This window comes from Saccharibacillus sp. CPCC 101409, from assembly GCF_030518235.1.
Lineage (GTDB): Bacteria > Bacillota > Bacilli > Paenibacillales > Paenibacillaceae > Saccharibacillus.
Genome location: NZ_JAULSA010000024.1, coordinates 1 through 50078, shown reverse-complemented (window position 1 = coordinate 50078; position 50078 = coordinate 1). Strand labels below are relative to the sequence as shown.

At 58.2% G+C, this 50078-nt stretch carries 42 protein-coding genes, 9 tRNA genes and 1 pseudogene; 47 read left to right on the top strand and 5 right to left on the bottom strand.

Annotation, left to right across the window (positions count from 1 at the left end):
* Nucleotides 1-192: 192 nt before the first annotated feature.
* The 39 genes and pseudogenes from QWJ34_RS25485 to QWJ34_RS25295 all read left to right on the top strand — a co-directional run bounded on the left by QWJ34_RS25485 (nucleotide 193) and on the right by QWJ34_RS25295 (nucleotide 35960).
* A tRNA-Ser gene (locus QWJ34_RS25485) sits at nucleotides 193-284 on the top strand.
* Between the two features lie 42 nt (nucleotides 285-326).
* Nucleotides 327-400 (top strand) — tRNA-Met (locus tag QWJ34_RS25480).
* Nucleotides 401-418: 18 nt separating this feature from the next.
* Nucleotides 419-494 (top strand) — tRNA-Val (locus tag QWJ34_RS25475).
* Nucleotides 495-500: 6 nt separating this feature from the next.
* Nucleotides 501-576: transfer RNA gene (locus QWJ34_RS25470), tRNA-Thr, on the top strand.
* Between the two features lie 11 nt (nucleotides 577-587).
* Nucleotides 588-663: transfer RNA gene (locus QWJ34_RS25465), tRNA-Asp, on the top strand.
* 38 nt (nucleotides 664-701) lie between these two features.
* A tRNA-Phe gene (locus QWJ34_RS25460) sits at nucleotides 702-774 on the top strand.
* Between the two features lie 13 nt (nucleotides 775-787).
* A tRNA-Tyr gene (locus tag QWJ34_RS25455) sits at nucleotides 788-872 on the top strand.
* Nucleotides 873-879: 7 nt separating this feature from the next.
* A tRNA-Lys gene (locus QWJ34_RS25450) sits at nucleotides 880-952 on the top strand.
* Between the two features lie 143 nt (nucleotides 953-1095).
* Nucleotides 1096-2241, top strand: coding sequence for a PucR family transcriptional regulator (locus tag QWJ34_RS25445; protein ID WP_302731905.1), 1146 nt, complete (start codon nucleotides 1096-1098; stop codon nucleotides 2239-2241).
* A gap of 120 nt (nucleotides 2242-2361) precedes the next feature.
* On the top strand, nucleotides 2362-3489 hold the full coding sequence (locus QWJ34_RS25440; protein WP_302731904.1) for an ABC transporter ATP-binding protein: 1128 nt from the start codon (nucleotides 2362-2364) through the stop codon (nucleotides 3487-3489).
* 188 nt (nucleotides 3490-3677) lie between these two features.
* Complete coding sequence (gene hprK, locus QWJ34_RS25435; protein ID WP_302731903.1) at nucleotides 3678-4616, top strand: HPr(Ser) kinase/phosphatase; 939 nt, start codon at nucleotides 3678-3680, stop codon at nucleotides 4614-4616.
* A 12-nt stretch (nucleotides 4617-4628) separates the two neighbouring features.
* On the top strand, nucleotides 4629-5765 hold the full coding sequence (gene lgt, locus QWJ34_RS25430) for a prolipoprotein diacylglyceryl transferase (protein WP_302731902.1): 1137 nt from the start codon (nucleotides 4629-4631) through the stop codon (nucleotides 5763-5765).
* A gap of 7 nt (nucleotides 5766-5772) precedes the next feature.
* Nucleotides 5773-6426 carry a pyrophosphatase PpaX gene (gene ppaX, locus QWJ34_RS25425; protein ID WP_302731901.1) on the top strand — a complete coding sequence of 218 codons (654 nt, stop codon included), beginning with the start codon at nucleotides 5773-5775 and terminating at the stop codon, nucleotides 6424-6426.
* Nucleotides 6423-6926 carry an acyltransferase gene (locus tag QWJ34_RS25420; protein ID WP_302731900.1) on the top strand — a complete coding sequence of 168 codons (504 nt, stop codon included), beginning with the start codon at nucleotides 6423-6425 and terminating at the stop codon, nucleotides 6924-6926. Before ppaX ends, QWJ34_RS25420 begins: the two co-directional genes overlap by 4 nt.
* A gap of 98 nt (nucleotides 6927-7024) precedes the next feature.
* Complete coding sequence (locus QWJ34_RS25415) at nucleotides 7025-8233, top strand: acyltransferase (RefSeq protein WP_302731899.1); 1209 nt, start codon at nucleotides 7025-7027, stop codon at nucleotides 8231-8233.
* Between the two features lie 423 nt (nucleotides 8234-8656).
* Nucleotides 8657-9766 (top strand): annotated as a pseudogene (locus tag QWJ34_RS25410) (ATP phosphoribosyltransferase regulatory subunit); the annotation flags it as partial.
* 886 nt (nucleotides 9767-10652) lie between these two features.
* Nucleotides 10653-11291 (top strand): ATP phosphoribosyltransferase, encoded by a 639-nt coding sequence (gene hisG, locus QWJ34_RS25405; RefSeq protein WP_302731898.1) that lies wholly within the window; start codon nucleotides 10653-10655, stop codon nucleotides 11289-11291.
* An 89-nt stretch (nucleotides 11292-11380) separates the two neighbouring features.
* On the top strand, nucleotides 11381-12685 hold the full coding sequence (hisD, locus tag QWJ34_RS25400; protein ID WP_302731897.1) for a histidinol dehydrogenase: 1305 nt from the start codon (nucleotides 11381-11383) through the stop codon (nucleotides 12683-12685).
* 171 nt (nucleotides 12686-12856) lie between these two features.
* The gene (gene hisB / locus QWJ34_RS25395) at nucleotides 12857-13480 is read left to right on the top strand and encodes an imidazoleglycerol-phosphate dehydratase HisB (RefSeq protein ID WP_302731896.1); all 624 of its coding nucleotides are present in this window, start codon (nucleotides 12857-12859) and stop codon (nucleotides 13478-13480) included.
* Between the two features lies 1 nt (nucleotide 13481).
* Nucleotides 13482-14108 carry an imidazole glycerol phosphate synthase subunit HisH gene (gene hisH, locus QWJ34_RS25390; protein WP_302731895.1) on the top strand — a complete coding sequence of 209 codons (627 nt, stop codon included), beginning with the start codon at nucleotides 13482-13484 and terminating at the stop codon, nucleotides 14106-14108.
* A 158-nt stretch (nucleotides 14109-14266) separates the two neighbouring features.
* Nucleotides 14267-15001 (top strand): 1-(5-phosphoribosyl)-5-[(5-phosphoribosylamino)methylideneamino]imidazole-4-carboxamide isomerase, encoded by a 735-nt coding sequence (gene hisA, locus QWJ34_RS25385; RefSeq protein ID WP_302731894.1) that lies wholly within the window; start codon nucleotides 14267-14269, stop codon nucleotides 14999-15001.
* A gap of 43 nt (nucleotides 15002-15044) precedes the next feature.
* Nucleotides 15045-15803: an imidazole glycerol phosphate synthase subunit HisF gene (gene hisF, locus QWJ34_RS25380; RefSeq protein ID WP_302731893.1), complete on the top strand. Its 759-nt coding sequence runs from the start codon at nucleotides 15045-15047 to the stop codon at nucleotides 15801-15803.
* Nucleotides 15800-16576 (top strand): bifunctional phosphoribosyl-AMP cyclohydrolase/phosphoribosyl-ATP diphosphatase HisIE, encoded by a 777-nt coding sequence (hisIE, locus tag QWJ34_RS25375; RefSeq protein ID WP_302731892.1) that lies wholly within the window; start codon nucleotides 15800-15802, stop codon nucleotides 16574-16576. The genes hisF and hisIE overlap by 4 nt, the downstream gene beginning before the upstream one ends.
* 134 nt (nucleotides 16577-16710) lie before the next feature.
* The gene (gene hisJ / locus QWJ34_RS25370; RefSeq protein WP_302731891.1) at nucleotides 16711-17535 is read left to right on the top strand and encodes a histidinol-phosphatase HisJ; all 825 of its coding nucleotides are present in this window, start codon (nucleotides 16711-16713) and stop codon (nucleotides 17533-17535) included.
* A gap of 981 nt (nucleotides 17536-18516) precedes the next feature.
* Entirely contained in the window at nucleotides 18517-19464 is a 948-nt protein-coding gene (locus QWJ34_RS25365) for a ribose-phosphate diphosphokinase (protein ID WP_302731890.1), read from the top strand.
* Nucleotides 19465-19656: 192 nt separating this feature from the next.
* The gene (locus tag QWJ34_RS25360) at nucleotides 19657-21393 is read left to right on the top strand and encodes a tetratricopeptide repeat protein (RefSeq protein ID WP_368047170.1); all 1737 of its coding nucleotides are present in this window, start codon (nucleotides 19657-19659) and stop codon (nucleotides 21391-21393) included.
* A gap of 34 nt (nucleotides 21394-21427) precedes the next feature.
* Complete coding sequence (gene trxB, locus QWJ34_RS25355; protein ID WP_302731889.1) at nucleotides 21428-22381, top strand: thioredoxin-disulfide reductase; 954 nt, start codon at nucleotides 21428-21430, stop codon at nucleotides 22379-22381.
* A 118-nt stretch (nucleotides 22382-22499) separates the two neighbouring features.
* The gene (locus tag QWJ34_RS25350; RefSeq protein ID WP_483314305.1) at nucleotides 22500-23291 is read left to right on the top strand and encodes an AAA family ATPase; all 792 of its coding nucleotides are present in this window, start codon (nucleotides 22500-22502) and stop codon (nucleotides 23289-23291) included.
* A gap of 228 nt (nucleotides 23292-23519) precedes the next feature.
* Nucleotides 23520-23747, top strand: a complete 228-nt coding sequence (locus QWJ34_RS25345) for a DUF1858 domain-containing protein (RefSeq protein WP_302731888.1) — start codon at nucleotides 23520-23522, stop codon at nucleotides 23745-23747.
* Nucleotides 23748-23885: 138 nt separating this feature from the next.
* Nucleotides 23886-25565, top strand: coding sequence for a DUF438 domain-containing protein (locus QWJ34_RS25340; protein ID WP_302731887.1), 1680 nt, complete (start codon nucleotides 23886-23888; stop codon nucleotides 25563-25565).
* Nucleotides 25566-25946: 381 nt separating this feature from the next.
* Nucleotides 25947-26894, top strand: coding sequence for an ROK family glucokinase (locus QWJ34_RS25335; protein WP_302731886.1), 948 nt, complete (start codon nucleotides 25947-25949; stop codon nucleotides 26892-26894).
* 58 nt (nucleotides 26895-26952) lie between these two features.
* On the top strand, nucleotides 26953-27858 hold the full coding sequence (gene rapZ / locus QWJ34_RS25330; RefSeq protein WP_302731885.1) for an RNase adapter RapZ: 906 nt from the start codon (nucleotides 26953-26955) through the stop codon (nucleotides 27856-27858).
* Nucleotides 27859-27938: 80 nt separating this feature from the next.
* The gene (locus QWJ34_RS25325) at nucleotides 27939-28934 is read left to right on the top strand and encodes a gluconeogenesis factor YvcK family protein (protein WP_302731884.1); all 996 of its coding nucleotides are present in this window, start codon (nucleotides 27939-27941) and stop codon (nucleotides 28932-28934) included.
* A 7-nt stretch (nucleotides 28935-28941) separates the two neighbouring features.
* Nucleotides 28942-29871 (top strand): DNA-binding protein WhiA, encoded by a 930-nt coding sequence (gene whiA, locus QWJ34_RS25320; RefSeq protein WP_302731883.1) that lies wholly within the window; start codon nucleotides 28942-28944, stop codon nucleotides 29869-29871.
* A gap of 295 nt (nucleotides 29872-30166) precedes the next feature.
* Nucleotides 30167-30436: an HPr family phosphocarrier protein gene (locus tag QWJ34_RS25315; protein WP_302731882.1), complete on the top strand. Its 270-nt coding sequence runs from the start codon at nucleotides 30167-30169 to the stop codon at nucleotides 30434-30436.
* A gap of 325 nt (nucleotides 30437-30761) precedes the next feature.
* A complete protein-coding gene (locus tag QWJ34_RS25310) occupies nucleotides 30762-32864 on the top strand; it encodes a serine hydrolase domain-containing protein (RefSeq protein ID WP_302731881.1) in 2103 nt (700 codons plus the stop codon).
* A 163-nt stretch (nucleotides 32865-33027) separates the two neighbouring features.
* Nucleotides 33028-33786, top strand: a complete 759-nt coding sequence (locus QWJ34_RS25305) for an SIMPL domain-containing protein (RefSeq protein ID WP_302731880.1) — start codon at nucleotides 33028-33030, stop codon at nucleotides 33784-33786.
* 269 nt (nucleotides 33787-34055) lie between these two features.
* Nucleotides 34056-34676 carry a DUF4262 domain-containing protein gene (locus tag QWJ34_RS25300; RefSeq protein WP_302731879.1) on the top strand — a complete coding sequence of 207 codons (621 nt, stop codon included), beginning with the start codon at nucleotides 34056-34058 and terminating at the stop codon, nucleotides 34674-34676.
* Nucleotides 34677-34841: 165 nt separating this feature from the next.
* The gene (locus tag QWJ34_RS25295) at nucleotides 34842-35960 is read left to right on the top strand and encodes a PdaC/SigV domain-containing protein (RefSeq protein ID WP_302731878.1); all 1119 of its coding nucleotides are present in this window, start codon (nucleotides 34842-34844) and stop codon (nucleotides 35958-35960) included.
* 98 nt (nucleotides 35961-36058) lie between these two features.
* Here QWJ34_RS25295 and QWJ34_RS25290 read toward each other — a convergent pair whose 3' ends face one another.
* A complete protein-coding gene (locus QWJ34_RS25290; protein ID WP_302731877.1) occupies nucleotides 36059-36967 on the bottom strand; it encodes a LysR family transcriptional regulator in 909 nt (302 codons plus the stop codon).
* Between the two features lie 110 nt (nucleotides 36968-37077).
* On the opposite strand from QWJ34_RS25290, the gene QWJ34_RS25285 reads away from it, so the two are divergent.
* Both QWJ34_RS25285 and QWJ34_RS25280 read left to right on the top strand, forming a co-directional pair.
* Nucleotides 37078-38181 carry a branched-chain amino acid aminotransferase gene (locus QWJ34_RS25285; RefSeq protein WP_302731876.1) on the top strand — a complete coding sequence of 368 codons (1104 nt, stop codon included), beginning with the start codon at nucleotides 37078-37080 and terminating at the stop codon, nucleotides 38179-38181.
* A 229-nt stretch (nucleotides 38182-38410) separates the two neighbouring features.
* Nucleotides 38411-38914 (top strand): Rrf2 family transcriptional regulator, encoded by a 504-nt coding sequence (locus tag QWJ34_RS25280; protein WP_302731875.1) that lies wholly within the window; start codon nucleotides 38411-38413, stop codon nucleotides 38912-38914.
* Nucleotides 38915-39731: 817 nt separating this feature from the next.
* Here QWJ34_RS25280 and QWJ34_RS25275 read toward each other — a convergent pair.
* The 3 genes from QWJ34_RS25275 to QWJ34_RS25265 form a co-directional block, all read right to left on the bottom strand.
* Nucleotides 39732-40517: an AIM24 family protein gene (locus QWJ34_RS25275; protein WP_302731874.1), complete on the bottom strand. Its 786-nt coding sequence runs from the start codon at nucleotides 40515-40517 to the stop codon at nucleotides 39732-39734.
* A 206-nt stretch (nucleotides 40518-40723) separates the two neighbouring features.
* Complete coding sequence (gene clpP, locus QWJ34_RS25270; RefSeq protein WP_302731873.1) at nucleotides 40724-41326, bottom strand: ATP-dependent Clp endopeptidase proteolytic subunit ClpP; 603 nt, start codon at nucleotides 41324-41326, stop codon at nucleotides 40724-40726.
* A gap of 264 nt (nucleotides 41327-41590) precedes the next feature.
* A tRNA-Arg gene (locus QWJ34_RS25265) sits at nucleotides 41591-41665 on the bottom strand.
* Between the two features lie 301 nt (nucleotides 41666-41966).
* On the opposite strand from QWJ34_RS25265, the gene QWJ34_RS25260 reads away from it, so the two are divergent.
* The 6 genes from QWJ34_RS25260 to eno all read left to right on the top strand — a co-directional run bounded on the left by QWJ34_RS25260 (nucleotide 41967) and on the right by eno (nucleotide 49518).
* Nucleotides 41967-43004, top strand: a complete 1038-nt coding sequence (locus QWJ34_RS25260; protein WP_302731872.1) for a sugar-binding transcriptional regulator — start codon at nucleotides 41967-41969, stop codon at nucleotides 43002-43004.
* Nucleotides 43005-43105: 101 nt separating this feature from the next.
* Nucleotides 43106-44116 (top strand): type I glyceraldehyde-3-phosphate dehydrogenase, encoded by a 1011-nt coding sequence (gene gap / locus QWJ34_RS25255; protein WP_302731871.1) that lies wholly within the window; start codon nucleotides 43106-43108, stop codon nucleotides 44114-44116.
* 177 nt (nucleotides 44117-44293) lie between these two features.
* Complete coding sequence (locus QWJ34_RS25250; RefSeq protein WP_302731870.1) at nucleotides 44294-45478, top strand: phosphoglycerate kinase; 1185 nt, start codon at nucleotides 44294-44296, stop codon at nucleotides 45476-45478.
* A gap of 303 nt (nucleotides 45479-45781) precedes the next feature.
* Nucleotides 45782-46534: a triose-phosphate isomerase gene (tpiA, locus tag QWJ34_RS25245; protein WP_302731869.1), complete on the top strand. Its 753-nt coding sequence runs from the start codon at nucleotides 45782-45784 to the stop codon at nucleotides 46532-46534.
* Nucleotides 46534-48084, top strand: coding sequence for a 2,3-bisphosphoglycerate-independent phosphoglycerate mutase (gene gpmI / locus QWJ34_RS25240; RefSeq protein ID WP_302731868.1), 1551 nt, complete (start codon nucleotides 46534-46536; stop codon nucleotides 48082-48084). Before tpiA ends, gpmI begins: the two co-directional genes overlap by 1 nt.
* Before the next feature lie 135 nt (nucleotides 48085-48219).
* Nucleotides 48220-49518: a phosphopyruvate hydratase gene (gene eno, locus QWJ34_RS25235; protein ID WP_302731867.1), complete on the top strand. Its 1299-nt coding sequence runs from the start codon at nucleotides 48220-48222 to the stop codon at nucleotides 49516-49518.
* A 335-nt stretch (nucleotides 49519-49853) separates the two neighbouring features.
* On the opposite strand, the gene QWJ34_RS25230 is transcribed toward eno, so the two are convergent.
* A partial coding sequence (locus tag QWJ34_RS25230; protein ID WP_483314306.1) for a hypothetical protein occupies nucleotides 49854-50078 on the bottom strand: 225 nt, incomplete at its 5' end.

The window sequence follows — 50078 nt, the reverse complement described above, 5'->3', positions numbered from 1 at the left end:
GGAGGTGGACGCGCAGCAATGCGTGGAGCTGACCAGTACTAATCGGTCGAGGGCTTATCCTCCCGACTTTTCAACAGAAAAGTCACTTCGATGACGCGAAGAAATCGTTTCGGATCCGGTTTTCAAGGTGCAAACCTTGAGTGATGAAAGAGTAGTGGCAAACACTCGCGTTTGCTGCGCAAGAACTGTTTTGGAGAGATACCCAAGTGGCTATAAGGGGACCCTCTGCTAAGGGGTTAGACTGCGTTAGCGGTGCGAGGGTTCGAATCCCTCTCTCTCCGCCATTTCCTTCTATTATATAGGAGAGAATGTGGCATCTGTAATATGGCGGTGTAGCTCAGCTGGCTAGAGCGTACGGTTCATACCCGTGAGGTCGGGGGTTCGATCCCCTCCGCCGCTATTTTATCTTTATTCCCATGGAGGCTTAGCTCAGCTGGGAGAGCATCTGCCTTACAAGCAGAGGGTCGGGGGTTCGAACCCCTCAGCCTCCACCATATTATGCCGGTGTAGCTCAATTGGTAGAGCAACTGACTTGTAATCAGTAGGTTGGGGGTTCAAGTCCTCTCGCCGGCACCATTAATTGGCCTGGAACCGTGGTGTAGGGGTTAACATGCCTGCCTGTCACGCAGGAGATCGCGGGTTCAAATCCCGTCGGTTCCGCCATTTAATTCAATTTCATACGTTTTATCGTTACATTGTATGGCTCGGTAGCTCAGTCGGTAGAGCAGAGGACTGAAAATCCTCGTGTCGGCGGTTCGATTCCGTCCCGAGCCATCTTTTGTATTGTGGAGGCTTAGCGAAGTGGCCAAACGCAGCAGACTGTAAATCTGTTCTCTCCGAGTTCGGTGGTTCGAATCCATCAGCCTCCACCAGTTTTAAGAGCCATTAGCTCAGTTGGTAGAGCACCTGACTTTTAATCAGGGTGTCGAAGGTTCGAGTCCTTCATGGCTCATCTCAAAACCGTGTTTCGTTTCGGCGAAGCACGGTTTTTTGTGTTGTTATTATATGCTTCGACAGGCTGTTCCGAGGTGCCGATTAAGCTTTAACCCGGCTTATGATAAAATATAAAGAAAACGGATAGTGGAGGAGCCGGCTATGAATGTGCAGGAGATCCGAAGGAAACTGGAAACGATCGTTGAAAAGCCGGTGGAATTGATCCGGCTGACGAGCGAAGAATGGAGAGAAGCGCTTCTGTCCGAAGCGCACCAGGAACCCGGCGCGGATGAACGCACTCTCGAGCAGACGGAGGCCGCGGCTTTGCATACAGGCGCGGTTATCGGCGGCGCGACGCTGTTTGGCGGCATCTTCGGCGGCGCGGCGCAAAAAGAAGCCGTTTTCTTCCGGATCGAAGACGAGGGAATCGATCCTGCACAGCGCCGGCTGATCGGGCTGCTGGTGGAGGCTGCATTGAGCGGCGGAACCGATAGCGCGGCGAATGAAGAAACGGAGGTCCAGCAGCTTGGACGCTGGCTGACCGAGCAGTTGGAGCAGGAAACGTCGGTCGACGAACTGCCGGACCGGCTGCTGCTCAAAAGCCGTCTTTTTACGGAAATGATCCCGTTTCTGCTGATCTGTGAAGGCGCGCAGAACTCGCTCGGCGGCTATGAAGAGCTTCATCAGCTGCTGACGACTTTTCTGGAGCGCGATGTTATCGTCGTGCCGCTGCACGGACGCGAATGGCTGCTGCTGGTCGATCGGCTGGAGGTGCTCGAAGTATCGGAAGAGCGCGGCGAGGACGAGGAGTCCGACCGGGAGCTGCTGCAGGCGTTCGGGTTAGGTCTATATGAATTGATTGCGAGCGAATGGACGGGCATTTTCAATCTGTCCGTCGCCGAGCCGCTTCAGCCGGCCCACGGCCTTGTGGCGGCTCTGCGGATCCTGCGCGAAAGCGTGTTTCTCGGCAGGACGTTTCATGTCACGCGAAACGTGCATCTGCCCTGGGATCTGGGTTTGGAGCGACTGGTCAACAGTATCCCGATCGATCAGCGGCTGTCTTTTATGGAGAATGTACTGGGGCGGGAAGACGTACTGTCCGATTCGGAGCTGCTGACGACGCTGGAAACTTTTTTTCAAATGAACTGCAATGTAAGCGAAACGGCCAAGCGGCTGTACATCCACCGCAACACGCTGATCTACCGGCTGGACAAGGTCAAACACGAGACGGGGCTCGACGTTCGTAACTTCGGAGACGCCGTTTTGATGAAGCTGGCTTTGCTATTGGATAAAGTGACAAAAGACTGAGCGGATTTTTGTGCAGTTTGCGGATAGCCAGGAAAGCGTATTCAGGGTAATATGGTAGCAGGTCGAATAAAGCAACTCAGCTCCATACACATATCCTTAAATACAGGGAGGCAACAATCAATGGCTGGTGTACGCTTAGAACATATCTACAAGAAATACGCAGGTTCCGACAAAGCAACGGTAATCGACGTTAATCTCGATATTAAAGACAAAGAATTCCTCGTGCTGGTCGGTCCTTCCGGCTGCGGGAAATCGACGACTCTGCGCATGATCGCGGGTCTGGAAGAAATCTCCGAAGGCAAACTGTATATCGGCGACCGCGTGGTCAACGACGTGGCTCCGAAAGACCGCGATATCGCGATGGTATTCCAGTCTTACGCCCTGTATCCGCACATGGACGTATACTCGAACATGGCCTTCGGTCTGAAACTGCGTAAAGTCAAAAAAGACGAAATCGAGAAACGCGTGCGCGAAGCGGCGAGAATTCTCGATATCGAGCACCTGCTTGAACGCAAACCGAAAGCTCTCTCCGGCGGTCAACGTCAACGGGTAGCTCTGGGCCGCGCAATCGTCCGCGATCCGCAGGTCTTCCTGATGGACGAACCTCTCTCCAACCTGGATGCGAAGCTGCGCGGTCAGATGCGCGCGGAAATCACCAAGCTGGTTAAGAGACTCGAAACCACCTGTATCTACGTAACGCACGACCAGATCGAAGCCATGACCATGGGCGATCGGATCGTCGTTATGAAAGACGGCATCATTCAACAGGCGGCTCCGCCGGAAGAACTGTACAACAACCCGACGAATATCTTCGTTGCCGGCTTTATCGGTTCCCCGACAATGAACTTCATCAACGGCAAACTGGCCGATCAAGGCGGAGCGCTGCACTTCCAGGCTCAAGGCCTCGACGTTGAAGTGCCTCGCGGCAAAGCGCAGGTTCTGCGCGATAAAGGCCTGGTAGGCAAAGACGTTATCCTGGGTCTGCGTCCGGAAGATATTCACGAAGAGCCGGTATTCCTGGAAGCTTCGCCGAACACGATCTTCGCGGCCAATGTCGAAGTTACCGAGAACCTCGGCCACGAAATGCTGCTTTACCTGAGCGGCCTTGGCGGCGACACGACGATCGCACGTGTAGACGGACGTTCGAGCGTGCGCGAAGGATCGCAGATCAGACTTGCAATCGACATGAACAAAGTACACGTCTTCGACAGAGAGTCCGAAGTTAACGTCTTCTACGACGTACAATAATTTCGACGCTGTCTCGACTTGAACATCGGGCCGCCCTTCGGGGCGGCTTTTTGTTTCCGCCGGTATGGCGACCTGGCATTGCTTTCAACCCGTATTTCCTTTACGATGAATGAGATAGGGGTAAAAGCTGTACGTTTCCATACCGGAATACAGAACGACCATGAGACAGGAGAAGGGAAGAATACGGAATGGCTAAAAAGGTAAAGGTGTCCGAGCTGGTTCAGCAATTTCAGTTCGAGGTCGTATCGGGCGAGAAGGGGCTGCGCCGTCCGATCGCCGTCGACGATTTGAATCGGCCGGGGCTCGAAATGGCCGGATACTTCGAGTATCATTCGCCGGAGCGCATTCAACTGCTGGGCAAGACCGAGCTGACTTTTTATCATATGCTGTCGAAAGAAGACAAACTGGACCGGATGAGCCGGCTCTGTAACGAGGAGACGCCGTGCATTATCGTCACCCGGTCTTTTGACGTGCCGGAAGAACTGATTCAGCTTGGAGCGGAACGCGATATTCCCGTGCTGCGCAGCGGCATGTCGACGACCAGTCTGTCCAGCCGCGTAACCGATTTCCTGGAGCGCAAGCTGGCTCCGACGACGACGATCCACGGCGTGCTGGTCGACGTATACGGGGTCGGTATCATTATTACCGGCAGCAGCGGCATCGGCAAGAGCGAAACGGCGCTGGAATTGGTCAAGCGAGGCCACCGGCTGATCGCCGACGATGCCGTGGAAATCCGCCAGAGCGCGGATAACCAGCTCGACGGCACGGCGCCGGAGCTGATCCGCCACCTGCTCGAAATCCGCGGGGTCGGCATCATCAATGTGATGACGCTGTTCGGAGCGGGCGCAATCCGCAACCATAAGCGGATCACGCTGGTCGTTCGCCTGGAGAACTGGCAGCCGGACAAGCAGTACGACCGTCTGGGACTCGACGAAGAAACGACGCGCATCATCGATACGGATGTGCCGCTCGTGACCGTGCCGGTCCGTCCGGGCCGAAACCTGGCGGTGATTATCGAAGTGGCGGCGATGAACTTCCGGTTGAAACGGATGGGCTTCAATGCGGCGCAGCAGTTTACGCACAAATTGACGGCGACGATCGCCGACGATATGGACGATCTGGACTAAGGGGGAAGAAGCATGGGGGCACTTCTGGCGATCAATCCGATCGCCTTCAATATCGGCCCGCTGGCCGTACACTGGTACGGACTGATTCTGGGACTCGGCGCCGTGGTCGGCATGCTGATTGCCATGCAGGAGGGCAAGCGCTTCGGTCTTCCGCCGGAGCTGTTTATGGACATTCTGCTGTTCGGCGTGCCGTCCGCGGTCATCTGCGCGCGGATCTACTACGTCGCGTTCCAGTGGGACCAGTACAAGGACAATCCGCTTAAAGTCTTCGCGATCTGGGAAGGCGGAATCGCGATCTACGGCGCGCTGATCGGCGCAGTACTGTGCGCGATTATCTATACGCGGATCAAAGGTTACAGCTTCTGGCGAATCGCCGACCTCTGCGCGCCGGGCCTGTTGGCCGGCCAGCTGATCGGCCGCTGGGGCAACTTCGTCAATCAGGAAGCGTACGGCGGCGAGACGACCGAAGGCTTTCTGCGGAACTCGCTGCATCTGCCGGACTTCATCGTCAACCAGATGAATATCCAGGGCGTTTATCATCATCCGACATTCCTGTACGAATCGTGTTGGAACCTGCTCGGGATTATCCTGATCTTTATTATCCGCCGCCGCAAATTCGTGCGCGCGGGCGAAATCTTTATCGGCTACTTTATCTGGTACGCAATCGGCCGCTTCTTTATCGAAGCGCTGCGCACCGACAGCCTGGCGTTCCAGGGACCGGACTGGCTGGCTTCGTTTATCCATACGCTGTGGACGCCGATGACCTGGTTCGGTTTTCAGGAGGGTTATCTCGATCCGGCTTACGGCAACGTCCGCATCTCGCAGCTGCTGGCGATCGTATTCTTCGTCGTCGCGATTGCGCTGATTATCGTGCGCCGCAAGAACGGGCAGGCCAACATCCGCTATTCCGATCCGATTGTCTCTTCCAAAGCGGAAACCGCGCTGCCGGCCGTCGACGACCGCCATCGCGTGGAAACTTCGGAAGCGTCCGACGCCGATCTTGCCGATACGCGGCGGATCGACACGCTGCGCGGAGCGTCCGGCGCCGATACAAAGCCGGTTTCGGACGAGTCTACGGAAACCCGGGTATACGGAAGCGATAAAGAATCGCCGTCCGTCCGGTCCGAACAAGATCGACGCAAGGAGTGAATACAGCATGAGCGGCACAATAAAAACGGTCCTGTTCGATCTGGACGGCACGATTATCGATACCAACCAGCTTATTATCGATTCGTTTATGCATACGATGAGCGATATTCCGCTGACGCGGGAAACGATTATTCCGCATATGGGCACAACGCTTCAGAACCAGCTGCGCGTGTTCTCCGGTCTTCAGGATGTCGCCGAATTGGAGAAAGCGTACCGGACTTACAATCTGGCGCATCACGACGCGATGGTCAAACCGTTTCCGCATGTGCAGGAAGTCGTGCAAAACCTGCACGCGGCCGGTATCCGTCTCGGCGTGGTGACCACCAAGATCCGGCCCACCAGCATGAAGGTGCTGGAGATGTTCGATCTGTACCGCTACATGGACGCGGTCGTCACCGTCACCGACGTGACGCATCCCAAGCCGCACGCCGAACCGGTGCTCAAAGCGCTGGAGCAGCTCGGCGCGAGCAAGGAAACGGCGCTGATGGTCGGCGACAGTCCGGCGGATATCAAGTCGGCGCAGAATGCCGGCGTGCGCGCCGCCGCCGTCGCCTGGTCGCTCAAAGGCGAGCAGACGCTGTCCGGCTACAATCCGGATTATATGCTGCGCGATATGCGGGACCTGTATGCGCTGACCGGAACGGAGCGGGTGCAGTCATGAGAAGAACGGAACGCCGTTTCGTCGACGAAGGCCCGAACGCGCTGCGCCAGATTTACAAGACGGTCAGCCCGTGGAAAGGTGTCAAAAACTTCGTGTTTATCCAGCTTGCTCGCTACTGCCCGATCCTGGAACTGAAAAATTGGATCTACCGCCGTATCCTCCACATGAAAGTGGGCCGGGATACGGCTTTCGGGCTTATGGTCATGGTCGATGTGTTTTTTCCGGAAAAGATTACGATCGGACGCAATACGGTGATCGGCTACAATACGACCATCCTGGCGCACGAGTACCTGATCCGCGAATACCGGCTCGGCGAGGTCGTGATCGGGGACGAGGTGATGATCGGGGCCAACTCGACGATTCTGCCCGGCGTCACGATCGGGGACGGCGCGGTGGTCGCGGCCGGATCGGTCGTGCACCGGGACGTGGACGCGGGGACGTTCGTCGGCGGCAATCCGCTGCGGGTGCTGGAGCGCAAGACGCCGGAGCAGCCGAATTAATTAATATTTTCTGAAAAAACCGGAAAACGGCACACCGACTGCCTTCTTCGGTTTATAATTGCGAAGGAAGCAACAAGCAGAAGAAGGGAGCAGTAAAGGTGAGTTCGGTTTCAATCAAGAAAGAAAGGCTGCCGCAGCTCGATACTTTCCGCGCACTGGCTATTCTGGGTGTTCTTCATGTGCACTCGACGTCCTTTGCCACTGTGGAATCGGTGAATTTGAAAGCTTTTTATCTGATCAATTTTCTTAACGCGTTTTTCAGATATGGTACGCCTTCGTTTATCATGCTGAGCAGTTTCGTGTTGTTCTACAATTACTTCAGTCGTCCGGTAAACGGCAAGCTGGTCGGAGGGTTCTACAAAAAGCGGATGCTGTACATCCTGCTGCCGTACGTGCTGATCTCCGCCGTGTATTTTATTTACAAGATGCATGTGGCGGGTACGCTCGGGACGCAGGAGTTCTCCGAAATGCTGCCGCGCTACTGGAAAAACCTGCGTGAAGGCACGGCGTATACGCATCTGTATTTCGTGTACATCAGTGTGCAGTTCTATATCCTGTTCCCGCTGATGCTGATCCTGTTCAAGTCCTCCAAATGGATTGCGCGCTGGGCGATTCCGATCGGCCTGCTGCTCCAGTGGGGCTTCGTGTTCTGGAACAAATACGATTTGCAGTACGCGACCAAAGGCAGCCTTGCGATCACCTACTTGTCTTACTATATGATGGGCGCGTTCCTCGCGATCCATTTCGACAAGGTGCGCAGCTGGATGATGAACGATTTCAAAGACCTGTCCGCCAAAGCGAAGTTCTGGAATACGGTCCTGTGGATCTCGTGGTTTGCGGTCGTGGTCGTGGACGTCTGGTTCTATCAGGAAGTGCGGCTGCACGGCCTGGTCGCCAATTCGCTCTACTACGAGCTGATCTGGAATGTGCATACGCTGCTCACGGCGCTGGTGCTGATGCGAGTCTCGTTCCTGCTGTACCGCAGAGCGCCGAAGTGGATCGTCAAAGGATTGACGCGGCTCGGGGAGCTGTCGTTTGCCGTGTATCTGGTCCACCCGCTCGTGCTGGGCTATTACCGCGATACGAAAGACTGGTTCTTCAGCCATGTGCATCTGGGTTCGGTATCGTATTTCCTGTGGGTCTACGGCGGCCTGCTCAGCGCGCTGATCGTGTCCTGGATCGTCACGCAGTCCATTCTGCGCTGGATCCCGGGGGCGTGGGTGCTGCTGGGCAACGTCCCGGCTTCTCTGCGTAAAAAGAAGACGGGTCCCGCGGCGCCGGCGACGGCGACCGAACGGAACGTCTGAGCATGGAGGCCGCGCGGCGCGGCTTGCGGGGACCTACGCCCGCGGCACGCGCCGCGCAGGGAGCGGGGGAAAGCTTGGAGACTCCGCCGGCCGCGCGCAAAGTCTGAATATTCCAAAGCCCTTTTCCGCCTGCCGCGGATAAGGGCTTTCTTGTTTTACGTACAAAGCAGAGCCCGATTGACTCCGCCCGCCGGGAAATGCTAATATAGGCGTACGCTTTATTTTGTTACCATGTTATCACTGTACCATATTAAAGCGGTTGAAGTTGAGAATACTTGATTCCGGTTGGAAAAGACCGGACGAAGCGAATTCCGAAGTTGCCCCGGAGAGGGCTTTTCGATATGGTGGGTATAGATGAAGAGAGAGGCTGGGGCCGGACCGGAATCCGGATCCTGCCGAAAGTAACCGACAGGGGTGAACGAAGTGTCCAAACCGAAAGGCTTTGAAAAACCGGCGGGCGTCCGCGACTATCTGCCGCGCGCGGCGAAGCGGCTGCGCCGGATCGAACGCAGCGTGCTGGACTGCATGGCGAACTGGGGCTACAATCCGATCAAGACGCCGACGATGGAATATTACGATACGGTGGGCATCGCGAGTTCCACATCGGACCGCAAGCTGTACAAGCTGCTCAACAACCGCGGGCAGACGCTGGTGCTGCGCTCGGACATGACCGCGCCGATTGCGCGTGTTGCCTCTTCGCTGCTGCGCGAGGAGCCGCTGCCGCTGCGGCTCTCGTACCACGCGAACGTGTTCCGCGCAATCGAAGAAGAAGCGGGACGCGAAGCGGAGTTCTTCCAGACCGGCGTCGAGCTGGTCGGGGACAGCACGCCGGAGGCGGACGCCGAGGTGGTGGCGCTGGCGATTGCTTCGCTCCGGGCCGCCGGCGTGAAATCGTTCCGATTCGCGCTCGGGCATGTCGGGTTCTTGAACGGGCTGTTCGACGAGGCGCTGCCCGGCCGCGAGGAGGACCAGCTGGCGCTGAAAGAGCGCCTGCTGCACCGCGATTACGTCGGCTTCCGCGAAGCCGCCGGCGCGCTCGGTCTTGGGCCCGAGCAGCAGAGCGAGCTGGAGGGCATCCTGCGGCTGCGCGGCGGCCGCGAGGTATGTGAGCAGGCGGCAAAGCTCAGCCGCCACCCGCTCGCGCTGGAGTCGCTGCGGCATCTGTGCAGCGTATGGGAAGCGCTGGACGACTACGGCGTGTCCGAGCATGTACTGATCGATCTGACGATGATCGGGGATTTCTCGTATTATACGGGCATGGTGTTCGAAGGCTACGCCGCCGAACTGGGCTTCCCGGTATGCAGCGGCGGGCGCTACGACAATCTGCTGCGGCAGTTCGGCCGGGACGTGCCGGCGACGGGCTTCGCGCTCAAGACCAGCCGGATCCTGGACGGCGTGGAATATTCGGACGCCGACGAAGAGCGGCCGGTACTGATCGTGTACGACGCGCCGCGCCGCGCGGAAGCGCTGGCCGAAGCGCGCCGGCTGCGCGGCGAAGGCCGGGCGGCGGTGACGCGGCTGAATGCGGAGCCTGGCGCAGCGGCGGGAGCGCCGGCCGATGACGGCGGCGCGATAGGCCGCGTAACTGCGGCGCGTCCGGTAATCGGGCCGGACGACCAAGCGGAGGCTTGGGCCGCCGCAGGCGGCGCGGAGCCGGAAGGCCAGGCGGCGCGATTCGCCGGCGGTCCCGGCGGCGCAGCGGCCCGGGACGCCGAGCCTCGGGTGATCGGCATTCCCGATCTTGTCGGCTCGGCTGCCGAGCCGGCAAGCGGAGAAGCGAGCGGCCGGTACAGCCGCGTGCTGCGCTTCACCGGCGAGAATCAGCCGGCGGGCAAGGACTGAGTCATAAGGTACTGTCAGCATGTGCGGGCATCCAAGAGGCAAACAAGCAAAATAGTGAGAATCGGAATTCCATGAAGCCTTCTTACAGCGTGCGATCATGGCGAGTCATCCGTGAGCGCGGCGGGCCGAACTTAACTTATAGCAATCAACGGCTTGTTTTGCTCGAACGCGAGGTTTACGTCCGAATGCTTTGTACGTGCTTGAAGGGCGAAGCGGGCCGAGACTTTAGGTATGGGTCGTGCACGAAGTCTCTGTCGGCGAATCTTGTATCTGTCGAGACAAGCTGCTAGGTTGCTTTTTTGACAACGTAGCGGCGGAATTTTGGTATCAGAAGCAGCTGCATTGCCGAAAAAGCAACCTGGAGCGGATTCGGGAGATCAAACAGCCGGTTTTGCACTTCTACATTGCTTAATAAGCAGCGTAACCATAATAAAATGTGTTTTTTGTACGGTACGTTGACTTTTTGTCAACGTAGCAATCAGGCCGGGCTGGACCGGCGCCGGTCTCTTGTCAACGCTAAAGGTACTGGATTTGAAAATATAACGTTTGAAGATATACCGTAAAGGAGGAGAAAACCATGACGGAAGCGCTGAAAGTCGCGATGCCGAAAGGGCGCATCTATAAAAAGGCTTCGCAGCTGTTCCGCGAGGCGGGTATCGTCATTCCGGACGATGTGGACGATTCGCGCCGGCTGGTGATTCCGATTCCGGAAGCGAATATGGAGTTTATTATGGCGAAGCCGGTCGATGTGCCGACCTACGTCGAGTACGGGGTGGCCGATATCGGCATCGTCGGCAAAGACGTGCTGCTCGAAGAGAACCGCGACGTGTACGAGCTGCTGGACCTGGGCATCGCGCGCTGCCGCATGTCGGTGATCGCGCTGCCGGACTGGCAGCCGGGCATCCATCTGCGCGTGGCGACCAAGTACCCGAACGTGGCGACGCGGTATTTCCGCGAGCAGGGCGAGCAGGTGGAAGTCATCAAGCTGAACGGCTCGATCGAGCTGGCGCCGCTGATCGGGCTGGCCGACCGGATCGTCGATATGGTCGAGACGGGGCAGACGCTCAAAGAAAACGGGCTGGTCGAACGCGAAAGCATCTTCGGCATTACCAGCCGCCTGATCGCCAACCGGGTCAGCTACCGGATGAAGAATACGGCGATCCAGGAATTGTGCGACCGGCTGGAAACGGTGATGCCGGGCACGGCGAAGGTTTGATGGCGGGACCGGGCAGCTTATAGATAGGATAGACGGCGGAGCGGACGATACAACGGCTTCGCCGCAAACGGACAGCGGGAGGAACGATCATGAAGATAGTACCGGCGGCGCAGTTCGATCTGCGCCGGGACGTGGAATACGGTTCGGAAGAGCAGATCGAGGCGGTCAAGAAGATCGTCGGCGATATCAAGGCCGAAGGCGACGCGGCGCTGCTGCGCTATACGGAAAGCCTCGACCGTACGAAGCTGGAAGCGTCTCGGCTTCGGGTGACGGACCGGGAACTGAAAGCGGCTTACGAACGGGTCGAGCCGTCTTTTGTCGAAGCGATCGCGGCCGCGGCGGCCAATATCCGCGCGTTCCACGAGAAGCAGAAGCGCAATTCCTGGATGGAACTGCAGCCGGACGGCAGCCTGCTGGGCCAGATTATCCGGCCGCTGCGACGGGTCGGCGTGTATGTGCCGGGCGGCAAAGCCGCCTACCCGTCCTCGGTGCTGATGAACGTGATTCCCGCCCAGGTGGCGGGCGTGCCGGAGATCGTCATGGTCACCCCGCCGGCGACGGGCGGCCGGGAAGGCATCGACCCGTATATTCTGGTCGCCGCCGCCGAAGCCGGCGTGACCGAGATCTACCGGGTCGGCGGCGCGCAGGCGATCGCCGCGCTGGCGTACGGCACCGCGAGCATCGATCGCGTGGACAAGATCTGCGGTCCCGGCAATATCTACGTCGCGCTGGCGAAGCGCGAAGTGTACGGGCTGGTCGATATCGACAGCCTGGCCGGACCGAGCGAGATCGTCGTCCTGGCGGACGAAACGGCCGACCCGGAATACGTGGCGGCCGACCTGCTGTCGCAGGCGGAGCACGACGAGCTGGCGTCGGCGATCCTCGTCGCGACGTCGGAGCGGCTGGCGGAATCCGTCGCCGCCGAGGTAGAACGGCAGCTTGCGCGGCTGCCGCGCGAAGCGATCGCGCGGGCTTCGGTCGAGAATTACGGCGCGATCATCGTGACCGGCAGCGTCGAGGAAGGCATCGACGTTGTGAACCGGCTGGCGCCGGAGCACCTGGAAGTCATGGTGCAAAGCCCGATCGATTACCTCGGCCTGATCGAGAACGCGGGCGCGATCTTTCTCGGGCCGTACAGCTCCGAGCCGGTCGGCGATTACTTCGCCGGTCCCAACCATATCATTCCGACGAACGGCACGGCGCGGTTCGCTTCGCCGGTCGACGTGGACGACTTTATCAAGAAATCGAGCCTGATCCAATACAGCAAGCAGGCGCTGCTCAAGAACGCCGCGACCATTATCGAGCTGGCCCGGCGCGAAGGGCTGGAAGGCCATGCGCGGGCGATCGAAGTGCGCGTGAACAAGGAAGGCGCATCGGCTCCTCGAAGCGAGTAAAGCGTATGAATGATAAATCGGCGCCTGCAATCGGGCTTCGCAAGAAGACGCTCCGACAAGCAGATGCGGCGAAGCCGACCGATTCAACGAAGCGGATTGATTCGGCCGACAAAGCGGCCGATCAGCATAGCGGCGGCAATTAACCAATACCGGAAAGCGGGGACATGATCCATGACGGAAGCCAATCAGGGAAACCGGGCGGGCGGAGGCGCGCGCAGCGCGAGCATCGCCCGCAAAACGAACGAGACGGATATCAAGCTGTCGTACGGCATCGACGGCACGGGCGTGTCGGAAATCTCGACAGGGGTGCCTTTTCTCAACCATATGCTCGATCTGTTCACCAAGCACGGGCAGTTCGACCTGAATGTCGACGCGGACGGGGATATCGATATCGACGATCACCATACGGTCGAGGATATCGGCATCTGCCTGGGCGCGGCGCTGCTGGAATCGCTCGGCGACAAACGCGGCATCAAGCGCTATGCGAACGTGTTTATCCCGATGGACGAAGCGCTGGCGCAGGTCGTGATCGACGTGAGCGGGCGGCCGCATTTCGAGTACCGCGCGGAGTATCCGTCGGCGCAGGTCGGCACTTTTTCGACGGAGATGGTGCACGAGTTCCTGTGGAAGTTCGCGCTGGAGTCGCGGATCACGCTGCACGTCATCGTGCACTACGGCCGCAACACGCACCATATGATCGAAGCGGTGTTCAAAGCGCTCGGCCGCGCGCTCGACGAAGCGACGTCGATCGACCCGCGCGTAACCGGCATCCCGTCCACGAAAGGAGTGCTCTAGCATGACGATCGCCATCGTCGACTACGGCATGGGCAATCTGCACAGCGTCAGCAAGGCGGTGGAGCGGCTCGGTTACGATTACCTGATTACCGGCGACGAACGCGAGATTCTGGAGTCGTCCGGCGTGCTGCTGCCCGGCGTGGGCGCTTTCGGCGACGCGATGAGCCATCTGCAAGATACCGGGCTCGATCTGACGGTGCGCAAAGCGGCGGGCGAAGGCAAACCGCTGCTCGGCATCTGCCTCGGCATGCAGCTGCTGTTCGACGGCAGCGACGAGCACGGGAAGCACGAAGGACTGGGACTGCTGCCGGGCCGTGCGGTGCGCTTCGAAGCAGGGGAGCTCAAAGTGCCGCATATGGGCTGGAACCGGCTGGACTTTGCGCGCGGCGGCGAGCCGCTGCTGGACGGGCTGGAGGAAGGACATGTCTACTTCGTGCACTCCTACCATGTTGAGCTGGGCGAACCCGGCGACCTGATCGCTTCGGCGGATTACGGGCTGCCGGTGACCGCGATCGTGGGGCGGGATAACGTCTACGGCATGCAGTTTCACCCCGAGAAAAGCGGCGAGCTCGGCATGAGCCTGCTGCGCAATTTCCTCAAGCTGTCCGAAGGACGGGCGCAGGCTTAGCCGGAACGGTTCGAATGAGGGGCTGCCGCGAACGGCCCGATTGTATTGTCGGCGCCGGGTCGGCAGGCAGAGCGAAGGTCAACAAGAAATAAGCGGTGGCGTCGGGAACAATGGCGATGACTAAAAGCGCGAACGCGCCGAAAAAGGAGAATGGACAGATGGCGGCATTTACGATCTATCCGGCGATCGATATCCGGGGCGGCAAGTGCGTACGGCTGCTTCAGGGCGATTACGATCAGGAAACGGTATTCAACGAAAGTCCGCTGGACGCGGCGAAGCAGTGGGAGTCGCTCGGCGGCAAATACGTGCATCTGGTCGATCTCGACGGGGCGAAAGCGGGACGTCCGGTCAACCACGAGCTGATCGGGAGCATCGCGTCGGCGCTGAACGTTCCGGTTCAGGTCGGCGGCGGGCTGCGCACGTTCGAAGACGTGGAGCTGCTGCTGTCGCTCGGCGTGAGCCGGGTGATCCTGGGCACGGCGGCGATCGAAGACAAAGTGTTTACCGAAAAAGTGCTGGCGCAGTACGGCGACCGCGCGGCGATCGGGATCGACGCGAGAAACGGCTTCGTGGCGACGCGCGGCTGGCTGGAAACGTCCGAAGTAAAAGCGGAAGATCTGGCGAAGGAGCTGGCGGACAAAGGCGCGGAAACGTTTATTTTTACCGATATTTCGCGCGACGGCATGATGAAAGGGCCGAATGTGGAAGCGATCCTCAGTCTGGCCAAAGCGTCCGGCAAAACGGTCATCGCGTCGGGCGGCGTCAGCGTGCAGAGCGATCTGGAGCGGCTGGCCGCGCACGCGGGCGACGGGATCGGCGGAGCGATCGTCGGCAAAGCGCTCTACACGGGCAGCATCGATCTGGCGGCGGCGCTGGAAGCAGTCGGGCGTTGAGGCAGCCTTTTTAGATAAAAAAGAATCCTGGAGGAGGAGCCGCATGCTCGCGAAACGAATTATTCCGTGTCTGGACGTAAAAGACGGACGCGTGGTCAAAGGAGTCAATTTCGTCAATCTGCGCGATGCCGGCGATCCGGTGGAGCTGGCCTCGGTCTACGATCGGGAAGGCGCCGACGAGCTGGTGTTTCTCGATATCTCCGCTTCGGTCGAAGGCCGGGCGACGATGGTCGAGGTGGTGCGCCAGACGGCGGGCGAGATCACGATTCCGTTTACGGTCGGAGGCGGCATCTCGCAGGTGGACGATATGAAGCGCATTCTGAGAGCGGGCGCGGACAAAACGGCGGTGAACACGGCGGCGGTGCTGCGGCCCGAACTGATCGCCGAGGGCGCGCGCCGGTTCGGCTCGCAGTGTATTGTGCTGGCGGTGGACGCCAAGTACAATCCCGAGTGGGAAGAATGGGAAGTGTACACGCACGGCGGACGCAAATCGACCGGCATCCGGGCGCTGGAGTGGGTGCGGCGCGCCGAAAGTTTGGGAGCGGGCGAGATCCTGCTGACCAGCATGGACGCGGACGGCACCAAAGACGGCTTCGATCTCGACCTGACCCGGGCCGTCTGCCGCGAAGTATCGGTGCCGGTGATCGCTTCGGGCGGCGCGGGCAAACCGGAACATTTCTACGACGTGTTTACGGAAGGCACGGCGGACGCGGGACTGGCGGCGACGATCTTCCACTACAAAGAAATTGCGATTCCGGATCTAAAGAATCGATTGAAGCAAAAAGGAGTCGAAATCAGATGACGAGAGAAAGCGATGTGACGGTGCCGGCGGAACAGTTTGCCGGGCAGGTCAAATGGGACGCGCAGGGGCTGGCCCCGGCGATCGTGCAGGACGCGAATACCAAAGAAGTGCTGACGCTGGCTTATATGAACGAGGAGTCGCTCAAGCGTTCGATACAGTCGGGCGAGACCTGGTTCTGGAGCCGTTCGCGGCAGGAATTCTGGCACAAAGGCGCGACGTCGGGCAATGTGCAGAAGATTGTCTCGCTCAGCTACGACTGCGACGGGGACGCGCTGCTGGTCGGCGTGCTGCCGGCCGGGCCGGCCTGCCACACGGGGCGGGTGAGCTGCTTTTTCAACAACGCGGAGCTGGAAAAGAACGCGGAAGCGGCGGGCGGCGGTACAGCCGAAGCGGAAAGCGAGCGCGTGCCGGGGCTTGAGCCGGAAAGCGGCGGAGCCGGAGCGGCAGACGGAGCAGGCGCCGCGGGAGCGAACGGGCGTTTCGACGTGCTGGCGGAGCTGGAAAGCATCATCGCGCAGCGGTATATCGAGCGGCCGGAAGGCGCGTACACGACGTACCTGTTCGAGAAAGGCATCGACAAGATTCTGAAAAAAGTCGGCGAAGAAACGGCGGAGTCGATTATCGCGGCCAAAAACGGCGACAACGACGAGCTGCAGCTCGAAGTCAGCGACCTGATCTACCATCTGCTGGTGCTGCTCGAAGAGCGCAAGCTGCCGCTGGACCGGATTATGGACGAACTGGCGCGCCGGCACGAGCGGCCCCGCCGCGACTGACGGTTCGCCGCCGCGGGGGCGGGAACGAACGGGAAAAAGGAATAGAGGCGGGCAGGCGCTCCGGGCGGCTTTTTGAGGAAGCGGCCGCATGGAGAGCTTGGACCGCTTTTTTGACGAGAGGAGAGGGTACCCGCATGTTGATCGATTACCATACCCATCACGAGCGCTGCGGACACGCGGTCGGCAAGCTGGAGCAGTACGTGCGGCGCGGCATCGAACTGGGCCTCGGGCAGCTCGGGCTGTCGGACCATATGCCGCTGATCCACGTCGATCCGGCGAATTATTACCCGGAGATGGCGATGCCGATGGACGAACTGCCGAGATATGTCGAGGAAGTGCTGGCGCTCAAAGAGAAATATAAAGGCCAAATCGAGCTCAAGCTCGGCCTGGAAGGCGATTATATCTCGGGCTGGGAAGAGCAGATCGAGCGGATCGTGCACGCGTATCCTTGGGATTACGTGATCGGCTCGGTGCATTTTCTCGGCGAATGGGACGTGACGGATTATCGCCAGACCGCCGGCTGGGAAGGCCGCGATCCGCTGGAAGTATATGCGGAGTATTACGAAGCGATCGGCCGCGCGGCGGAAACGGGATTCTACGATATCATCGGCCATTTCGACGTCATCAAGCGCTTCGGTTTCGCGCCCCCGGCGGAGCAGGGCGAGCAGAGGTCGGAGCTGGAAGAACGAGCCCTGCATCGCATCGCCCGAAACGGCATCGTCATGGAGCTGAACGCGTCGGGATTGACCAAGCCGTGCGCGGAAATGTTCCCGTCGGAGCGTCTGCTGCGCCGCGCGATCGAACTCGGCATCCCGCTGACGCTGGGCTCGGACGCGCACGATCCGGCCAAGCTGTCGGAGAACCTGGATGTCGCGCGGGCGCAGCTGCTCGGCCTCGGCGTGCATGAAGTAGCGACGTTCGACCGCCGGAAGCGGACAATGATTGCGCTGACGGAGTAGGTTGGAGCGGCGGGGAAGCGCCGAGGAGCAGTGAAGCACAGCAGGGGGCAGGATGAAGTTAAAAGGGGAACAAAGGGAATAAGCAGTTTAAACAGGCTGAGCGGTGCGAATATGCCGAGCAGGGAAGCAGGGAAGCAGGAAGAGCAGTGACAGCAGGAAGAGCAGTGAAAGAGGATTGAAAAGGAGAGAAATAAGCACGCCGACTTTGTTTCGCTTTTAGGGCGTGTCTTCAAACCTACCGAAGTGCATCTTTAGCTGCTTTTTTGTCCGCTAATGAACCGTACCTAAAGCGTGTACGCTTCATTCAACGCCGCGTCACGTTCCCTTGACTTGCCCCGGCATGCCTTCGGAAAAGTTCCTTGCATCAAACGAAAATTCAGCCGAATCTGCTTCCTTCGAGGTTTGAAGACACGCCACAGGCCGCCGGGAAGATCCGGCGGCTTTTTCCCGTATCTAAAATGACGTTCACCGGGAGCGCGAGTTCGAGGATCTATATTCAAGGTGAAAGCAGAGGGAAACGCATTGTTCAGATGAAATGTTGCGTACGCGCATCATTTTTTTCGATGATCGTTCCGAATATAAGCAATGTTGCGGATGTGCATCATTTTCGGCCTTGTTTGACCTATAGAGCGAAAAATCGTTGAAAATGATGTATGTGAGCAGCAATATCTTGGATATAGCCTCTTTCCCGCCGAAAATGATGCGCTCCTGCAACATTCTCTTCTCGTTGCGCTTTGTGCTCGTCACAGCGGAAGCATAGGCTAACGAATTTCTCCCGCAGCCCTTGAGCTTCTTCTGCGGATAGGATTTTCTCGCTAACTCGTCCCCCCTCAATTTTTCAAAACAACCTTACTTTTGCCGCTCCGCCGATTGGGGTATAATCAAGGCAAGTTCATGAAATCCGCGAGGCGGAGAAGATAAGAAGGCAAGACGATCGCAAAGTATCGGCGAAAATCATTCAAGAAGATTCGGGAGGGCGACATGCAGCACAGGATGCGTATATTTTCGGGATCGTCCAATCCGGGCCTGGTGGACCGGATTTGCGACAATCTGGGCGTTACGCCCGGCAAGGTCAAGCTGACCAAATTCAAAAGCGGCGAGAGTTATGTCCATTATGAAGAAAGCATCCGCAACCTGGATGTGTTTCTGGTTCAATCGCTGTCCCATCCGATCAACGAGCATTTTGTCGAACTGCTCGTCATGATCGACGCGGCCAAGCGGGCCTCGGCGCGAACGGTGAATGTGGTGATCCCGTATTACGGTTATGCGCGCCAGGAGCGCAAAGCGGCGCCTCGCGAGCCGATCTCGGCCAAGATGGTCGCCGACGTGCTGACGACGGCGGGCGCGACCCGGGTCGTGACGATCGAGCTGCACGCGGCCGCGATTCAGGGATTCTTCAATATCCCGGTCGATCATCTGACGACGCTCGATCTGATCGCCGAATATCTGCGCAGCAAAAATATTACCGATCCGGTCGTCGTATCGCCGGACGCGGGCCGGGCGAAGCTGGCGGAGAAGCTCGCGAACCGGCTCGATTCGCCGGTCGCGATCATGCTCAAGAAGCGGCCTTCGCACAACGAAGCGATGATTACGCACGTGATCGGCGAAGTGGAAGGGCGCACCCCGATCATTATGGAAGACTTGATCGACACGGGTTCGACCATCCTCAAGGTTGTCGAAGGATTGAAAGAGCGCAACGCCAAAGACCCGATCGTCTGCGCGACGCACGGCGTTTTCTCGGACGGAGCGCTGCAGCGTCTGGACCATCCGAGCATCCAGGAAGTGGTCATTACCGATTCGATCGCGCTGCCGGAAGACCATTCGGAGCGCTTCACGGTACTGCCGGTCGCGCCGATGCTGTCCAGGGCGATTCGCATTATTCTCGAAGGCGGATCGCTCGCGACGCTGTTCAGCGATTCGGGGATCTGAAGCCCGCCGGCGCCGCGAGAAGCGTTTGGCCGCGCGGCGCGCGGGCTGCCTATTTTATTGGGGAGCCTCCGGGAATTGTGTTATACTGTCTGGGATGTATTTTCCGGCTCGAAGGCCGGGGATGCACGATGGGAGATTGGGTTTTTTTGGGGCGTGTACGTCCTAGCAGCCAATAAAGGGGGCCTTGCTCAGGTGAACGGGAACTATCGGCGTGAAGAAGGACCGCGCGGCAACGTGGTTTCTTTATCGATGGACGAGAATTTCTTCTTCGAAAGAGCCGTCCAAGCGCTGGATCGCTACCAATATGACAAGGCGTTGAAATATTTTCGCAAGGCGGTCGAACTCGAACCGGGAAATCCGGTGAATCACTGCAATATGGCGGGTATATTATCGGAGACGGGCGATTACGAAGCGTCCAACGCCGTGCTGCTGCATGTATTGGAAGAAGTGGACCCGGCCATGACGGAGTGCCGCTTCTATATGGCGAACAACTTTGCCAATATGGAGCGATTCGAAGACGCGGAAAAAGCGCTGCTCGATTATCTGGAAGCGGACGATTCGGGGCAGTTCCTGAGCGAAGCGGACGAGATGATCGAGCTGCTCCAGATCGAGCTGGGACGCCAGGTGCGCGAGCACAGCGTCAAAGCGAGATGGGGCGCGGACCGTCACGACCGGGCGCGGGCGATGCTGGAGGAAGGGCGCTTCGCGGAGTCGGCGGATATGCTGGAGAATCTGCTGCAGCAGTATCCGGACTTCGCGGCCGCGTCCAACAATCTGGCGCTGGCTTATTATTATATGGGCTTGTCGAACAAAGCGCTGGAGATCGTGGAAGGCGTGCTTCAGCGCGATCCGGGCAATCTGCACGGGCTCTGCAACCTGGCGATCTTTCGCCGCCATTCGGGCGCCGAAGGCGCGGAGGAAGCGGAACTGCTGGCCCGCAGGCTGACGGGAATCGTGCCGTTTCATCGCGAGCATGCGTTCAAGCTGGCGACGACGCTGGGCATTCTCGGCGAGCACGAGGCGGCGTATTCGCATTTTCGCCGCCTGCTGGCCGGAACCGAAGCGTCCGACGACGCGTCGGTTTATCATTACTGCGCCGTGGCCGCCGTGCAGAGCGGCCGGCTGGACCAGGCGGAGCGTCTGTGGAAGCAGACGCTGAAGCTCGACCCGGACGCCGAAGCGGCGGCGTACTATTTGGGCCGCCTGCCGGAGTGGCGGCTGACCGGCCGCGTGGAGCCGGTCAGTTATCACTACCGGCTGGAGGCGCTGCGCCGGTCGGAGCTGTGGAAGCGCTGGGAGGAGCGGGCGCCGGAGGATACGCCGGCGATTCGCGCCGCGCTGCTCCGGACGCTGCGCGGCGGCGAGACCGAGGACAAGCGGCGCGCGATTCAAGCGTGCCGGCAGTTCGCGGACGAAGAGATGCAGGCCGCGCTGCGCGGCCTGGCAGAGGACGGCGGCGAGCCGGACGAACTGCGCGAGCTGGCGCGCGCCGCGCTCGGCCCGCCTGCGGAAGACGCCGAGGCTCCGGACGAAGAGCCGGAGCTGTCGGCATCGCCGCGCTTCTCCCGGGAGCCGGCGGAACTGCCGGTGTGGGAGAAGCGCTGGCAGGACGTGCTGGACACGGCGATCCGCGCTTCGTGCGCGCCGGGCGATTTCGGGCTGCGCCGCGATCTGGAGGCGCTGTGGACCGACTTTCTGCGCCGGATGTATCCGGAGGTGCCGGCCATCTCCTATGTGGAGGGCTGGGCCGCGGCGCTGGATTATCTGAACGGCAAGCTGCATCGCGTGTCTTCGACTTACGAAGAGATCGGCCGCCGCTACGGCGTATCGGCCTCGACCGTGGGGCGCTATGTCAAACGTATGGACCAGGTATGCGGCATCAAGGAACGGATGCCGATACCCGGAAGAGATCATCGAAAAGGGCTTTGAGCGCTCTTTTTGCTATTACAAGGAGGATGTCTGTATGCATAGAACAGTAGTAATCGGAACCGGACCTTCCGGTCTGACGGCGGCGATCTATCTGGCCCGCGCCAACCTGAACCCGATCGTGATCGAAGGGCTTCAACCGGGCGGACAGCTGACGACGACGACCGAAATCGAGAACTTCCCGGGCTTCCCGCAGGGGATCATGGGACCGGAATTGATGGATAATATGCGCAAGCAGGCGGAGCGCTTCGGCGCGCAATTCGTCAACGGCTGGGTCGACGCGGTCGACTTCTCGCAGCGTCCGTTCAAGATCACCGTTGAAGGTTCCGATACGATCGAAGCGGATTCGGTCATTATTTCGACCGGCGCTTCGGCCCGCTACCTCGGCATCCCGGGCGAACAGGACAATATCGGCCGCGGCGTGAGCACCTGTGCGACGTGCGACGGATTCTTTTTCCGCGGCAAAAAGCTGATCGTCATCGGCGGCGGCGATTCCGCGATGGAAGAAGCCAGCTTCCTGACCCGTTTCGCGACGGACGTCAAAGTGGTTAACCGCCGCGACGAGCTGCGCGCTTCGAAGATCATGCAGGACCGCGCGCGCGAAAACGAGAAAGTCAGCTGGGCGCTCAACCGCAAACCGCTTGAAGTGGTGGCGGGCGAGACCGGCCTCAAAGGGCTGAAAGTGCTCAACAACGAGACCGGCCAGGAAGAATTGATCGAAGCGGACGGCGTGTTCGTGGCGATCGGCCATACGCCGAACACGACGTTCCTGCAGGGGCACGTCGAGCTGGACGGACACGGCTACGTGGTCGTGAAGCCGGGTACGACGGAAACGAATATCCCGGGCGTCTTCGCCTGCGGCGACGTGCAGGATACGAAGTACCGCCAGGCGATCACGGCTGCGGGCAGCGGCTGCATGGCGGCGATGGACTGCGAGAAATATCTCGAAGGCAGCGTCGTGCACGACTGGAGCGAAACGCTGGACCGCTAAAAGAAAAAACAACGCAGAACGCGCAGACGGGACTCCGTAACGGACCCTTTCGTCGGCGCGTTCTTTTTTTAACGAACAAGAACTTTTTCAAGAAATAAAAGCGAAAGGAGGCGGGCGGATGGCGTATGGAGAGCAAAAAGGCGGTCCCGACCGCCGCTATCTGAGAAGCGCCGAGCTGCTGCGGGAGCGGATCGAGTCGATGGACGTGTACCCGTTCTCGCTGCCCGCGGTGCGCGCGCTGGAGAATATCGAGTTTCACGGCAGGGTCACGTATCTGATCGGCGAGAACGGAGTCGGCAAATCGACGCTGCTCGAAGCAATCGCGACCGCGTGGGGGTTCAATCCCGAAGGCGGCACGCTCAACTTCAATTTCGCGACGGCGGAAACGCATTCCCCGCTGCACCGGCATATCCGGCTGGTTCGGGGCGCGGCGCGTCCGAAAGACGGGTTCTTTTTCCGCGCGGAGAGCTACTATAATGTGGCGACGACGATCGACGAGCTGGACAAAGAACCGTGCAGCGGCGGCAGGATCATCGACAGCTACGGCGGACGCTCGCTGCACGAGCAGTCGCACGGGGAAGCTTTTTTCGCGACGTTTATGAACCGGTTCGGTTCGAACGGCCTGTATATTCTCGACGAGCCGGAAGCGGCGCTGTCTCCCGTGCGGCAGCTGGCGATGCTTACCCGGATTCACGAGCTGGCGCGCAGCGGCGGGCAGTTTATCATCTCCACCCACTCCCCGCTGCTGATGGCTTATCCTGACTCGCGGCTGTACAGCCTGACCGCCGGCGGCATTCGGGAGCGCAAGGTGGAGGAAACGGAGCATTATATCGTCACGCGGGAGTTTCTCAACAACCGGGAAAAAATGCTGGAGGAACTGCTGCAAGGCAGCGATCCGGAATCGGAGTAAGCGGTTTACGCATAGCCATGGAGACGTATGATGAAAGAAGCGCGTTTGGACAAGCGGGGAAACCGCCGGTCCGGCGCGCTTTTTTATACGAAAAATAAACTTTGTGCGTCAAATCACAAGTTGAGAAATAGCCGCGTGATAAAGTCGGGATGAGAATGGTTTTCACGCAAATTTGAACGGATTCGGCGGTCACGGATCGCGGTCCGGTATCCGGGAGGACACGAAAGTATGGGCAAACGAATCGATCTGGGCCGCACGGTCTACGAGCTGGTGAGCGAGGAACCGGAAGTGGCGGCGATTATGGCGGAGCTGGGCTTTCGGAAAATCTCGGAGCCGGGCATGCTGGAAACGATGGGCAAATTTATGACGCCGCTCAAAGGAGCGAAAATGAAGCGGATCGATCCCGGCAAACTGCGCGAAGCTTTCGAAGCGCGCGGGTACGAAGTGGTCGGATAGAGAGCGCGGCACGGCCGGCGGATCGGCGCGATATAAAGGCCCGGACGGGCTTTTTCGATAACTTTTTCGATAAAAGGACGACGCGGAGCGGAAACGAAACTTCGACACGAACCTACGTTAAAAAGGAGAGAAATCATCATGAGCGAACTCATCAACAACCGGGAGCACGCGGCGCAGACCCTGGACCCGGAACAAACGCGGAGAATGGAAGAACTGAAGTCGATTATCAAGGACCTGCACGCGGGCGCGAATCCGGCCGAGGTCAAAGAGCGGTTCCGCGAAGCGGTAGGCAGCGTGGAAGTGGAAGAAATCTCGAAGCTCGAAGAAACGATGATGCGCGAGGAAGGCATTCCGGTGTCCGAGGTGCAGCGGCTGTGCTCGGTCCACGCCTCGATCTTCGAAGGTTCGATCTCGGATATTCACCGCTCCGCGCCTTCGGCGCCGGAAGAGCAGCCGGGCCACCCGGTGCATACGTTCAAGCTGGAAAACCGCGAGCTGGAACGGCTGACCGGCTTCTCGATCGGGCTGCATCTGGAGAAATTCCTGAAAGACGATTCCGACAAGAACCGGTTTAAGCTGGTGGAGGATTTGAACCTGCTGCTGGATGTGGACAAACATTATTCGCGCAAAGAAAATCTGCTGTTCCCTTATCTGGAGCGCTACGGCATTTACGGTCCGACCCAGGTCATGTGGGGCGTGGACGACGGTATCCGGGCCGCGGTCAAAGAAGCGAAGCGGCTGCTGACGGAATACGACGGCGACCGGGAAAAAGTGCGGGCGCAGGTCGAATACGCGGTGCAGGAAGTGGACGGGATGGTCTTCAAGGAAGAAAATATCCTGCTGCCGATGGCGCTGAAAAAACTGACCGAAGACGAATGGGTCAAAATCGCCGACGAAACGGAAGAAATCGGCTACTGCCTGATTCCGGGCACGGCGCGCTGGACGCCGGCCCGCGCGGCGGAACCGGGCAAAGCCGCCGGGACGCCCGAAGCCGCGGCCGGCGCCGCAAACGCGCCGCAAGCGCCGGCGCAGCCGGGACGGCCGGCTTCCCGCCCGGAAGCCGCAGTCGGCGGACCGGCCGCCGGCGGTATGCCGGCCTTCGCGGCCGAGGCCGCGGCATCCGGGGCGCAGATGCCGAAGTGGGTCGCGGACATGCTTGCGGCGGAAGCGAAAGCCGAAGCGGAAGCCGCGAAGCCGGAACAGCCGGCGCAGCCGGCCGGCATGGCCGAACAGGCGGCGAAGATGGCGGCGCAGGCCGCCGAGATGGCCCGGCAGGCGGCGGAAATGGCCGCGTTCGCCAGCGGACAGGCCGCGTCTGCGGCGGCCGGCGGCGCAGCGGCTTCGCACGGGACTTCCATCTCTTCGCCGCCGAAATCGGCGGAGCCGGCCGCTGCCGCTCCGATCACGGACGGTTACGTCCGCTTCGCAACGGGCATCCTGTCCGTGCAGCAGCTTGAGCTGATTATGAACCATCTGCCGGTCGACCTGACGTTTATCGACGAGAACGACATCGTGCGCTACTTCTCGCACGGCAAAGAACGGATCTTCGCGCGCACCAAAGCCGTTATCGGCCGCTCGGTGCAGAACTGCCACCCGCCGCAAAGCGTGCATGTGGTCGAAGAACTGCTGAACGACTTCAAAGCGGGCCGCAAAGACCACGAAGATTTCTGGATTCCGGTCAAAGACAAGTTCGTGTATATCCGCTACTTCGCGATCCGCGACGGGCAGGGTTCTTATCTGGGCACGCTGGAGTTCACGCAGAATATCGCGCCGATCCGCGAATTGGAAGGACAGAAACGCATTCTGTCCGAAATCTGACCGCGGCCGCCGAAAAGCAAGCTTACGCTGTCCGAAATCGTTGTTTTGCCCTTTTCCGCCCGGAGGCGGAAAAGGGCTTTTTGCCGCACGGCGGATTTCCGCCGGGAACGGCGCAGCGGTTCCGAACGCCCGCGCCGCGCGGCTTTCCACGCATCCGGGCGTGCCGGACTCCGGATGAAGTCCGCGCGAACGGGCAATCGAGGGCCGCAAAGGCCGGGGAAAAGGCTTTCGGCCCTTGCGCGGCAAGGCTTTGCGGGGCCGGGCGTTCGCTTGACCGGAACCGGGCGTTCGCTTATAGTGGGAGACGAAGGAAACGAGTTTTAGACCAAGGCAAAAATGCTTCGTCATTTTCTATATTGAAGAAAAAAGGTGGCTTGTATCATGTCTGAAAATGTCTACGTCGGAATGGATCTGGGCGGCACCACGATCAAGGTCGGTTTGTGCAGCGAGAGCGGCGTTTTGCTGCATACCTACGAAGGGCCCACGGGAGTGGCGGATGGACCGGAAACGGTAATCTCCAACATGGAGGCTTACGTTCGCCGCGTCGTCGAAGAATCGTCTTATTCCTGGGAGCAGCTGGCCGGAGTCGGAGCCGGAGTCGCCGGATTCACGAATGTCCGTGACGGCATTATCGTCATGGCTCCGAACATAGGCCTCAAGGACGTTCCGATCCGCGCGATTCTCGAAGAGCGGCTCGGCAAGCCCGTGCGGATCGACAACGACGCGAACGTCGCGGCGCTCGGGGAAGCCTGGAGCGGCGCGGGAGCGGGCGTGGAGAACTGCGTCTGCTACACGCTGGGAACCGGCGTGGGCGGCGGTATTATTATCAACGGCGGCATCTACCAGGGTTTCTCCGGCATGGCCGGCGAGATCGGCCACGTCGCGGTGGTGCCGGATCTGGAAGCGATCCAATGCGGCTGCGGCAAGATGGGCTGCCTGGAAACCGTATCGTCGGCGACCGGCATTATCCGCATGGCGAAAGAAGCCGTGGAGCGCGGCGAGCGCACTTTTATCGCCGACGCGAGCGAGATTACGGCCAAAACGGTATTCGACGCGGCCAAAGCCGGCGACGAAGTGGCGCTGCGCATCGTGAAGCGGGCGGCGTTCTATCTGGGCAAGTCGATGGCGGCTTTTGCGGCCGTACTGAACCCGCAGAGCTTTATTATCGGCGGCGGCGTATCGAAAGCGGGCGAGATCCTGTTCGCGCCGATTCGCGAAACGTTCGCCCAGCTGACGCCGGAACCGCTGCAAAAAGGCGTGGAGATCGTTCCCGCCGTGCTCGGCAACGACGCCGGCATGATCGGCGCCGCCGGACTGCTGATTCGCTAGTGCGCGTCTTCAAGCCTTGAAGACTCGCGCTAAACGCCGGACAAGGGAGGGAATCGGGATGACCGAGATTTCGAGCGAGAACGCGGCGGCTTCCGCCGCCACATTGATGATTATTACGGGTATGTCCGGCGCCGGCAAGACGATCGCGGTACAGAGCCTGGAAGACCTGGGCTTTTTCTGCGTCGACAACCTGCCGCCGGTGCTGATCCCCAAGTTCGCGGAGCTGATCGAGCAGTCCAACGGCAAGATCGCCAAAGTCGCGCTGGTGATCGACCTGCGCGGCCGCGAGTTCTTCGCCGCGCTGTCGGAATCGCTCGCTTATATCAAGGACCATTTTACGATCCACAGCGAGATCCTGTTCCTCGACGCGAACGACGCGGTGCTGGTGCAGCGGTACAAAGAAAGCCGCAGACGGCATCCGCTCGCGCCGGACGGCATGCCGCTCGACGGGATTCGCCTGGAGCGCAAAATGCTGGAGGAACTGAGAAACTCGGCCACGCAGATTATCGATACGACCAATATGAAGCCGGCCGTGCTCAAAGAAAAGATTATTTCGCGCTTCGCGCATATGGAGAGCAACCGCCTTTCGGTAAACGTTACGTCGTTCGGTTTCAAGTACGGCGTGCCGATCGACGCCGACTTGATCTTCGACGTGCGGTTTCTGCCGAACCCGCATTATGTCGACAATCTGCGCCCGCTGACCGGACAGAACAGCGACGTGTACGATTACGTGATGAAATGGCCGGAGACGCAGGCTTTCCTGACGAAGCTGCTGGACATGCTGCACTTTCTGATTCCGCAGTACCGCAAAGAAGGCAAAAGCCAGGTCATTATCGGCATCGGCTGTACCGGCGGCAAGCACCGTTCGGTCGCCATTTCCGAATACCTGGGCCGGATGCTGGGCGCGAGCGAAACGGAACGGGTGCGCGTGAACCATCGCGACGCCGAACGGGACCGCCACTGAGTGCGTTGACCGGATCGTAGACTTTTTGAAGCGTTATACGCAGTATTCGAGGCGGCCGACGTACGGAGGAGTGAACATTCATGAATAGCAAGCAACAGGCGCAGCGTCCCGTTCGTCGTCCGCGCATCGTGGTGATGGGCGGCGGAACGGGGCTGTCCGTCATGCTGCGCGGCCTCAAGGAAGAGCCGCTCGACATTACCGCCATCGTAACGGTGGCCGACGACGGAGGCAGTTCGGGCATCCTGAGAAACGAAATGCAAATGCCGCCGCCGGGCGATATCCGCAACGTGCTGACGGCGCTGGCCGACGTGGAGCCTCTGCTCTCGGACATGCTGAGCTACCGGTTCAAGAACGGCGGCGGCCTGGCGGGGCACAGTCTCGGCAACCTGATCCTGGCGGCCATGACCGATATTTCCGGCGACTTCGTCACTGCGGTGCGCGAACTCGGCCGGGTCTTCGCCGTTCGCGGCCGCGTGTATCCCGCCGCGAAAGAAGGCGTGATCCTGCACGCCGAGATGGAAGACGGCACGATCGTCAGCGGCGAATCGAGCATTCCGGAATACGGCGGCCGGATCAAACGCATCTTCCTGGAGCCGGCGGAGGTCGAAGCGCTGCCCGAAGCGGTGCTGGCGATCCAGCGGGCCGACGCGATCCTGATCGGTCCGGGCAGCCTGTATACAAGTCTGCTGCCGAACCTGCTCGTACCGCAGCTGGCCGAAGCCGTTGTCGCGTCCGATGCCGTCAAAATGTATATTTGCAACGTCATGACGCAGCCGGGCGAAACCGACGGCTTCAGCGTGGCGGACCATTTGCAGGCCGTTTACGACCATGTAGGCAGCCATCTGTTCGATTATGTGCTCGTCAACAGCGGCCATATTCCCGAAGAAGTGCAGCAGCGCTACGCGGAAGAAGGCGCGACGCCGGTCCGGCTGGATCTCGAAGAGCTGGCCTGCACCAACTGCACCGTTATCGCCGACACGTTCGTGCGCTACGGCACGTATCTTCGCCACGACGCGGAGAAGCTCAGCGAACATATTTATCGGCTTGTGGAAGACTGGATGATGCGAAAGGGGTGAACAGTCCATGTCGTTCGCGGCTCAAACCAAGAAAGAATTGACGATGGTGGAGGCGGATGCCTGCTGCGAAAAGGCGGAGCTGTCCGCGCTGATCCGGATGAACGGCTCGGTCCAGCTCTCCAACAAAAGAGTCATTCTCGATATCTCTACCGAAAATGCGGCGATCGCACGCCGGATTTACTCGCTGCTCAAAAAGCACTTTGTTATCCATATCGAACTGCTGGTGCGCAAAAAAATGCGTTTGAAAAAAAATAACGTCTACATCGTCCGGATTCCGGCCGGTGTGCAGGAGCTGCTCGGATCGCTTAAGATCACATCCGAGGGCTTCAATTTCCTGCCGGGCATCAGCCCCGACATCGTGCGCAACAACTGCTGCAAACGGGCTTATCTGCGCGGCGCTTTTATGGCCGGAGGCTCGGTCAACAATCCGGAAGGTTCCTCGTACCATCTGGAGATCGCCTCCATGTACGAAGAACACTGCCAGTCGCTGGTCGATCTGGCGAACGAATTCAACCTGAACGCCCGCTGCATCGAGCGTAAGAAAGGCTTTATTTTCTACCTCAAAGAGGGCGAGAAGATCATTGAACTGCTGAATATTATCGGAGCCCACCAGGCTCTGTTCAAATTCGAAGACGTCCGCATCATGCGCGATATGCGCAACTCGGTCAACCGGATCGTCAACTGCGAGACGGCCAACCTGAACAAAACGATCGGCGCCGCCGTGCGGCAGATCGACAATATCCGCTTCCTGCAAAAAGAAGTCGGGCTGGAGAATCTGCCGGAGAAGCTGCGCGAAGTGGCCGAAGTCCGGCTGGAACACCCCGAGATCAACCTCAAGGAAGTAGGCGAGCTGCTCAAAGGAACCGTCAGCAAATCCGGCGTCAACCACCGGCTGCGCAAGCTCGATATCATGGCGGAGAAGATCCGCGGCGGCTGACCGCCGCTTTCTGCGTTCGCCCGCTCCGATTCTTTCGGCGGGATCGGTTTCATTTCGCCTGTCTGCGCCGCTTCGGCGCAGGCCGGGTTTTACACCAGGGCATGCGCGCAAACTCCGAAGGCGTGCCGGGGCGCGTCAAGGGAAAACGACGCCGTAGAGGGCAAAAAGGCTGTAAAAGATTCACTTCTGTGAGTTTGCGTACAGGCCCTAGTGTGAGCAACCGAAGTTATGTTATACTAAGTATAATAATGCGTTGCGTCAGGAACTTCATTTCGTATAGGGGGTAAGATTGCTCATGACAAAGCACCCGGTGGTCGTTAGACTGAAGACGGGGCTGCATGCGAGACCTGCGGCTTTGTTCGTCCAGGAAGCAAACAAATATTCTTCCGAGATTTTTGTAGAAAAGGAAGATAAAAAGGTGAACGCCAAGAGCATCATGGGGATCATGAGTCTGGCCATCAGCTCCGGTACGGAAATCCACATCAGTGCGGAAGGCGCGGACGCCGAGCAGGCTGTAAACGCTTTAATCGGTTTGGTAAGCAAGGAAGAACTGGAAAATCAATAAAGTGAAAATACGGCTCGCGGCCCGGTCTTCAAGTCCGGTTCGCGGCCGTTTATACGCTTTGACCCTAACCGCCCGCCCGAGCGATTCTTCGTTCGGACGGGCGGTTTTGCGCTGCCAACAGGCCGTCGACAAGAATCTGACAAAAAATATACTTCTCATCAAGCTTTTACTGTTTACGGAATAGGACTTTAGGTTTAAAAAACTATTGCCGATACGCTTGCTTCGCAAACTTGACGGTATGCCTTTAAGCGGCAGGGGCTTCCTTTTGCGAATACCGCGAAAATCGGCTGACAAAAGCTTGTTCATTATGAGGGGAGACTATCATTTGAAAAACAGAAAAATTTGGAAGGTGGCTTCGACCAAATGGGCGAAAGCGCTGCTGGCTTCCACGCTGGCGCTGACTCTCGTTCCTTCCACCTTCGCTTCCGCCGCTCCGGCCGCGCAAAGCGCAGCCGCAAAGCAGACGGACACCGCGCTTACGGCTTCTTCGGTCAACGCTTTCCTCGACGAATTCTTTGCGCTGGACGAAGTGAAGGAGATGGCTCCGGGCGCCGCGGTCGTCGTTGTCAAGAACGGCAAGACGCTGGCCGAGAAAGGTTACGGTTATGCCAAAGTCGACGGCAAGAAGAAAGTCGATCCGCAAAACACCGTATTCCGCATGGCTTCGGTCTCCAAAACGTTCGTAGCCGCCGCTGCCATGCAGCTGGTCGAACAGGGCAAGCTGGGCCTGGATGACGACATTCGTACATATCTCGGCGACATCACTTTCGACAATCCGTTCGCCGAACCCGTTACCGTCGCCGATCTGCTGACGCACCGCAGCGGTTTTCAAATTCAGGATATTCTCCAAGAAGACGTGCACGACGACTTCGACGAACGCGTAAGCATCGAAGATTACGTGCGCAAATATATGCCGGACGTCGTGCGCGAACCGGGTACCGCTTACATGTACGACAACTTCGCGTATTTGCTGCTCGGCTATATCGTAGAGCGCGCGAGCGGCACGCCGTTCGAAACGTATATGCAGAAAAACGTTTTCTCGCCGCTCGGCATGAAATCCAGCAGTTTCATGCTGTCCGACGATCTGGTGAAGCGTTCCGCGGAAGGCTATTCGGGCGGCGAGCCGCTCGGGATCTACACCCTGCGTCCGACCGTAATGCCGGAAGGCGGCATGCTGTCCACCGCGGGCGATATCGCCAAATTCATGACCGCGTTCCTGAACGACGGCAAGACGGCTTCGGGCGCTTCGTTCCTGAAACCGGACTCTGTGGCGTCGATGGAAACGTACCGCTCTTCGATCCATCCGCTGCTGCCGGACACCACGTACGGCTTCGAAGCGCCTTCGCAGCTGCCGGGCGCGGGAAGCAGCGACAAAGTCATCACCAAAGCGGGCGACATGCCGGGCGCAAGCTCGCTGATGTTCCTGATTCCGGAGCAGGATACGGGCGTGTTCGTCGTCTACAACGAGAACGGTGGGCTGCGCGAAATGCTGTACGCCGCGTTTATTTACCGGTTCTTCCCGCAGTACGCGAAGGAAATCAATTTCCCGGCTTACGCGGCGGAATCGCCGGAGCAGCTTAACCGTTACGCCGGCTTGTACAAAGATCTGCGCGTCGAGAGCGTCGTTTCCAAATTGGGAACCAGCAATCGCGGCCGCATGGTCATGTCCGATCCGCTGACCGGCGAACGCGCGCTGCGCCAGGTTGCGGACGGATTGTTTATCGACGCCGACAAGATGCTGGTCGCCTTCAAGACGGAAAGCGACGGCAGCGTTTCTTATCTCAAAGAACCGTATCTCAACCCGGCGGGCTACGAACAAAAAGGATTGGAGCCGGCAGGCTTCAACGATATCCCGTCCACGCATCCGTACTCGAAGTACATCCTGGACCTGCAATCGCTGCGTTACTACCCGAACGATCCGAACCTGTCGTTCGGTCCCGACCAGCCGGTAACGCGCGGCGAATACGTGGACATGCTGATGCGCACGTCCGCGATTCCGCTGTCCGAGAACGCGCCGGAATTCAGTGACGTCAAAGGCCATCCGTACGCCGCCGCGATCCAGACCGCTTACGAGTACGGCCTGATCTCCGGCAGCGCCAAAGGCCAGTTCAACCCGGATCGTCCGATTACCCGTCAGGAAGCCGCCGCGATTATCTACAACTCGACCGCGGGCCTGTATCCGGAAGAACTGCTGTCTTCGGTCAAGCTGACCGGCAAGACCGATAAATGGGCCGTGCCCGCCGTCAAACTGATGGTGCTGCTGGGCTACTACGGTCCGGAAGTCAAGATCAACGCCGCGGGCGCCGCGGACTACCAGTCCAAGAAAGTGCTCACCCGCGCCGAGAACGCCGCGATCAACGATCTGCTGCTGACCAGCACGGTACTCGGCTCCCAGAGCCTTCAGAAGCCGGAAGGTCCGGCCGCTTAAAGTCTTTTCGTCCTCGATGCCGCTTTTCTCTCCCGCAGCCGTTGCGAATAGAGAAGAGCGGTTTTTTTACAAAAAAATTTCGTTTACAGCCCGCGCTGCCGCAACCTTTTGCGCAGGTCCGGCGTTTAGAGGGTAATTCAAAACCAATCAGGAGGGGTAAACGATGAAAATGTGGATGAAACCGCTGGGCAGCGTACTGGTTGCCGGTTCGTTATTGATCGGAGGAGCCGCCGCGCCGTCGGCGCTCGGAATCAATCAGGCACAAGCTGCGGAGGTGACGGCTGTGAATGTAATCAACGTAGTCGGCAAAGGCGAAGTGAAAATCAATCCGGATGTGGCTTATCTGTATATCGGCGTCGAATCGAACGCGGATACGGCAGCCGCGGCCCAGAAGAAAACGGCGGCCGTGATGAACAAACTGAGCGCTCTGCTGAAAACCCAGTGGAAAATCGCCGCGAAAGATATCGAGACGGATCAATTCTACGTTTCCCCGAACTACACGTACACCGAGAAAGACGGACAGAAAGTCAAAGATTACAGCGCTACCCATACGCTTAAAGTCACGTATCGCGACCTCGACAAGATCGGCCAGCTGCTGGACGAAGCTTCGGAAGCGGGCGCAAACCGCATCCAGAATATCAGCTTCGCGGCCGAGAATCCGGAATCGTACGAAGCGGATGCCATCGCCAAAGCGATGAACAGCGCAAGCACCAAAGCGGGCGCTATCGCCAAAGCGGCAAACCGTCAGCTCGGCGCGATCGTATCGATCAGCCTGGACGGAGCGGATACTCCGATCGTGTACCAGCCGTATCAAATGAAGAACGCGGCTGCGGAAACGGCTTCTTCCGCCGACAGCACCGCGATCGACCCGGGACAAATCACGATTACAAGCCAGCTCACCGTGCAGTACGAAATGAAATAAACGAGTTTTTTATAAGGGAATGCGATTGAATGCAAGGATAGAAGTTTTAAACAAAATTAGAATAATGAGAAAGCCGTCTTCGCGCTGCGCGAAGGCGGCTTTCTTGCTTAAACGCAGGCGGGCCGCGGCTTTGAAGCATAATGAAACAAGAAAATTTTGCAGGAAAAGGCGTCAAAACTGTTTGGAAACGAGTGTGAGGTTTATAAAAAGAATAAGCGAGGCCGCGATTTCCAAAATATCGGAGCCGAAAATAAAGCGAGGTGATTCCAATGATCGAAACGTTAAACATCCCGGAAACGCGTAAACAATACTACAGAAGACTGCTGCATGAGAACCCGCGCCGCAACCTGGTGGAGAGATACGCTTTATTTGGCGAACATTATCCCGATTTTTGCCGAAAAAGACTGTCTTATATCCCCGAAATGATGAAGGACGGCTGGGTGGCGATGAGTTTATCGGACGAGGGCATGAACTACGCTTTTACGATCGGACTGGAATACAGTTTCGGCCACCCCGAGATTTTGATCGCGTCGCCCAACCGACCGGTTAAAATGCTGCATCGCATGGTGGAGCTTCTGGCCGCCAGAGCTTCCGGAGGCGAACGGTTCGCCCCCGAACTGGACTACGGCGAAATGCTGCGTACCCAGCCCGACTTCAGCGAAGTGGAGGGGACGACGGTGTTCCGCGAATACGGAGAGAACGACCTGGACAATTATCCGTGCGGCTACCTGTATTCATTCTACGGTTACTTTGCCGACCGCGATCTGACCGACAACAAGCTTCCGATGCTGATTCTGGAACTGGATTTCCCGATGCGTCCGGCGCCGCCGGGCGGGAGGCTGTCGAGCATCATGAGTACGCCCAAACTGGGAGTCAGTCCCCAGCTGTAACGATGCGGCCGCGGAAACGTTGACTTTTTGGTTAAAAGTCCGTCTGACGGCTTGGTTTGAAGTTGCAATATTGTAATGTGGATTGTCACCTTCCGGTTCTTCGATCCCTTTATAATCACAGAGGTAACAACAAGACACCGTCAGGAAATAAAGGAGCTGAACTTCATGAACACGACATCCTCCACCGCAAAAAAACGGCACAAAACAACCAGAATGGTGACGGCCGCCGTTCTGACGGCCGGTCTGCTGCTTCCCGGAACCGCGGCGATCGGCGTAGAAGGCGCGCATGCCGCAGCGGCGGCCGCAAGCCAGACAAGCGCCGTCAAAAGCGTCAAAGTGACCTGGAACGGAAAAGCGGTGGGCGCAAGCGCGCTGCAAATCGGAGGCAATACTTACGTACCGGTGAAAGCGCTGGCGAAAGCGTCCGGCCTGTCGCTGCGTTACGATAAATCGACGACCCAGTATACGCTGGGCACTTCGCCCAACCCGCTGCATCTTTCTTCCTACGAGAATAAAGTCTGGATCGGCGCCGGCGGCGTCAGCCTGGAAAGCGAAGGCCGGGTAATCGGCGGCTCCATGTATATTCCGTTCTCGGCGCTGCGCGACTACGGCGGCATCGACGGGAGCTGGAGCGCTAAGACAGGCACGCTGGCGCTGAAGCCGACCGCGTCGAAAGGCGTCAAGATCACGGCCAAAACGATCAAAAGCAAAGAAGGCACGACAGACATCAGCATCCGCTATCCGCAGGTCTCGGGCAGCGAAGCGGGCATTGCCGCCATCAACAAGAAGCTCAAAAGCCACGCGGACAACGCCCTGGCCGAGTTCAAACAGCAGATCAAGAAGCAGGACCCTTCGATCGGCAACGGCAATTACGAAGCGCAGTCTGATTATACCGTCGCTTATAATAAAGACGGCGTGCTCAGTCTCGTGCTCCAGGATTACGTATACTACGGCGGCGCGCACGGCGGAACGTTCCAAACCGGTTATACCTTCTCGCTGAACAGCGGCAAGGAAATCGAGCTGGACACGCTGCTTAAAGCCAACCCGAACTACCGCGGCGAGATCGACAAGCAGATCGCGAAGGAATTCGCCAAAGAAGAAACCGGCGTATTCGATACCTTCAAAACGATCGGCAGCGATCCCGACTTTTACGTGAAAAACGGCGGGATCGTGATCTTCTTCCAGCAGTACGAATATACGGCTTATGCGGCCGGTATTCCGGCGTTCGACTTTACGTTCGCTTCGCTGCTGCCGAAAGGCGCGAATCCGTTCAGCGGCTTGTAAAAGCGGAATTGGGATAAAAGAAACCGAATGCAGGGAAAAGGCTGGCGCCGGGCGGATCATAAACGCCCCGGCGCCGGTTTTTTTTATATATGGAGAGGTTATGCGGAGCCGCCCGGGCGGTGCCGGAGTTCGGCGATAAAACGCTCCGCGCTTTTGGATAAGTAGCGGCCGCGCAGCCAGATCACGCCGACGTCCGGCTGGAGCTCGGCGTTTTCGAGTTCCAGCATCCGGCATCCTTCGGGACGCAGCGAGTCCAGCACCGAGCGGGGCAGCAAAGATACGCCGAGTCCCTGCGCGATCAGCGCCAGAATTACCGACACGCTGGAACATTCGCAGAAAACGTCGGGCTGCACGCCGCGCTCGCCGAACTCCAGCATGATGCGCTCGTGCATGCCGGTCGTCAGGTCCGTTTTGAGCGTAAGAAAAGGCCGGTCGGCCAGTTCGCCGAGCCCGATCGAATCCCGGCCGGCGTATTCGGTCCACGAAGCCGGGACCGCGACCGCGAGCGGATCGTTCGGCAGCGGAGCGACGATATAGTCGTCCGCTCCGTGAGGCGCTTCGAACGGAAGCCGGGCGAGAATCAATTCGATCCTGCGCCGCCTCAGCAGCTCGGCCAGCTGGAAATGATCGCCTCCCTGGATCTTGAAGCCGACGCCGGGATAGCCGCGGCTGAAGCGCTCGATTGCGCCAGGGAGCAGCGATACGCAGGAGACGACGGCGCCGATCGAAAGGGTGCCGCCGCTTCCTTCGCCCAGTTCGCGGATTTCCAGCATCGTTTCCTCGAAGCGGACGAACAATTCTTCCGAGCGTTCGTACAGCCGCTGTCCGGCCTCGGTCAGCGCCAGTCTGCGTCCGCTGCGATCGAACAGCGCGGTGCCCATTTCTTCTTCAAGCTGCTTCATCTGACGGCTCAGCGGCGGCTGCTCCATATTCAACTTTTTGGCGGCGGCCGTGATCTGGCCTTCCCGCGCGACGGCGGCAAAATAGCGAAGCTGACGAAGATCCATATTTTTTTGGCTCCTTTCATACTTTTAGGGTATGAATATGTGACGAAACGGATATTATTAATATAGGAAAGAGACTGGTATGATTCAAGATAAAAAGAGGAGTGTGCAGCATGCAGGGTGAACTGAACAATCAACTGAAGATCGAAAAGACGACGAGTCCGAGAGTGAAGCCCGATTACGACAAGCTCGGCTTCGGGATTCATCTTACGGATCATATGTTTACAATGGACTTCGAATCGGGAAAAGGCTGGCACGACGCCAAGATCGTGCCGTACGGACCGATTCCGATGGACCCGGCGGCCAAAGTGTTCCACTACGGCCAGACCATTTTCGAAGGCATGAAAGCTTATACCGGTCCCGACGGCTCGATCCGTTTGTTCCGTCCGGAGAAGAACTTCGAGCGCTTCAACCGTTCGTGTCGCAGAATGAATATTCCGGAAGTAGATGCGGCGTTCGTACTTGAAGCGCTCAAGGAACTGGTGCGGATCGACCGCGAATGGGTTCCGGCGGAGCCGGGCATGTCGCTGTATATCCGGCCGTTCGTGATCGCGACCGAACCGCAGCTGGGGGCGACGCCTTCTTTGAGCTACAAGATGATGATTATCCTGTCGCCGGTAGGCGCATACTATGAAGAAGGACTGAATCCGGTCCGCATCCACGTGGAAACGCGCGACGTGCGCGCCGTAGTCGGCGGCGTAGGCGAAGCCAAAACGGCCGGCAATTACGCCGCGAGTATGCAGGCGCAGGAAAACGCGCATGCGGCCGGCTATTCGCAGGTGCTGTGGCTCGACGGCGTACACCGCCGTTACGTCGAGGAAGTCGGCAGCATGAACGTTTTTTTCCGCATCGGGGACAAAGTGGTGACGCCGGCGCTGAGCGGCAGCATCCTGCAGGGCATTACGCGCGATTCGGTTATCCACCTGCTGCGCGATCTGGACATCGAAGTGGAAGAGCGTCCGATTACGATCGACGAGCTGTGCGGATACGCGGAAGACGGCACGCTGCTCGAAGCGTTCGGTACCGGCACGGCGGCCGTGATTTCCCCGATCGGCGAGATCGGCTGGAACGGCCGGTCGTACTCGATCGGCGGCGGCCAAACCGGCGAATGGACGCAGCGCCTGTACGACGAGCTGACTTCGCTTCAGCGCGGCGACAGCGAAGACCGCTTCGGCTGGACGCAGACCATCGTCGGCGCCGAAGCGGCGCGGGGCTGATTTCGCATAGAAGCTGTTCGTGCCCGGCATAGAACCGGACTCCTATAATCGATCTTCATGCGGGATTGCGGGATTGACAGAAGTATGGAATGTAACTACAATGGTTTCAATAAAGAACGGACAAACCCGACCGGCAGAACCGGACGCGCCGCAGAGGCGCGCCGGCTGCCGGCTTTGGAATGGCGAAATAAACAAGTCCGAAAGAAGCGCCGGAAGGGAGGCATTCAGCATGAATATCAGCACAAAGTTTCCGGTCGCGGTTCACACTCTTATCCTGCTCAGCGTCTCGGAGCCGGGCACGGCAACTTCGGAGTTTATCGCATCCAGCGTAAACACGAATCCGGTCGTGATCCGGCGCATTACCGGCATGCTCGGCCGGGCCGGGCTGGTCGAAGCGAGAGCCGGCGTAGCCGGTTCCCGGCTGCGCCGGCCGCTTGAAGACATCACGCTGCTCGATGTCTACAAAGCCGTGAACGCGGTCGGCGAAGGCGAGCTGTTCGCCGTCCACGACAGCCCGAACCCGAACTGCGAGGTCGGGCGCAATATCCAGGCCGCGATGAACCCGATCTTTATCGAGGCCCAGCGCGCCATGGAGCGCGTGCTGGAGAACACGACGGTCGCCGCGGTTGCGGGAGACGTCTCGCAGCTTGAGGGGCTCGGCGGGCTTGAAGCGCTGGCGGCGATCTGCCCGCCGGCTCCGGCCGGAACGTCGGAGGCCCCCGGCCGGGAATAAGAGACGAAGCGCGAGGTTGAGCAGAGAAGCAATACTGCGATACGGCGGAGGGCGGGGATAAGAAGCCGGAGCGGCTGCTCCGGCTTTAGAGCGTCGAGAAAGCCCGATAAGGTTCCAAACGGAAAATAGCGACGCAGGTACACTTATTTGAGGAGAATCGCTTCGGTTTGTTCAAATAGCGACGCAGGTGCAATTATTTGGGAGCCAAAGGCCGAATTGAAGCCAAAAAACTCGAAATAGATGTATCAGCGTAGTTATTTCCTCGCAAACGCAAGATTAAGCCTAAATAAGGGGCTATACGCAGCTATTTTAGATTCGTCCTGCCTCTCGCTTACTTCTCCAGCCTCTTCCCCGACCTTTTATTCCACTCGAACCTACCTATCATCTTTACATCGAATTGTTTCTCGACAATCTGAAGCCGGAGCGGATGCTCCGGCTTTTTTTTGCCGGTTTGCAGGGGGAAAGAAACAGACTTTCGTTCGGCATTTATTATTTCGAGCCCGGCCGAATAAAAGTATACAAGCCGCTTACGTTGCACAATATGCAACGTAAGCGGCTTAAAAAGGCCAAGTTGGAAGCCTACGTTGCATATTCCGTAACGTAAACAGCCCAAATCATGATAAATTCCGCGAAAATCGGGATTTCATTGCAAAATATGCAACGTAGCCGGCCCCGTCAGCCAATTACGGCGTTTTACATTGCATATTCTGCAACGTAACCGGCAGCAGCCGGCCCGATGCAGCGCAACCGCGGTTTCCGGAGTACGACCGCCGCTTCCGATAGCGCAGCCGCAGGCCGCTTCCCTCTTCTTAGGCCTCTAAAACGTCTTCGGCCGGATCGGCAGCGTCGGCGCCAGCCAGACTTCGCCGCGTCCGCGGAACGTTTGAAGCATGCCTTCGCCCGAAGTCGCCGAACCGACCAGGGACTTGGTCGATTTCTCGACCGTGAACTCGACCGTGCTGCTGCGCAGAACGGCGAAGCTGCCGTCGACTTTCAGCGTTTCGCTGCCGTCCAGCTCGTAGCGGACCAACTCGTACTCCGGCACCGGCAGCTCCAGCACCACATAGCAGTTCTCGGAAGCCGTAATCTTCGTCTGGAACAATCCTTCGCCGCCGAACAGCGCCGTTGAGACGTTGCCCTGCTTGGCGACGCCCACTTTGACTTTGTTTTCCGCACAGTAGAACAGTCCGTCGTCCACGATGACTTCTTCGCCGGCCGCGAGCTCGATCAGGGTGAAGTCTTTGCGTTTGGGCTCCAGGTAGATCTCGCCGCTGCCGCGGTAGATCGGTTTGTTGGCCGTCTCGCCCGTTACCGCGCTGCCGACGAATTTCTTGGCGAAGCCGCCGACGCCGCCAGTGCGGTTCTCCATCTCGATATTGCCGATCATGTATTGGAGCGCGCCGGATTCGAGCATGACGGAAGAGTCCTGGATCAGGATGCGTACCTGCTGCCAGTGGAAGCGGTCGTGTTCGTGGTGATTCAGCGATTTGGCCACTTCTTCGTTATAATTCTCCGGAAGGCCGCCCGCCTGCATGATCTCGATAATCAAATTTTCTCTTTTGACCGAACTGAAAATACGAAAGTCGTTATGGCGAAACTGCATGGATAATATCCTCCTCGGGGTGGGTGTATGGTAGGGGAATGCGCGAATATGTACCTGCATCTATACGCGCTTCGTCCGCCGGCGTTGCGCGCTGTGCGTTTCTTTTGAGGAAAAATATAAAAAAGAACCGCCCGGGACTGCGCCCGAACGATTCTTCGCGTATAGACAGCTTCCGCCGGGGCGAAAACCGCAATCCGCATTTCCGTTTACTTCACGCCGACTTCCGCAATCGGCTTCTCGATCACTTTGTCGATGATGCCGTATTCCGCTGCCGCTGCCGCTTCCATGAAGTAGTCGCGGTCCGTATCTTTCTCGATGCGTTCCAGCGGCTGGCCGGTGCGCTCGGAGAGGATGCGGTTCAGCTTGTCGCGCAGCGCGAGGATGCGGCGGGCGCGGATCTCGATATCCGAAGCCTGGCCCTGAGCGCCGCCGAGCGGTTGGTGAATCATGATTTCGCTGTTCGGCAGAGCGAAGCGTTTGCCCTTCGCGCCCGCGTTCAGCAGGAATGCGCCCATCGACGCGGCCATGCCGACGCAGATCGTGGACACGTCCGCCTTGATGAACTGCATCGTATCGAAAATCGCCATGCCGGCCGTGATCGAACCGCCCGGGCTGTTGATGTAGAGGTAGATGTCCTTCTCCGGATCTTCCGCTTCGAGGAACAGCATCTGTGCGATAATCGCGTTGGCGACGACGTCGTTAACTTCGGTGCCGAGGAAGATGATGCGGTCTTTCAGCAGACGGGAGTAGATGTCATAGGCTCTCTCGCCGCGGTTGCTTTGTTCAACGACCATAGGAATGTAACCCAAGTGAAAAACCTCCTTGTGAACGGAACGTTTCCGCTCTATTTATAATGGGATTAGCCTGCCGGAACCGGCCCAGCGGGCGGCTTCGGTAAACGTCTAGCTGGTATTACCCATATGATAAACAATTCCAAACACAAAGTCAAAGAAAGTCAAACTTTCTACAAAAAAAATAGCCGATATCGGCGTCACGAACAAAAAATACAGTTAAATAATAAACGGGCTGGCAGTTCCGGCAGATTCCGGGAACCGGCGATTTCGAAGAAATAATGGCGCGCCCGCCAAGAATCGAACTTGGATCTCAGGCTTCGGAGGCCTACGTCATATCCATTGGACCACGGGCGCACATTTCTTAAACAGCAGCGATTATTATTATATAAGGCTGCAATAAAAATTGCAAGCCCTCTTTACTCTGTGAAAAAACAGACAACCGAGCACCCAGATCATGCGCCTGCTGTCCGTATTTCTCCTATATATAGTAGCGCAAACGAAGGACGTTAAACGAAAAAATTATCCTTCGGGCAGAGCTTGCATCGCGCCGCGAAATTGGGTAGAATAGCTGTGGGACATAAAAAGTGTTCCCGGGACAATAAATGTCCACTGATTTGAACTATACGGGCAGACGAAGTTTGCAGGAGTGGATAGCATGCAGAACATTCTCGAAATCCAGCAGCAGCTACTTCCTGATCTCATGGAAACTCTCAAGAAAAGGTACACCATCCTTCATCAGATTATGCTGACGGGCACGACGGGAAGACGCACGCTTGCGCATTCCCTGCAAATGACCGAACGCGTGCTGAGGGCCGAGACCGACCTGCTCAAAGCGCAGGGTTTGATCGAGACGGATACGGCGGGCATGCGGATCAGCGATGCCGGACAACTCCTTCTTGAGCGTCTGGAACCGGTACTGAAGGAATTAGTGGGATTGTCCAACCTGGAAGAGAAGATTCGAAGGTTCTACGGCCTCCGGAAAGTCGTGGTGGTCCCGGGGAACTGCGAAGAATCGCCGCTGTCCAAGCGCGAGCTCGGCAAAGCCGGAGCCAAAGCGCTGCTGGGCGTCATGCGGGGCGGGGACGTCGTTGCGGTAACGGGCGGCACCACGCTGGCCGAGATGGCCGAGCAGCTCACCCATCCGGTGAACGCGCCTCTGAAAGGAAGCTGGTTCGTACCGGCGCGGGGCGGACTGGGAGAAAGCCTGGAGATCCAGGCCAACACCATCGCTTCGAACATGGCCAAGCGGGTAGGCGCCGATTACCGGCTGCTGCACGTGCCCGACCTTTTGAGCCGGGAAGCGTACGAATCGCTCGTACACGACCCGAACATCCAGGAAATCGTCGGCGAGATCCGGACCGCGCGCATCGTCGTGCACGGCATCGGGGACGCGATGGAGATGGCGCGAAGGCGCAAACTGGATGCGGCGACGACAAGCGAACTCCGGCAAAAAGGAGCGGTGGCCGAATCGTTCGGCTACTACTTCGACGAAAGCGGCAGCGTCGTGCACAACATGCTGACGCTCGGACTCAGACTCGACGATATCAAAGCCACGGACATCGTGCTCGGTATCGCGGGAGGACGCTCCAAAGCCAAATCGATCCATGCGGTGCTGCGTTTCGGGCAGGAAGATATCCTGGTGCTCGACGAAGCGGCGGCGATCGAGATCGTGCAGGAGATGGAGCGGGCCTGAACTCTTATCGTTACTCATGGCGAAGCCTTTTTCAATAAAGGAACGCCTTGAATAAATAAAAACATTTCTTCAAAAACCATCCATTTAGGAGGAACTGTTCAATGACTGTAAAAGTAGGAATTAACGGATTTGGTCGTATCGGACGTCTGGCTTTCCGCCGCATTCAAGACGTGGAAGGCATCGAGGTCGTAGCAATCAACGACTTGACCGACGCTAAAATGCTCGCGCACCTGCTGAAATATGATACAACTCAAGGCAAATTCAACGGCGAAGTCGAAGTACACGACGGCTTCTTCAAAGTAAACGGCAAAGAAGTTAAGGTTCTCGCGAACCGCAACCCTGAAGAACTGCCTTGGGGAGAGCTCGGCGTTGACATCGTTCTGGAGTGCACAGGCTTCTTCACAACCAAAGAAGGCGCTGAAAAGCACATTACGGCAGGCGCTAAAAAAGTCGTAATCTCCGCACCGGCTACAGGCGACATGAAAACAGTCGTTTACAACGTCAACCACGATATCCTCGACGGTACGGAAACAGTAATCTCCGGCGCGTCTTGCACAACGAACTGCCTGGCTCCTATGGCCAAAACGCTGCAGGACAAGTTCGGTATCGTTCAAGGTCTCATGACGACGATCCACGCTTACACCGGCGACCAAAACACGCTGGACGCTCCGCACGCAAAAGGCGACTTCCGTCGCGCTCGCGCAGCGGCCGAAAACATCATCCCGAACACGACCGGCGCCGCTAAAGCAATCGGCCTGGTTATCCCTGAACTGCAAGGCAAACTCGACGGCGCAGCGCAGCGCGTGCCGGTTGCTACGGGTTCCCTGACAGAGCTGGTAACGGTTCTGGAGAAAAACGTAACGGTCGACGAAGTCAACGCAGCCATGAAAGAAGCTTCCGATCCGGAAACTTACGGCTACACCGAAGACGAAATCGTATCGTCCGACATCAAGGGCATGACTTTCGGCTCCCTGTTCGACGCTACGCAAACCCGCGTAATGACAGTTGGCGACAAGCAGCTCGTGAAGACGGTAGCTTGGTACGACAACGAAATGTCCTACACGGCTCAACTGGTTCGTACGCTTGAACTCTTCGCGAAAAAAGCTCAGTAATTCCGGCGATTTCTGCGCAAACAGCGGTAAGTAAATAGCACGTCCCGTTCAATGCGGGGCGTGCACAAAAAGCGGAAACAGGGTCTCTTTGTTTCCGCTTTTTCTAAGTTGCCGCCGCCAGGGTCGTATTCCTTGGATTCCTGAATTCTAAATTTGAGGGCATGGGGGATTAATTTTATGAATAAGAAAAGTGTACGTGACGTAGAAGTAAACGGCAAAGTTGTGTTTGTGCGCGTCGATTTTAACGTTCCGCTCGAAGACGGAAAAATTACGGACGATACTCGTATCCGTGCCACGATTCCGACGATCGAATACCTGACCGAAAGAGGCGCGAAAGTTCTGCTGGCGAGCCACCTGGGACGTCCGAAAGGCGAAGTCGTCGAATCGATGAGACTGACGCCGGCCGCGGAACGCCTGTCCGAGCTGCTGGGCAAACCGGTTGCCAAAACGGACGAGTCGATCGGAGACGCGGTCAAGGCTAAAATCGCCGAGCTCAAAGACGGAGACGTGCTGGTACTGGAAAACGTTCGTTTCCACAAAGGCGAAGAGAAGAACGATCCGGAACTCGCAAAAGAGTTCGCTTCGCTCGCCGATCTGTTCGTAAACGACGCATTCGGCGCCGCTCACCGTGCCCATGCTTCCACCGAAGGCATCGCGCATCACCTGCCGGCCGTATCCGGCCTGTTGATGGAGAAAGAACTCGACGTACTGGGCAAAGCCCTGTCGAACCCGGAACGCCCGTTCACGGCGATCGTCGGCGGTTCCAAAGTCAAAGACAAGATCGACGTGATCGACAACCTGCTGAACATCGCCGACAACGTGCTGATCGGCGGCGGCCTGGCTTACACCTTCTTCAAAGCCCAAGGCTACGAAGTGGGACAATCCCTGCTCGACGAAAGCAAACTCGATGTCGCGCTGGGCTTTATCGAAAAAGCGAAAAAGCTCGGCAAGAACTTCCTGCTGCCGGTCGATATCGTGATCTCCGACGACTTCAGCGCTTCGGCCAACACGAAGATCATCAACGTCGAAGAAGGCATCCCGTCCGATTGGGAAGGCATCGACATCGGTCCGAAAACGCGTGAAAAATACGCCGAAGTCATCGCAAACTCCAAACTGGTCGTTTGGAACGGGCCGATGGGCGTATTCGAAATCGAGCCTTTCTCGCACGGCACCCGCGCCGTGGGCGAAGCTTGCGCGGCGACTCAAGGCTACACCATCATCGGCGGCGGCGACTCCGCTGCGGCAACCGAGAAATTCGGCCTGGCCGACAAGATGGACCATATCTCCACAGGCGGCGGCGCTTCCCTGGAGTTTATGGAAGGCAAAGCCCTCCCGGGCGTCGTAGCCCTGAACGATAAGTAAGACCTCGATCCCGAGCCGCCCGGAGCGGCGAAGAATCGTGAAATAGCGTGGAACGAGTTTTAAAGCGATCTTGAAAAAAGGGTCTAAGCCGGCGTGCGTGCTTAAAGCAGCGGAGAGTCGTAGAGAGCCGGAGAAACGAAGTGTTCGCCTTTGAAATTCGATTTCAACCCCCGAAAAGTTTAAAATGGAGAAATCGAATTTCAACACGCGATCGTAGGCCTCTACGACTCGCAGCGCCACTAAAGCGCCTTTTCCCGCCGACACCTTTTTCAAAAGAAGTCATCAAAAGGAGTGGAACAATTCGTGAGAACGCCAATCATTGCCGGTAACTGGAAAATGTTCAAAACCGTATCCGAAACCCTGGCCTTCGCCGAAGCGGTTAAAGGCAGCGCGGTCGTAGAAGGCGTGGAAACCGTCATCTGCGCGCCGTTCACCAACCTCCCGGCCCTGACCGAAGCGGTCAAAGGCACAGGCATCAAAGTAGGCGCACAAAACCTTCACTTCGAAGACAACGGCGCGTTCACGGGCGAGATCAGCGGCGTTATGCTGAAAGAGCTCGGCGTGGATTACGTCATCATCGGTCACTCGGAGCGTCGTCAGTACTTCGGCGAAACCGACGAGATCGTGAATAAAAAAGCCGTCGCGGCTTTCCGCAACGGCCTGACTCCGATCGTATGCGTAGGCGAAAAGCTCGAAGAGCGCGAAGCCGACCAAACGAAGGACGTCTGCAAAGTGCAAACCGAAGGCGCGTTTAAAGGTCTGTCCAAAGAAGAAGCGGCTCAAGTGGTTGTCGCTTACGAACCGATCTGGGCGATCGGCACGGGCAAATCGTCGACTTCCGCGGACGCGAACGAAGTGACGGCTTACATCCGCACCGTGCTGGCCGATCTGTACGACCAGGCGACGGCAGACGTGATCCGTATTCAATACGGCGGCAGCGTGAAGCCGGAGAACGTAACGGAATACCTGGGCCAAAGCGACATCGACGGCGCGCTCGTCGGCGGCGCAAGCCTGCAGCCCGACTCCTTCACGGCCCTGGTTGAGGGGGCGAAGTAATGACGGCTCCAAAACCGGTAGCACTGATCATTATGGACGGCTTCGGTCTGCGCGAAGGCGTGGAAGGCAACGCGGTTGCCCAGGCGAAGAAACCGAACTACGAGCGTTTCTGGAACAAGTATCCGCACACGACGCTGACGGCCTGCGGCGAAGCCGTAGGCCTGCCGGAAGGGCAGATGGGCAACTCCGAAGTCGGCCACCTGAACATCGGCGCCGGACGCATCGTGTACCAGGATTTGACCCGCATCACCAAATCGATCCGCGACGGCGAGTTTTTCGAAAATGAAATCCTGCTGTCCGCGATCCAATCGGCCAAGAAATCCGGCAAAAAGCTGCATATACTGGGCCTGCTGTCGGACGGCGGCGTGCACAGCCACATCGACCATTTGTTCGCGGTACTGGAACTGGCGAAGAAAAACGACTTTAGCGACGTGTACATCCATGCGTTTATGGACGGCCGCGACGTAGCGCCGGACAGCGGCAAGAAATACATGCAGCAGCTGGTCGACAAGATCGCCGAGCTCGGCGTGGGACAAATCGCGACCGTGCAGGGCCGCTACTACGCGATGGACCGCGACAAGCGCTGGGAACGCGTCGAGCTTGCGTACCGCGCGATGGTTTACGGCGAAGGCGAACTCGTGGGCAGCCCGCTGCAGGCGATCGAAGATTCGTACGCGAAGAACGTTATGGACGAATTCGTTCTGCCGGCCGTCGTGACGAAGGGCGCAGAGCCGACCGCGAAGATCGAAACGGGCGACTCCATCATCTTCATCAACTTCCGCCCGGACCGCGCGATCCAGATCTCCGAAGCGCTGACCAACCCGGAATTCACCGGCTTCAACCGCGGAAGCGGCCAGCCGGAAACGCTGAGCTTTGTTTCGTTCACGACGTACAGCGTCAATGTGCAGGGTCTTGTGGCGTACTCGCCGAAGAACCTGAACAATACACTGGGCGAAGTGCTCGTGCAGAATAACAAAACGCAGCTGCGCATCGCCGAAACGGAAAAGTATCCGCACGTCACGTTCTTCTTCAGCGGCGGACGCGATGTGGAGCTGGAAGGCGAAACGCGCATCCTGATCAACTCGCCCAAGGTCGCCACTTACGACCTGAAGCCGGAGATGAGCGCGTACGAAGTCGCCGACGCCTGCGTGGCCGAGATCGAAGCGGAAAGACAGGACTGCATTATCCTGAACTTCGCGAACCCGGACATGGTCGGACACTCCGGCATGATGGAGCCGACGATCAAAGCGGTCGAAACGACCGACGAGTGCGTGGGCCGCGTGGTAGACGCGGTGCTCGCCAAAGGCGGCGTGGTGCTGATCACGGCCGACCACGGCAACGCGGAAACGGAAATCGACGAGTTCGGACGCCCGCAAACGGCGCATACGACCAACCCGGTTCCGTTTATCGTCACGAGCGAAGACGTGACACTGCGCGACGGCGGCATCCTGGCCGACATCGCGCCGACGATCCTCGATCTGATGCAGGTGCCGCAGCCTGCGGAAATGACCGGGACTTCCGTGATTTCCGGACGCAAAACTTCCAAGTAACATCGGAATGTGGCATAGTTAACGGAGAAGAAGCATCTTGAAGTGTTAACATGGAGTGTCTTAGGCCTTTCCGTTCGTAATGATGGAAGGGCCGGGATCTCTGAAATAAAACGAACTCAAAGGAGATTATTTAAAATGACGATTATTTCTGACGTTTACGCACGCGAAGTCCTCGACTCCCGCGGTAACCCTACAGTAGAAGTTGAAGTATACCTGGAATCCGGCGCAATCGGCCGCGCTATCGTTCCTTCGGGCGCTTCGACCGGCGCTCACGAAGCCGTAGAGCTTCGCGACGGCGACAAAGGCCGTTACCTGGGCAAAGGCGTAGAAAACGCCGTGAAGAACGTAAACGAAACGATCGCTCCGGAAGTCATCGGCATGGACGCCCTCGACCAACTGGGCATCGACAAAGCGATGATCGCTCTGGACGGAACGCCGAACAAAGGCAAACTGGGCGCCAACGCGATCCTGGCCGTTTCGATGGCTGTGGCCCGCGCCGCTGCCGACGCTCTGGACCTGCCGCTGTACGTTTACCTGGGCGGATTCAACGCGAAACAACTGCCGGTTCCGATGATGAACATCGTAAACGGCGGCGAACATGCCGACAACAACGTCGACGTTCAAGAATTCATGGTTCTGCCGGTAGGCGCGCCTACTTTCAAAGAAGCTCTGCGCATGGGCGCCGAAATCTTCCACAACCTGAAATCCGTACTGAGCAGCAAAGGCCTGGCTACGGCAGTAGGCGACGAAGGCGGCTTCGCTCCGAACTTCACGTCGAACGAAGAAGCGCTGACTACAATCATCGAAGCGATCGAAAAAGCCGGCTACACGCCGGGCAAAGACGTCTTCCTGGGTATGGACGTCGCTTCGACCGAGTTCTACAAAGACGGCAAATACGTGCTCGAAGGCGAAGGCAAATCCTACACTTCGGAAGAATTCGTCGACCTGCTCGCTTCGTGGGTCGAAAAGTACCCGATCATCACGATCGAAGACGCTTGCTCCGAAGACGACTGGGACGGCTGGAAACTGCTCACTGAAAAACTGGGCGACAAAGTCCAACTGGTCGGCGACGATCTGTTCGTAACCAACACCGAGCGTCTGGGCCGCGGTATCGAAGAAGGCATCGGCAACTCGATCCTGATCAAAGTGAACCAAATCGGTACGCTGTCGGAGACTTTCGACGCGATCGAAATGGCAAAACGCGCAGGTTACACGGCTGTCGTTTCCCACCGTTCGGGCGAATCCGAAGACAGCACGATCGCGGACATCGCGGTTGCGACCAACGCCGGACAAATCAAAACGGGCGCTCCTTCCCGTACGGACCGCGTTGCGAAGTACAACCAACTGCTCCGCATCGAAGACCAACTGGGCGAACTGGCTCAATACAACGGCCTGAAATCGTTCTACAACCTCGACCAAAAGAAATTCCAATAAGAGGTTTAAAAAGAGCTTCCGAATAAGAAGTTCGGATAAGAAGGGGCTGCTTTCATAGCCCCTTCCCGAACCAAACGTGCAAGCTTGTAAAGCTTGCACGCAACAAAACAGGGTGATGCCGATATTCTCGGCGTCGCCCTGTTTTATTTTTTCGGTTCGCTTTTTCGGTCGGCTTGGCCTGTTCTGTCTGCAAGTTTGTCCGTCATGATTGACGCGCGTCGTTCAAAGAAGCAGCCGCGCCGGGAAGCCGATCCCAAATAACGTCGTGAGTACATCTATTTTGAGTGATTTCGCTTCTTTTCGCCAAATAACGGCGCCTGCACACTTAATTCGGCTCATTTCCGCCCAATCGCCTTTTTCTTCGCCAAATAGTTGTATCTGCGGTTACTACTTAGCACCCCACCAGCGAGGTACGGTGGCGTAAAGCGTAGGTCAACGAATCGAGGAGGGGTTTGCCCTGTTTCATCAAGGTCGAAATCACCGAGCGCAGCCGAGCGAATTGTTTCGCTCCCTGCTCGGTCCGAAAACAGCCGGATACCTTCTGTTTCACCTTCGTCATG

Excerpts from the sequence above, each read along its gene's own strand:
- hisF (WP_302731893.1), top strand. The coding sequence starts at position 15,045 with ATGCTCGCGAAACGAATTATTCCGTGTCTGGACGTAAAAGACGGACGC.
- QWJ34_RS25315 (WP_302731882.1), top strand. The coding sequence starts at position 30,167 with ATGACAAAGCACCCGGTGGTCGTTAGACTGAAGACGGGGCTGCATGCG.
- QWJ34_RS25445 (WP_302731905.1), top strand. The coding sequence starts at position 1,096 with ATGAATGTGCAGGAGATCCGAAGGAAACTGGAAACGATCGTTGAAAAG.
- QWJ34_RS25365 (WP_302731890.1), top strand. The coding sequence starts at position 18,517 with ATGCAGCACAGGATGCGTATATTTTCGGGATCGTCCAATCCGGGCCTG.
- hprK (WP_302731903.1), top strand. The coding sequence starts at position 3,678 with ATGGCTAAAAAGGTAAAGGTGTCCGAGCTGGTTCAGCAATTTCAGTTC.
- hisIE (WP_302731892.1), top strand. The coding sequence starts at position 15,800 with ATGACGAGAGAAAGCGATGTGACGGTGCCGGCGGAACAGTTTGCCGGG.
- QWJ34_RS25440 (WP_302731904.1), top strand. The coding sequence starts at position 2,362 with ATGGCTGGTGTACGCTTAGAACATATCTACAAGAAATACGCAGGTTCC.
- QWJ34_RS25275 (WP_302731874.1), bottom strand. The coding sequence starts at position 40,517 with ATGCAGTTTCGCCATAACGACTTTCGTATTTTCAGTTCGGTCAAAAGA.
- QWJ34_RS25305 (WP_302731880.1), top strand. The coding sequence starts at position 33,028 with ATGAAAATGTGGATGAAACCGCTGGGCAGCGTACTGGTTGCCGGTTCG.
- gap (WP_302731871.1), top strand. The coding sequence starts at position 43,106 with ATGACTGTAAAAGTAGGAATTAACGGATTTGGTCGTATCGGACGTCTG.
- eno (WP_302731867.1), top strand. The coding sequence starts at position 48,220 with ATGACGATTATTTCTGACGTTTACGCACGCGAAGTCCTCGACTCCCGC.
- hisH (WP_302731895.1), top strand. The coding sequence starts at position 13,482 with ATGACGATCGCCATCGTCGACTACGGCATGGGCAATCTGCACAGCGTC.
- QWJ34_RS25300 (WP_302731879.1), top strand. The coding sequence starts at position 34,056 with ATGATCGAAACGTTAAACATCCCGGAAACGCGTAAACAATACTACAGA.
- hisG (WP_302731898.1), top strand. The coding sequence starts at position 10,653 with ATGACGGAAGCGCTGAAAGTCGCGATGCCGAAAGGGCGCATCTATAAA.
- lgt (WP_302731902.1), top strand. The coding sequence starts at position 4,629 with ATGGGGGCACTTCTGGCGATCAATCCGATCGCCTTCAATATCGGCCCG.
- QWJ34_RS25280 (WP_302731875.1), top strand. The coding sequence starts at position 38,411 with ATGAATATCAGCACAAAGTTTCCGGTCGCGGTTCACACTCTTATCCTG.
- QWJ34_RS25335 (WP_302731886.1), top strand. The coding sequence starts at position 25,947 with ATGTCTGAAAATGTCTACGTCGGAATGGATCTGGGCGGCACCACGATC.
- hisB (WP_302731896.1), top strand. The coding sequence starts at position 12,857 with ATGACGGAAGCCAATCAGGGAAACCGGGCGGGCGGAGGCGCGCGCAGC.
- QWJ34_RS25250 (WP_302731870.1), top strand. The coding sequence starts at position 44,294 with ATGAATAAGAAAAGTGTACGTGACGTAGAAGTAAACGGCAAAGTTGTG.
- QWJ34_RS25260 (WP_302731872.1), top strand. The coding sequence starts at position 41,967 with ATGCAGAACATTCTCGAAATCCAGCAGCAGCTACTTCCTGATCTCATG.
- QWJ34_RS25340 (WP_302731887.1), top strand. The coding sequence starts at position 23,886 with ATGAGCGAACTCATCAACAACCGGGAGCACGCGGCGCAGACCCTGGAC.
- hisJ (WP_302731891.1), top strand. The coding sequence starts at position 16,711 with ATGTTGATCGATTACCATACCCATCACGAGCGCTGCGGACACGCGGTC.
- hisA (WP_302731894.1), top strand. The coding sequence starts at position 14,267 with ATGGCGGCATTTACGATCTATCCGGCGATCGATATCCGGGGCGGCAAG.
- QWJ34_RS25345 (WP_302731888.1), top strand. The coding sequence starts at position 23,520 with ATGGGCAAACGAATCGATCTGGGCCGCACGGTCTACGAGCTGGTGAGC.
- QWJ34_RS25295 (WP_302731878.1), top strand. The coding sequence starts at position 34,842 with ATGAACACGACATCCTCCACCGCAAAAAAACGGCACAAAACAACCAGA.
- whiA (WP_302731883.1), top strand. The coding sequence starts at position 28,942 with ATGTCGTTCGCGGCTCAAACCAAGAAAGAATTGACGATGGTGGAGGCG.
- QWJ34_RS25350 (WP_483314305.1), top strand. The coding sequence starts at position 22,500 with ATGGCGTATGGAGAGCAAAAAGGCGGTCCCGACCGCCGCTATCTGAGA.
- hisD (WP_302731897.1), top strand. The coding sequence starts at position 11,381 with ATGAAGATAGTACCGGCGGCGCAGTTCGATCTGCGCCGGGACGTGGAA.
- QWJ34_RS25325 (WP_302731884.1), top strand. The coding sequence starts at position 27,939 with ATGAATAGCAAGCAACAGGCGCAGCGTCCCGTTCGTCGTCCGCGCATC.
- rapZ (WP_302731885.1), top strand. The coding sequence starts at position 26,953 with ATGACCGAGATTTCGAGCGAGAACGCGGCGGCTTCCGCCGCCACATTG.
- QWJ34_RS25420 (WP_302731900.1), top strand. The coding sequence starts at position 6,423 with ATGAGAAGAACGGAACGCCGTTTCGTCGACGAAGGCCCGAACGCGCTG.
- ppaX (WP_302731901.1), top strand. The coding sequence starts at position 5,773 with ATGAGCGGCACAATAAAAACGGTCCTGTTCGATCTGGACGGCACGATT.
- QWJ34_RS25290 (WP_302731877.1), bottom strand. The coding sequence starts at position 36,967 with ATGGATCTTCGTCAGCTTCGCTATTTTGCCGCCGTCGCGCGGGAAGGC.
- gpmI (WP_302731868.1), top strand. The coding sequence starts at position 46,534 with ATGACGGCTCCAAAACCGGTAGCACTGATCATTATGGACGGCTTCGGT.
- QWJ34_RS25285 (WP_302731876.1), top strand. The coding sequence starts at position 37,078 with ATGCAGGGTGAACTGAACAATCAACTGAAGATCGAAAAGACGACGAGT.
- trxB (WP_302731889.1), top strand. The coding sequence starts at position 21,428 with ATGCATAGAACAGTAGTAATCGGAACCGGACCTTCCGGTCTGACGGCG.